Origin of the sequence: Streptomyces sp. NPDC091279, from assembly GCF_044757465.1 — a bacterium.
Lineage (GTDB): Bacteria > Actinomycetota > Actinomycetes > Streptomycetales > Streptomycetaceae > Streptomyces.
In genome coordinates this window covers 57672-113144 of the sequence record NZ_JBIVVA010000011.1, presented here as the reverse complement: position 1 = coordinate 113144, position 55473 = coordinate 57672, and the positions used below count along the sequence as shown (strand labels likewise).

49 protein-coding genes and 3 pseudogenes (2 of these 52 running past the window's edge) are annotated in these 55473 nt (G+C 72.2%); 26 read left to right on the top strand and 26 right to left on the bottom strand.

Translation table 11 applies throughout. The annotated features are described in order from the left end of the window. Positions 1-65, bottom strand: the 5' end (the start) of a protein-coding gene (locus tag ACIQOU_RS26830) for an amino acid permease (protein ID WP_401540519.1). Its footprint begins 1402 nt before the window's first position; 65 of the gene's 1467 nt are visible here — the first part of the coding sequence; it begins with the start codon at positions 63-65; its stop codon lies beyond the left edge, outside the window. 217 nt (positions 66-282) lie between these two features. Here ACIQOU_RS26830 and ACIQOU_RS26825 point away from each other — a divergent pair, with 217 nt between their 5' ends. Then, entirely contained in the window at positions 283-996 is a 714-nt protein-coding gene (locus ACIQOU_RS26825) for a MerR family transcriptional regulator (protein ID WP_401539933.1), read from the top strand. Between the two features lie 27 nt (positions 997-1023). Here ACIQOU_RS26825 and ACIQOU_RS26820 read toward each other — a convergent pair whose 3' ends face one another. The 4 genes from ACIQOU_RS26820 to ACIQOU_RS26805 all read right to left on the bottom strand — a co-directional run bounded on the left by ACIQOU_RS26820 (position 1024) and on the right by ACIQOU_RS26805 (position 6361). Next, a complete protein-coding gene (locus tag ACIQOU_RS26820) occupies positions 1024-3201 on the bottom strand; it encodes a 3-hydroxyacyl-CoA dehydrogenase NAD-binding domain-containing protein (RefSeq protein ID WP_401539930.1) in 2178 nt (725 codons plus the stop codon). A 35-nt stretch (positions 3202-3236) separates the two neighbouring features. After that, complete coding sequence (locus ACIQOU_RS26815) at positions 3237-4451, bottom strand: acetyl-CoA C-acetyltransferase (RefSeq protein WP_401539927.1); 1215 nt, start codon at positions 4449-4451, stop codon at positions 3237-3239. A gap of 160 nt (positions 4452-4611) precedes the next feature. Further along, positions 4612-5763, bottom strand: coding sequence for a CaiB/BaiF CoA transferase family protein (locus tag ACIQOU_RS26810; RefSeq protein ID WP_401539925.1), 1152 nt, complete (start codon positions 5761-5763; stop codon positions 4612-4614). Positions 5764-5980: 217 nt separating this feature from the next. Further along, positions 5981-6361, bottom strand: a complete 381-nt coding sequence (locus ACIQOU_RS26805; RefSeq protein ID WP_401539922.1) for an MmcQ/YjbR family DNA-binding protein — start codon at positions 6359-6361, stop codon at positions 5981-5983. Positions 6362-6451: 90 nt separating this feature from the next. Here ACIQOU_RS26805 and ACIQOU_RS26800 point away from each other — a divergent pair, with 90 nt between their 5' ends. Beyond that, on the top strand, positions 6452-7630 hold the full coding sequence (locus ACIQOU_RS26800) for a saccharopine dehydrogenase family protein (protein WP_401539920.1): 1179 nt from the start codon (positions 6452-6454) through the stop codon (positions 7628-7630). A 458-nt stretch (positions 7631-8088) separates the two neighbouring features. Here the strand turns inward: ACIQOU_RS26800 and mmpA are convergent, their stop codons facing one another. Next, positions 8089-8235, bottom strand: a complete 147-nt coding sequence (mmpA, locus tag ACIQOU_RS26795) for a morphogenic membrane protein MmpA (protein WP_401539918.1) — start codon at positions 8233-8235, stop codon at positions 8089-8091. Positions 8236-8425: 190 nt separating this feature from the next. Between mmpA and ACIQOU_RS26790 the strand changes: the two genes are divergently transcribed. Next, positions 8426-8614 (top strand): hypothetical protein, encoded by a 189-nt coding sequence (locus ACIQOU_RS26790; protein WP_401539915.1) that lies wholly within the window; start codon positions 8426-8428, stop codon positions 8612-8614. On the opposite strand, the gene ACIQOU_RS26785 is transcribed toward ACIQOU_RS26790, so the two are convergent. Continuing rightward, a complete protein-coding gene (locus ACIQOU_RS26785; protein WP_401539912.1) occupies positions 8590-9285 on the bottom strand; it encodes an endonuclease V in 696 nt (231 codons plus the stop codon). The genes ACIQOU_RS26790 and ACIQOU_RS26785 overlap by 25 nt on opposite strands. 46 nt (positions 9286-9331) lie before the next feature. Then, complete coding sequence (locus ACIQOU_RS26780; protein ID WP_401539910.1) at positions 9332-9658, bottom strand: plasmid stabilization protein; 327 nt, start codon at positions 9656-9658, stop codon at positions 9332-9334. 221 nt (positions 9659-9879) lie between these two features. Between ACIQOU_RS26780 and ACIQOU_RS26775 the strand changes: the two genes are divergently transcribed. Beyond that, positions 9880-10293 (top strand): SsgA family sporulation/cell division regulator, encoded by a 414-nt coding sequence (locus ACIQOU_RS26775; protein ID WP_401539908.1) that lies wholly within the window; start codon positions 9880-9882, stop codon positions 10291-10293. A gap of 372 nt (positions 10294-10665) precedes the next feature. Here the strand turns inward: ACIQOU_RS26775 and ACIQOU_RS26770 are convergent, their stop codons facing one another. Beyond that, positions 10666-11289, bottom strand: coding sequence for a GPP34 family phosphoprotein (locus tag ACIQOU_RS26770; RefSeq protein WP_401539905.1), 624 nt, complete (start codon positions 11287-11289; stop codon positions 10666-10668). 307 nt (positions 11290-11596) lie between these two features. Here ACIQOU_RS26770 and ACIQOU_RS26765 point away from each other — a divergent pair, with 307 nt between their 5' ends. After that, on the top strand, positions 11597-13210 hold the full coding sequence (locus ACIQOU_RS26765; protein WP_401539903.1) for an ABC-F family ATP-binding cassette domain-containing protein: 1614 nt from the start codon (positions 11597-11599) through the stop codon (positions 13208-13210). Positions 13211-13400: 190 nt separating this feature from the next. Here ACIQOU_RS26765 and ACIQOU_RS26760 read toward each other — a convergent pair whose 3' ends face one another. Further along, positions 13401-14411, bottom strand: coding sequence for an NADPH:quinone reductase (locus ACIQOU_RS26760; RefSeq protein ID WP_401539900.1), 1011 nt, complete (start codon positions 14409-14411; stop codon positions 13401-13403). A gap of 384 nt (positions 14412-14795) precedes the next feature. Between ACIQOU_RS26760 and ddaH the strand changes: the two genes are divergently transcribed. Next, positions 14796-15572, top strand: a complete 777-nt coding sequence (gene ddaH / locus ACIQOU_RS26755) for a dimethylargininase (RefSeq protein WP_401539897.1) — start codon at positions 14796-14798, stop codon at positions 15570-15572. Positions 15573-15782: 210 nt separating this feature from the next. Continuing rightward, on the top strand, positions 15783-16754 hold the full coding sequence (locus ACIQOU_RS26750; RefSeq protein WP_401539895.1) for an acyl-ACP desaturase: 972 nt from the start codon (positions 15783-15785) through the stop codon (positions 16752-16754). Between the two features lie 189 nt (positions 16755-16943). Here the strand turns inward: ACIQOU_RS26750 and ACIQOU_RS26745 are convergent, their stop codons facing one another. Next, positions 16944-17189: a WhiB family transcriptional regulator gene (locus tag ACIQOU_RS26745; protein WP_401539892.1), complete on the bottom strand. Its 246-nt coding sequence runs from the start codon at positions 17187-17189 to the stop codon at positions 16944-16946. A 210-nt stretch (positions 17190-17399) separates the two neighbouring features. Between ACIQOU_RS26745 and ACIQOU_RS26740 the strand changes: the two genes are divergently transcribed. Continuing rightward, entirely contained in the window at positions 17400-18185 is a 786-nt protein-coding gene (locus tag ACIQOU_RS26740) for a VOC family protein (protein ID WP_401539889.1), read from the top strand. 698 nt (positions 18186-18883) lie between these two features. Here ACIQOU_RS26740 and ACIQOU_RS26735 read toward each other — a convergent pair. From ACIQOU_RS26735 to ACIQOU_RS26725, 3 genes and pseudogenes are all read right to left on the bottom strand, one after another. After that, positions 18884-19492: pseudogene (locus tag ACIQOU_RS26735) on the bottom strand (substrate-binding domain-containing protein); the annotation flags it as partial. A 617-nt stretch (positions 19493-20109) separates the two neighbouring features. Next, positions 20110-20593, bottom strand: a pseudogene (locus tag ACIQOU_RS26730) (LacI family DNA-binding transcriptional regulator); the annotation flags it as partial. A 590-nt stretch (positions 20594-21183) separates the two neighbouring features. Further along, positions 21184-22209 (bottom strand): multicopper oxidase domain-containing protein, encoded by a 1026-nt coding sequence (locus tag ACIQOU_RS26725; protein ID WP_401539886.1) that lies wholly within the window; start codon positions 22207-22209, stop codon positions 21184-21186. A 189-nt stretch (positions 22210-22398) separates the two neighbouring features. Here ACIQOU_RS26725 and ACIQOU_RS26720 point away from each other — a divergent pair, with 189 nt between their 5' ends. Next, positions 22399-24876, top strand: a complete 2478-nt coding sequence (locus ACIQOU_RS26720) for a ThuA domain-containing protein (protein ID WP_401539884.1) — start codon at positions 22399-22401, stop codon at positions 24874-24876. A 53-nt stretch (positions 24877-24929) separates the two neighbouring features. Then, positions 24930-27080: an OmpL47-type beta-barrel domain-containing protein gene (locus ACIQOU_RS26715; RefSeq protein WP_401540517.1), complete on the top strand. Its 2151-nt coding sequence runs from the start codon at positions 24930-24932 to the stop codon at positions 27078-27080. Here ACIQOU_RS26715 and ligD read toward each other — a convergent pair. Beyond that, positions 27067-28116, bottom strand: a complete 1050-nt coding sequence (gene ligD, locus ACIQOU_RS26710; RefSeq protein WP_401539881.1) for a non-homologous end-joining DNA ligase — start codon at positions 28114-28116, stop codon at positions 27067-27069. The two genes, ACIQOU_RS26715 and ligD, sit on opposite strands and share 14 nt — an antisense overlap. Before the next feature lie 88 nt (positions 28117-28204). Between ligD and ACIQOU_RS26705 the strand changes: the two genes are divergently transcribed. After that, positions 28205-29275, top strand: a complete 1071-nt coding sequence (locus tag ACIQOU_RS26705; protein ID WP_401539879.1) for an ATP-dependent DNA ligase — start codon at positions 28205-28207, stop codon at positions 29273-29275. A gap of 294 nt (positions 29276-29569) precedes the next feature. Then, entirely contained in the window at positions 29570-30607 is a 1038-nt protein-coding gene (locus tag ACIQOU_RS26700; protein WP_401539876.1) for a DUF3048 domain-containing protein, read from the top strand. Between the two features lie 6 nt (positions 30608-30613). Here the strand turns inward: ACIQOU_RS26700 and ACIQOU_RS26695 are convergent, their stop codons facing one another. Further along, positions 30614-31078 (bottom strand): MarR family winged helix-turn-helix transcriptional regulator, encoded by a 465-nt coding sequence (locus tag ACIQOU_RS26695; protein ID WP_401539873.1) that lies wholly within the window; start codon positions 31076-31078, stop codon positions 30614-30616. A 231-nt stretch (positions 31079-31309) separates the two neighbouring features. On the opposite strand from ACIQOU_RS26695, the gene ACIQOU_RS26690 reads away from it, so the two are divergent. From ACIQOU_RS26690 to pcaD, 7 genes are read left to right on the top strand one after another with little or no spacing between them, the layout of a single operon-like run. Continuing rightward, positions 31310-32065 (top strand): CoA transferase subunit A, encoded by a 756-nt coding sequence (locus tag ACIQOU_RS26690; protein ID WP_401539870.1) that lies wholly within the window; start codon positions 31310-31312, stop codon positions 32063-32065. Next, on the top strand, positions 32065-32712 hold the full coding sequence (locus ACIQOU_RS26685; RefSeq protein WP_401539867.1) for a CoA transferase subunit B: 648 nt from the start codon (positions 32065-32067) through the stop codon (positions 32710-32712). Before ACIQOU_RS26690 ends, ACIQOU_RS26685 begins: the two co-directional genes overlap by 1 nt. Beyond that, the gene (locus ACIQOU_RS26680; RefSeq protein ID WP_401539864.1) at positions 32709-33911 is read left to right on the top strand and encodes a thiolase family protein; all 1203 of its coding nucleotides are present in this window, start codon (positions 32709-32711) and stop codon (positions 33909-33911) included. The genes ACIQOU_RS26685 and ACIQOU_RS26680 overlap by 4 nt, the downstream gene beginning before the upstream one ends. A 15-nt stretch (positions 33912-33926) precedes the next feature. Then, positions 33927-34700, top strand: coding sequence for a protocatechuate 3,4-dioxygenase subunit beta (gene pcaH, locus ACIQOU_RS26675; RefSeq protein ID WP_401539861.1), 774 nt, complete (start codon positions 33927-33929; stop codon positions 34698-34700). Positions 34701-34706: 6 nt separating this feature from the next. After that, the gene (pcaG, locus tag ACIQOU_RS26670) at positions 34707-35312 is read left to right on the top strand and encodes a protocatechuate 3,4-dioxygenase subunit alpha (protein ID WP_401539858.1); all 606 of its coding nucleotides are present in this window, start codon (positions 34707-34709) and stop codon (positions 35310-35312) included. Beyond that, on the top strand, positions 35309-36640 hold the full coding sequence (pcaB, locus tag ACIQOU_RS26665; RefSeq protein ID WP_401539855.1) for a 3-carboxy-cis,cis-muconate cycloisomerase: 1332 nt from the start codon (positions 35309-35311) through the stop codon (positions 36638-36640). The genes pcaG and pcaB overlap by 4 nt, the downstream gene beginning before the upstream one ends. Beyond that, complete coding sequence (gene pcaD / locus ACIQOU_RS26660) at positions 36637-37764, top strand: 3-oxoadipate enol-lactonase (RefSeq protein WP_401539852.1); 1128 nt, start codon at positions 36637-36639, stop codon at positions 37762-37764. The genes pcaB and pcaD overlap by 4 nt, the downstream gene beginning before the upstream one ends. Positions 37765-37776: 12 nt before the next feature. Here pcaD and ACIQOU_RS26655 read toward each other — a convergent pair. Next, a pseudogene (locus ACIQOU_RS26655) lies at positions 37777-38031 on the bottom strand (hypothetical protein); the annotation flags it as partial. A gap of 345 nt (positions 38032-38376) precedes the next feature. Here ACIQOU_RS26655 and ACIQOU_RS26650 point away from each other — a divergent pair. Then, on the top strand, positions 38377-39657 hold the full coding sequence (locus ACIQOU_RS26650; RefSeq protein ID WP_401539850.1) for an MFS transporter: 1281 nt from the start codon (positions 38377-38379) through the stop codon (positions 39655-39657). A gap of 330 nt (positions 39658-39987) precedes the next feature. On the opposite strand, the gene ACIQOU_RS26645 is transcribed toward ACIQOU_RS26650, so the two are convergent. Next, positions 39988-40566, bottom strand: coding sequence for a TetR/AcrR family transcriptional regulator (locus tag ACIQOU_RS26645; RefSeq protein WP_401539848.1), 579 nt, complete (start codon positions 40564-40566; stop codon positions 39988-39990). Between the two features lie 88 nt (positions 40567-40654). Here ACIQOU_RS26645 and ACIQOU_RS26640 point away from each other — a divergent pair, with 88 nt between their 5' ends. Further along, positions 40655-41536 carry an SDR family oxidoreductase gene (locus ACIQOU_RS26640; RefSeq protein WP_365622226.1) on the top strand — a complete coding sequence of 294 codons (882 nt, stop codon included), beginning with the start codon at positions 40655-40657 and terminating at the stop codon, positions 41534-41536. A gap of 120 nt (positions 41537-41656) precedes the next feature. Here the strand turns inward: ACIQOU_RS26640 and ACIQOU_RS26635 are convergent, their stop codons facing one another. Both ACIQOU_RS26635 and ACIQOU_RS26630 read right to left on the bottom strand, forming a co-directional pair. Next, the gene (locus tag ACIQOU_RS26635; RefSeq protein WP_401539845.1) at positions 41657-42490 is read right to left on the bottom strand and encodes a transposase family protein; all 834 of its coding nucleotides are present in this window, start codon (positions 42488-42490) and stop codon (positions 41657-41659) included. A 66-nt stretch (positions 42491-42556) separates the two neighbouring features. Then, complete coding sequence (locus ACIQOU_RS26630) at positions 42557-43009, bottom strand: hypothetical protein (protein ID WP_401539843.1); 453 nt, start codon at positions 43007-43009, stop codon at positions 42557-42559. 235 nt (positions 43010-43244) lie between these two features. Here ACIQOU_RS26630 and ACIQOU_RS26625 point away from each other — a divergent pair, with 235 nt between their 5' ends. After that, positions 43245-44405 (top strand): anhydro-N-acetylmuramic acid kinase, encoded by a 1161-nt coding sequence (locus ACIQOU_RS26625; RefSeq protein WP_401539841.1) that lies wholly within the window; start codon positions 43245-43247, stop codon positions 44403-44405. 499 nt (positions 44406-44904) lie between these two features. After that, complete coding sequence (locus ACIQOU_RS26620; RefSeq protein WP_401539839.1) at positions 44905-45957, top strand: DUF2510 domain-containing protein; 1053 nt, start codon at positions 44905-44907, stop codon at positions 45955-45957. A 145-nt stretch (positions 45958-46102) separates the two neighbouring features. Here ACIQOU_RS26620 and ACIQOU_RS26615 read toward each other — a convergent pair whose 3' ends face one another. After that, complete coding sequence (locus ACIQOU_RS26615) at positions 46103-46717, bottom strand: TetR/AcrR family transcriptional regulator C-terminal ligand-binding domain-containing protein (RefSeq protein WP_401539836.1); 615 nt, start codon at positions 46715-46717, stop codon at positions 46103-46105. Between the two features lie 305 nt (positions 46718-47022). Here ACIQOU_RS26615 and ACIQOU_RS26610 point away from each other — a divergent pair, with 305 nt between their 5' ends. After that, positions 47023-47856: a phosphatase PAP2 family protein gene (locus ACIQOU_RS26610; protein WP_401539833.1), complete on the top strand. Its 834-nt coding sequence runs from the start codon at positions 47023-47025 to the stop codon at positions 47854-47856. Further along, a complete protein-coding gene (locus tag ACIQOU_RS26605; RefSeq protein ID WP_401539831.1) occupies positions 47853-48809 on the top strand; it encodes a hypothetical protein in 957 nt (318 codons plus the stop codon). Before ACIQOU_RS26610 ends, ACIQOU_RS26605 begins: the two co-directional genes overlap by 4 nt. A gap of 153 nt (positions 48810-48962) precedes the next feature. On the opposite strand, the gene ACIQOU_RS26600 is transcribed toward ACIQOU_RS26605, so the two are convergent. After that, on the bottom strand, positions 48963-51014 hold the full coding sequence (locus tag ACIQOU_RS26600; RefSeq protein ID WP_401539828.1) for a phosphocholine-specific phospholipase C: 2052 nt from the start codon (positions 51012-51014) through the stop codon (positions 48963-48965). A gap of 187 nt (positions 51015-51201) precedes the next feature. On the opposite strand from ACIQOU_RS26600, the gene ACIQOU_RS26595 reads away from it, so the two are divergent. Then, entirely contained in the window at positions 51202-52485 is a 1284-nt protein-coding gene (locus ACIQOU_RS26595; protein ID WP_401539826.1) for an MFS transporter, read from the top strand. Positions 52486-52513: 28 nt separating this feature from the next. On the opposite strand, the gene ACIQOU_RS26590 is transcribed toward ACIQOU_RS26595, so the two are convergent. The 4 genes in view from ACIQOU_RS26590 to ACIQOU_RS26575 are tightly spaced (at most 55 nt apart) and all read right to left on the bottom strand, a layout consistent with a single transcriptional unit that may run on beyond the window. After that, positions 52514-53176 (bottom strand): spherulation-specific family 4 protein, encoded by a 663-nt coding sequence (locus ACIQOU_RS26590; RefSeq protein WP_401539823.1) that lies wholly within the window; start codon positions 53174-53176, stop codon positions 52514-52516. Then, entirely contained in the window at positions 53173-54078 is a 906-nt protein-coding gene (locus tag ACIQOU_RS26585; protein WP_401539820.1) for an NAD-dependent epimerase/dehydratase family protein, read from the bottom strand. The genes ACIQOU_RS26590 and ACIQOU_RS26585 overlap by 4 nt, the downstream gene beginning before the upstream one ends. Before the next feature lie 8 nt (positions 54079-54086). Continuing rightward, entirely contained in the window at positions 54087-54800 is a 714-nt protein-coding gene (locus tag ACIQOU_RS26580; protein ID WP_401540514.1) for an NDP-sugar synthase, read from the bottom strand. Between the two features lie 55 nt (positions 54801-54855). Further along, positions 54856-55473, bottom strand: partial view of a GDP-mannose 4,6-dehydratase gene (locus ACIQOU_RS26575; protein ID WP_401539818.1) — the 3' portion only. The gene runs 384 nt beyond the window's last position; the window shows 618 of its 1002 coding nt (coding positions 385-1002); its start codon lies off the right edge, out of view; it ends in the stop codon at positions 54856-54858.

The window sequence follows — 55473 nt, the reverse complement described above, 5'->3', positions numbered from 1 at the left end:
ACGGGCGTCTGTGCCGCGTCGGTCGGGGTGGCGGCCTGGGCCGTTTCCACGGCGTCCTTGCTCACGAGGTTGTTCCACTCTCTGGTCCGCCCGGGCGGGTCACGCCCGGGGCTGCCGGTGTTCTCGGCCCGCCGCTCGGTGACGGCACAGACCAAGGCGCCACCTTCCCCTGTCGACGCCCGCCCACGCGGTGGCGCACGTCACAGAGCGGAACATCTCACGTGATCATCACGCTTCCACCCGAGGTTTCACACGTCTGGTGCGACAGCGATACTGCTCCGCATGACGAGCGACACCGAGGAGCCGGTCCTGACGGTCGACGCACTGGCCGCGCGGGCGGGCGTCACGGTGCGCACAGTGCGCTTCTACAGCTCCCGGGGGCTGCTGCCGCCGCCGGTGATCGGTCCGCGTCGGGTGGGGCACTACGGGCCCGAGCATCTGTCGCGGCTGGCGCTGATCGAGGAGTTGCAGCACCAGGGGATGACGCTCGCGGCGATCGAACGGTATCTGGGGCGGCTGCCCGCCGATCTGGACGCGCGGGATCTCGCGCTGCACCGCGCGGTGGTGGCGTCCTGGTCGCCGGTGACCGTGGAGACGGTCGAGCGGCCGGAGCTGGAGCGGCGGGCGGGGCGTCCGCTGGACGACGGCGAGGTGGAGCGGCTCGCGGCGATGGAGGTCGTCGTGCGGGACGGGGAGGCGTTCCGGGTCGACGCGGGGCTGTTGCCGCTCGGGGTGCGGCTGCTGGACGTTCCGCTGGCGCCGGAGACGGTGCTCGCGGCGCGGACCGTGCTGCTGGACCATGCGCGGGCGGCGGCGCACGCGTTGGCGCGGCTGTTGGGGGACGCGGTGTCGGAGCGGGCGCCGCAGGAGGCGCGGTCGCTGTCGGCGCACCTGCAACCTTTGGTGGTGCAGGCGCTGCTGACGACGTTCCAGCGGTCGTTGCAGGAGGAGGTGCGGGAGTGGTGGGGGGAGGCGGAGGAGGCCGGACCCTCCTGACGCGTCGAGGGTCCGGCCGGGGCGTGGCTAGGCGTCCGTGAAGGTCTCGCCCCGGTCCGCCTTCGCCACCAGGAGCGCCGGAGGGGTGAAACGGTCGCCGTAGCGGTCGGCGAGTTCACGCGCGCGGGTGACGAAGCCGGGCAGGCCGCCCGCGTAGCCGTTGATGTATTGCAGGACGCCGCCCGTCCAGCCGGGGAAGCCGATGCCGAGGATCGAGCCGATGTTGGCGTCGGCGACGGAGGTCAGGACGCCCTCTTCGAGGAGCCTCACGGTGTCGAGGGCCTCGGCGAACAGCATGCGTTCCTGCATGTCGCGGAACGGGATCTGGTGGCCGGTCCTGGTGAAGTGCTCGCGCAGCCCCGGCCACAGACCGGTCCGGCCGCCGTCGTCGCCGTAGTCGTAGAAACCCGCTCCCCCACTGCGTCCTGGGCGGTCGAACTCGTCGACCATGCGGTCGATGACGGCCTCGGCGGGGTGTCCCGGCCAGGTGCCGCCCGCCTCCTCGACGGCCCGCCGGGACTCGGCGCGGATCTTGCGCGGGAGGGTGAGCGTCAGTTCGTCCACCAGGGCGAGCACCTTGGCCGGGTAGCCGGCCTGCGCCGCCGCCTGTTCGACCGACGCGGGCTCGATGCCCTCGCCGACCAGGGCGACGCCTTCGTTGATGAAGTGGCCGATCACCCGGGAGGTGAAGAAGCCGCGCGCGTCGTTGACGACGATCGGTGTCTTCTTGATCTGCCGGACCAGGTCGAAGGCGCGCGCGAGGGCCTCGTCGCCGGTGCGCTCGCCCTTGATGATCTCGACGAGCGGCATCTTGTCGACGGGTGAGAAGAAGTGCAGGCCGATGAAGTCGCCCTGGCGTTCGACGCCTTCGGCGAGGGCGGTGATGGGGAGGGTGGAGGTGTTGGAGCAGAGCAGCGCGTCCGGGGCGACGACGTGCTGGATCTCCTGGAACACCTTGTGCTTGAGGGAGCTGTCCTCGAAGACGGCCTCGATGACGGCGTCGCAGCCCGCGAGGTCGGCCGCCTCGGCGGTGGGCGTGATGCGGGCGAGCAGCGCGTCGGCCTTCTCCTGGCTGGTGCGGCCCCGGGAGACGGCCTTGGCGCACAGCGTGCGCGCGTGGTCCTTGCCCTGGTCCGCGGCGGCGGCCGAGACGTCCTTGAGGACGACGTCGATGCCCGCGCGGGCGCACGCGTAGGCGATGCCGGCGCCCATCATCCCGGCGCCGAGGACGGCGACCCTGCGGACCTGGCGGGGTGCGATGTTCCGGGGGCGGTTGGCGCCGGAGTTGACGGCCTGGAGGTCGAAGAAGAACGCCTGGATCATGTTCTTCGAGGTCTGCCCTGCGGCCAGTTCGACGAAGTAGCGGCTCTCGATGACCTGGGCGGTCTCGAAGTCGACCTGGGCTCCTTCGACGGCGGCGGCGAGGATGGCGCGCGGGGCCGGGTAGGGGGCGCCGGCGGTCTGCTTGCGCAGGTTGGCCGGGAACGCGGGCAGGTTGGCTGCGAACTTGGGGTGCGCCGGTGTGCCGCCCGGAATCCGGTGCCCGGGCGTGTCCCAGGGCTGCCGGGACTCGGGGTTCGCGTCGATGTACGCGCGTGCCTTGGCGAGCAGTTCCTCCGGGGTGGCGGCCACCTCGTGGATCAGGCCGTTGTCCAGGGCGCGGGGCGCGGAGTACTGGGTGCCCTGGAGGAGGACCTTGAGGAGGGCGTCGGTGATGCCGAGGAGGCGGACGGTGCGGACGACGCCGCCGCCTCCGGGGAGGAGGCCGAGGGTGACCTCGGGGCAGCCGATCCGGGTGCCGGGCGTGTCGAGGGCGACACGGTGGTGGCAGGCGAGGGCGATCTCGTAACCGCCGCCCAGGGCGGCGCCGTTGAGGGCGGCCACGACGGGCTTGCCGAGGGTTTCGATGCGGCGCAGGTCGCGCTTGATGGCGAGGCCGCCGTCGAGCACCTCCCGCGCGGTCTCGGGGGTGACGCGGATGAGGTCGCGCAGGTCGCCGCCCGCGAAGAACGTCTTCTTGGCGGAGGTGAGGATGATGCCCCGGACGGTGTCCCGCTCGGCCTCCAGGCGGTCGGTGACGGCGGCGAGGGAGGCGCGGAAGGCCGCGTTCATGGTGTTGGCGGACTGGTCGGGGTCGTCGAGGACGAGGGTGACGACGCCGGTGTCGTCCTGCTCCCAGCGGATGGTGGTGGGCTCGGTGCTCATGGGTGAGGTGCTCCGTGTGATCCGTCGGGAGGGGGTCAGATGCGTTCGACGATGGTCGCGATGCCCATGCCGCCGCCGACGCACAGCGTGGCGAGGCCGTAGCGCTTGTCCTGGCGCTCCAGTTCGTCGACGAGGGTGCCGAGGATCATGGCTCCGGTCGCGCCGAGCGGGTGGCCGAGGGCGATCGCACCGCCGTTGACGTTGACCTTGTCCAGGGACAGGCCCATGTCCTTCACGAAGCGCAGCACGACGGCCGCGAACGCCTCGTTGATCTCGACGAGGTCGATGTCGTCGATGGTGAGGTGGGCCCTGGCGAGCGCCTTGCGGGTGGCGGGCGCGGGGCCGGTCAGCATGATGGTGGGTTCGGAGCCGGAGACGGCGGCGGCGACGATCCGCGCGCGCGGGGTGAGGCCGGCCCGGTCGCCCGCTTCTTTGGTGCCGATCGCGACGAGGGCGGCCCCGTCGACGATGCCGGAGGAGTTGCCCGCGTGGTGGACGTGGTCGATCTTCTCGACCCAGTGGTACGTCTCCAGGGCGACGGCGTCGAAGCCGCCGAGGTCGCCGATGTCCGCGAACGACGGCTTCAGTGTGGCGAGGGAGTCGGCGGTGGTGCCGGGCCGCAGGTGTTCGTCGTGGTCGAGGACGATCAGGCCGTTGCGGTCCTTGACGGGGATGACGGAGCGGTCGAAGCGGCCTTCCTTCCAGGCAGTGGCCGCCCGTTCCTGGGAGAGTTCGGCGTACGTGTCGACGTCACGGCGGGAGAAGCCCTCGATGGTGGCGATGAGGTCGGCGCCGATGCCCTGCGGCACGAAGTTGACGGCGAGGTTGGTCATCGGGTCGTTGAACCAGGCGCCGCCGTCCGAGGCCATCGGCACCCGCGACATGGACTCGACGCCACCGGCCAGGACGAGGTCCTCGAAGCCCGCGCGCACCTTGGCCGCGGCCATGTTCACGGCCTCCAGACCCGACGCACAGAAGCGGTTCTCCTGCACCCCCGCGACCGTGTCCGGGAGTCCGGCGGCGAGCGCGGCGATGCGCGCGATGTCGGAACCCTGGTCACCGACCGGTCCGACGACGCCGAGGACGATGTCGTCGATGGCGGCCGGGTCGAGGCCCGGGAAGCGGTCGCGGAGTGCGTGGATGAGTCCGACGACCAGGTCGATGGGCTTGGTGCCGTGCAGGGCACCGTTCGCCTTGCCGCGTCCGCGCGGGGTGCGGATCGCGTCGTACACGTACGCTTCGGTGCTCACTGGTAGGCCTTTCGAACGTGGTTCGGGCGTGCGGGGAACGGCAGTTGATCTCGATGGTTGTGCCGTGGCGGACCGGGGCCACGGCTGTCGCTGGCGTCCCGCGCGGTGACGCGGAACGCGCCGGGCTCCTGGTCGGGCTCGTGGGGGAGGACGCGCCGCTTCATTCCCGGCCCCCGGTGTCCTGGTCCCGCGTCAGGGCGGGCACGTCCCAGTCGCGGGCCACGGCGGTCGTGTCGGCGCCGGGCAGGGCGGGGCCGGTGCGGACGGTGGTCGGGGTCGTGGAGAAGCGGGGTGCGGGGGCCGGTTGGGTGAGGCCGCCGTGGTCGGTGAAGGTGCCGCGCGCGGCGAGGTGCGGGTGGTGCGGGGCCTCGCGCAGCGACAGAACGGGCGCCACGCACGCGTCGGTGCCTTCGAAGAGGGCCGTCCACTCGTCGCGGGTACGGCTGCGGAAGCGGTCGGCGATGGCCACCCGCAGGTCTTCCCAACGGGCCCGGTCCAGGCGGGCGTCGGCGTGTTCCGGGATGCCGAGCAGGGTGAGGAACCGGTGGTAGAAGCGCGGTTCCAGGGCGCCGACGGCCATGTGGCCGCCGTCGGCGGTCTCGTAGGTGCCGTAGTACGGGCAGCCGCCGTCCAGGAGGTTGACGCCGCGCCGGTCCTGCCAGAAGCCCGCGGCGACCGCGCCGTGGATCATCGCGGCGAGGTGGGAGGTGCCGTCGACGATCGCGGCGTCCACGACCTGCCCGGCGCCGCTCACGCGCGCGTGGTGGAGCGCGGCCAGCACGCCGACGACGAGGTAGAGGGCACCGCCCGCGTAGTCGCCGAGCAGGTTGGCGGGGAGGGCGGGCGGCTGGCCGGGGCGGCCGATCATGCCGAGGGTGCCGGTGACGGCGATGTAGTCGATGTCGTGCCCCGCGCGCGGGGCGAGGGGACCGTCCTGGCCCCAGCCGGTCATCCGGCCGTACACGAGCCGGGGGTTGCGGGCGTGGCACGCCTCGGGGCCGACGCCGAGCCGTTCGGCGACGCCGGGCCGGTAGCCCTCGATCAGGAGGTCGGCGCGGGCGGCGAGGTCGAGCACCCGGGCCGGACCTTCGGGTGCCTTGAGGTCGACGAGGACGGAGCGTTTGTTGCGGTTGGTGACGTCGTGGGCGGGGTCGATGCCGAGTACGGGGCCGCCGGGCCGGTCGACGCGGACGACGTCGGCGCCCAGGTCGGCCAGGAGCATGGCGGCGAACGGTCCGGGCCCGATACCGGCCAGCTCCACCACGCGCACGCCGGTGAGCGGGCCCTGCCCCGGCGTCGTTGCCGTTGTCATCCAGCCCCCTGGGGTATGACACAAACGATGTAACACCAGCGATGCTAAGAACGGACTTTCCCGGGCACAAGAGCCGGGCGAGCAAGCGCTTGTCCCATGGCCGGTAGTCAATAGTCGGCACCCGGATCACCCGGATCACCCGGACCCGCCGGGCACCTGCTCCCGGATCTCACCGGGCACCTGCCCCCGGGGCTCACTGCGCCCCCGCCCCCGGGTCTCACCGGGCGTCCAGCTCGCCCAGGAGGCGCCGGGGCGCGACCGCGCGGTAGCTCTCCTCGACCCAGTCGCGGAGCAGCTCGGCGGCCGGGGCGCCCTTCCCCTCCAACGGGACCCACACCCAACCGGCCTTCCCCAGCCCGTATCCGGCGGGCTCGGCGCCCGGGCAGGTCAGGGCGTGCGCGTGCGTCTCCTCGCCGGTGAGCTTCAGCGTCAGGCCCAGCGGATGGCTGCCGTCGGTGACGCCGAGGAAGACGAACACCTTCCCGTTCACCTTGGCCACCGTCTCGCCCCACGGGAACTCCTCCCCCGCGCCGGGCAGCCCGAGGGCGAACTCCCTTACGCTCCCCCACTTCCGCAGGGCATTCCGGTCCGCGGCCACCTGCAACCTCCGGGCTCGTCTTCGGGCTCCGCACTCCTCACGCTAGCCTCGGCCACTGACAACGGCGCGTGCTGCGGACCGAGGGGTGTCATGAACTGGCCGAACAAGACCGACCGTCCGTACGACATCGTGCTCTTCGGAGCCGTCGGTTTCGTCGGCACGCTCACCGCGGAGTACCTCGCCGCGCACGCGCCCGAGGGGCTGCGCTGGGCGATCGCCGGACGCGACGAACGGCGGCTGGAGGCGCTGCGTGAGCGGCTGCCGGGTGACGCGAAGCCCGACGTGCTGTCGGCGGACGCCTCGGATGCCGCGTCGATGCGTGAACTCGCCGGGCACGCGCGCGTGGTGGCCACGACGGTGGGCCCCTATGTGAGCCACGGCGAGCACCTGGTCGCCGCCTGTGCCGACCGTGGCACCGACTATCTCGATCTGTGCGGCGAGCCCGAGTTCGTGGATCTGACGTACGTCCGTCACGACGCACGCGCGCGGGAGAGCGGGGCACGGCTGGTGCACGCCGTCGGCTTCGACTCGGTGCCGCACGACCTGGGCGTGTACTTCACCGTGCGGGAGCTGCCGGAGGGGGTGCCGCTGACGGTCGACGGCTTCGTCACGGCGGACGCGTCCTTCTCGGGCGGCACCCTGGCGTCGGCGCTCAGCCAGTTCGCGCGGGTGCGGCCGATGTGGGCCGCCGAACGGGAGCGCAGGCGGCACGAACCGCGCCTGCCGGGCCGCCGGGTGACAGCGCCGACGGGCACGCCCCGCTTCGCCAAGGAGGTCGGCGCGTGGGCGCTTCCGCTGCCGACCGTCGACCCGCAGATCGTGCGCAGGTCCGCACGGAGTCTGGAGCGGTACGGCCCCGACTTCCGCTACCGCCACTATGCGGCCGTGCGCCGGTTCCCGGTCGCGGCGGGCGGGATCGCGGCCGCCTCCGGGGTCTTCGCCGCGGCCCAGCTGCCGCCCGCCAGGCGCTGGCTGTCGGACCGGCTCAGGCCGGGTGCGGGGCCGAGCGCCGAGAAGCGCGCGAAGAGCTGGTTCTCGGTCCGTTTCGTCGGCGAGGGCGGCGGGCGCCGGGTGTTCACGGAGGTCACCGGCGGCGACCCCGGGTACGGCGAGACGGCGAAGATGTTCGGCGAGGGCGCGCTGTCGCTGGCGTTCGACGACCTGCCTGAGACCTCGGGCCAGGTGACCACGGCGGTCGCGATGGGCGACGCGCTCATCGCGCGGCTGCGCGAGGCGGGCATCGTCTTCCGGGTGGCGGCACGGAGGTGATCTGGCGGGGGCGTCCAGGGGGGCTCGTCCGGGGCGGCTTGGCCGGGGTGACCGGTCTGACCGACCTGGTCCTGGCGACGTGGCCGGGGTGAGCTGGTCGAGGGTGAGGTGCTTCGGCTGGCCGGGGCTGACTGGGCTCGGGCCGGCTGGCTGGTCTGACCCCTCTGGTGGCCCGGTCTCGCCGATTTGATCCGGGTGATCTGATTCGGCTGATCTGACTGGCCTGCCCGGCTGGGCTCAGTCCGGCTGGTCCGACTCGGGGCTGGCGCGGTCCGGCCGGTTCCGTTCGGTCGGCGCGGTCCGGCCGGTCCCGTTCAGCTGGCTCGATCCGGCTCGTCCCGTTCGGTCGGCGCCGGTTCGGCCGGTCCCGTTCGGTCGGCTCCGGTTCAGCTGATCTGGTTCGGGTCAGGGGGTTTGGATGGGGCGGCTTGGCTTAAGGGTTTCGCCGGGTGGCCTTGTCACAGGCTCCAGTCGGCGACCGTGTAGATCATGCCGCCGATCCAGCCGGCTACGGCCAGGACGGAGAGGACCAGCGCGAGCGTCACGGTGCGTTCGACGGGGCGGGTCGAGTCGGCGAGGGGCTTCGGGGCACGGTGCGTCGTCATGGGCACCAGCCTGCCGACCGGGGCGGTGGACGCACATCCGTACGGATACTCAGACTGTGTACTTATCGGAGTCGTCCCGCCGCGCCCGGCGCTGTGGCCCGAGTTGGGACTTTTACTGCCTGGCCGCCTACAGCCCCCGGCTCATGGCTGCGAAAGTTTCACTGGGGACCTCAATGAAACACTTGAGGGTATGAAATTCCTTCTCGAAGTCACCATGGACGACGACGCGTTGGCCAAGGACCCGGCGGGTGAGCTGGGCCGGATTCTGCGGTACTGGGGTGGCAACCTGCACCACTACGCCCTGACCGCCGGGGACGAGGCGGCCGTGTACGACTCGGAGTACCGCGAGGTCGGTCAGTGGCGTGTGGTCGCGTCCTGAAGCGCCCTGCGGCACAGCCCGTCGGCCCTGCGGGTGGTCTCCGGGAGGCGGTAGCTCGGGGTCAGTGACAGCACGTGGGCGCACGCGTTGTCGAGGCTCGTGCGGTGGCCGACGGACACGAAGACCGGCTTGACGCCGTCCCGGGTGCGCAGCGCGCGGCCGACCTCCTCCTGGCCCGCGAGGAGCGGCGACGCGCTGCCACGCGGGGCGCCGGGATCGTCGTAGGTGAAGGTGAACGGGTTCTTCGCGACGCCGATGGTGGGCAGGCCGGTCAGGACGCCCAGGTGGCTGGCGAGGCCGAAGCGGCGCGGGTGGGCGAGGCCGTAGCCGTCGCAGACGACCAGGCCCGGCGGGCACGGCAGGGCGTCGAGGGCGGCCAGGACAGTGGGGATCTCGCGGAAGGCGAGCAGGCCGGGAACGTACGGGAACGACACGCGGCCGACGGCCGTGGCCTCGGCGACGACGTCCAGGGTCGCCGCGTCCAGCACGACGGCCGCCGCCGCGACGATGTCCCGCTCGTCGTCGTAGGCGACATCGACCCCCGTCACCCGGCCGGTGCCGGGCGGTGGGCCGTTCTCGTCGCGTTCCACCCGGGCCCGCAGCTCGTCCTGGACGGCGCGGGCCTCTTCCTCGGTCGTGGGCCAGCCTGCGGGGATGTTCACGGTCGTCATGGTGGTGACGAGCGTACGGTCCTCTCCGCGGCCCGGGGCCGGGGGGTCAGTCCTTGCCGAGCGCGCTCCGCAACTGGCTCTTGTTCATGTCCGAACGGCCCCGCACTCCGCGCCGCTTCGCCTCCTCGTAGAGCTGGTCGTAGGTGGGTCCTGCGGCGCCCTGATGGGAACGGAGGCCGCCGCGCCGTCCGGACGACATGTCCTGCGTGGAGATCCGGCTCGCGGTCTTCGACTCACCGGAACGTGCACGTTCTTTGTTGACCGTCCTCGCGGCGATCTCCTCGGCGCGGTCGGTGCTCTCGCCCCGTTGCAGCGCGATCTCCTTGATGTGCTCGTACTGACGTTCCCGCTTGGGGCTCGCTCCGCGTGGCATGGGTGGCTCCTTTCGCGTCCTCAAGGGCGTGTACCCCGATCGGGTGCGGCTGTCTCACCTGCGTCAGGAACCGGGCCGGGCGGCCGCGCGCCGGTGATGGAGGTCACTCGGAACTCATCGGAACTTTGGTGCACTGAACGGCCCGTTCCTGCGTCTCTCCCATTGCCCGGACCCATCCGCCCGGACACACGTCCAGTCGTCACGTACGAGGGAGCAAGGCGTTGTCCACTGTCATCGACCAGCCCGTGGAGGCTCGCCTCGTCGCGGCGGCGCCCCGTATGGCGAACATCCCGGCCACGCTGCACTACGACGTGAGCGATCCGTTCGCGGTGCGTATGACCTTTCCCGCCCCGGCCACTCTGGAAGGTGTGGACGTCTGCTGGACGTTCGCTCGCGAGTTGCTCTCGGCGGGGTTGGAGGGGGCCGAGGGGCATGGTGACGTGCGGGTGCGGCCTTATGGGTACGACCGGACGGTTCTGGAGTTTCGGGCGCCCGAGGGGACGGCTGTGGTGCATGTCCGTTCGGAGGAGATACGGCGGTTTCTGCGGGCCAGCGGTGAGTTGGTGCCGGCCGGGTTTGAGCATCTCCATCTCGACCTCGATCGGGACCTTGTCGAATTGATGCGGGACGCCTGAACGTTTCGCCGGGGGCGGCGGGGTGGGTCGTCGGTCGTCTGCGGCGCCGCTGTGGCTGGTCGCGCAGTTCCCCGCGCCCCTTTCCCGGCGTGACCGGGCCCCTGGCCGAGATGATCGGGCCCCCTGCCGCTCCCCACGCCGCCTTGCCCAGTCGGACGTCTGCCACGCCGTCGTGGCTGGTCGCGCAGTTCCCCGCGCCCCTTTCCCGGCGTTGCTGGGCCCCTGGCCGAGATGATCGGGCCCCCTGTCGCTCCCCACGCCGCCCTGCCCTGTCGGTCGTCTGCCACGCCGTCGTGGCTGGTCGCGCAGTTCCCCGCGCCCCTTTCCCGGCGTTGCTGGGCCCCTGGCCTAGATGATCGGGCCTCCTGGTCGTTACCACGCGGCGTTGGTGGGCCCTTGGGCTTGGGGCTTCAGGGTGGTGAGGAGGGGGGTTAGGGCGGGGTAGGTGGTGGTGGCTTGGGTGGTGAGGGCTGTTGTTCGGGTGGGGTCGGGGGTGGGGAGCAGGTGGGTGGTGGTGGCCAGGGTCAGTAGGGCTGCTTCTTGGGGGGAGATCTCCGGCAGGGGGATGGGGCCTGTGAGCAGTTGCTCCGCCTCCTCCCTGAGTGCGTCGACCGCTGTTGTGCGGGCGAGGGTGTAGGCCACCGACGGGAAGATGCCGAGGACTCGTTTCCGGTCCGCGCGGAGGTATCCGTCGGCGGTCAGTTGTTCGCGGACGGCGTCGAGCGTCACGCGCGCGTGCGGGGTGAGCCAGCCCTGCCAGGAGTGCGGACGTGACTCGCGGATCAGTTCCAGGAGGCCGTCCAGGACCGCGTCCCCCGTCTCGGAGTCCAGGTCGACGGGCGTGGCGACTCCGTCGTCGTCGATGAGCAGTCCCCGTTGGACCAGTTCGACCAGGGCACCGGCCCGCACCAGGGGGCCGTCGGTGACCTCGGACTTCCTGGGGTCCCAGGCCAGCAGGTAGAGGCGGGCGGGCAGTGAGAGCGAGCCGTCGGACACGGTGCCTCCTTCGCTCGGGAAGATCAGTCGTCACGTTAATGCGTTGACTACGGCCCGGCCCGCTCGTAGCGTCGATGGTGCTTCTGTTGCCGTCGATCGGAGAAGGACGTTGCTCGTCTGAGGTCCTGAGTCACCGCGTCACACACCACGGGTGTGTGCGCAGCGTGCGACCTCGGCATCCGAGCCGTCCCGACGGAGCAGAGCCTTCCTGTGTCCGCCCTCGCTCCAGGGTCCCTCCCCCGCCATCGGTCGCCGGTGTCTCGATACGCGCTTGCCCCTGACCACACCAAGCAACCGCGAGGCCCGTATGTCCGCTTCCCTCACCTGCACCTCCCTGTTCTTCGCCTGGCCCGACGGGACCCCCGTCTTCGAGGGCCTCGACGTGACGTTCGGCCCCGGCCGGACCGGGCTCGTCGGCGTCAACGGGTCCGGGAAGTCCACCCTGTTGAAACTCGCCGCCGGTGAACTGACCCCGGCCGAGGGCACCGTCCGCGTCACCGGCGAGGTCGGCCACCTCCCGCAGAACGTCACGCTCGACACCCGGCTGCGCGTCGACGAGGCGCTCGGCATCGCCGCCCGCCGGGCCGCCCTGCACGCCATCGAGGCCGGTGACGCGGCCGAGGAGCACTTCGAGACCGTCGGCGACGACTGGGACGTCGAGGAGCGCGCGCTCGCCACACTCGGCGAACTGGGGCTCGGCCACATCGGCCTGGACCGGACCGTCGGCGAGGTGTCGGGCGGCGAGTCGGTGCTGCTGCGGCTGGCCGCGCTGCTGCTGCGCCGCCCTGACGTGCTGCTCCTGGACGAGCCGACCAACAACCTCGACCTGTACGCCCGCCGCCGCCTCTACGCGGCCGTCTCCGCCTGGCCCGGCGTCCTGATCGTGGTCAGTCACGACCGTGAACTCCTCGACCTCGTCGACCAGATCGCCGATCTGCGCTCCGGCGAGGTCACCTGGTACGGCGGCAGCTTCTCGGTCTACGAGGAGGCGCTCGCCACCGAGCAGGAGGCGGCCGAGCGCATGGTGCGCGTCGCCGAGTCCGACCTGCGCAGACAGAAACGCGAACTGGTCGACGCCCAGGTCAAGCTGGCCCGCCGCAAGCGGTACGGGCAGAAGATGAGCGACCAGAAACGCGAGCCGAAGATCGTCATGGGGGCGCGCAAGCGGGCGGCGCAGGAGTCCGCGGGCAAGCACCGCATCCTGCACGAGGAGCGGCTCTCGGAGGCCAGGGAGCGGCTCGACGACGCGGTGGACGCCGTTCGGGACGACGACGAGATCCGTGTCGATCTCCCGTACACGGCCGTGCCGCCCGGCCGGACCGTCCTGACCCTCCAAGACGTGGAACTCGCGTACGGCGCGCGCGTGGCGGGCGGATTCGAGCTGCGCGGCCCGGAGCGGATCGCGCTGATCGGGCGCAACGGCGCGGGCAAGACGACGCTGTTGCGGACGATCGCCGGGGAGCTGGCGCCGGTGTCCGGTGTCGCGCACGCGCACGTGCCGTTCCGTTTTCTGCCGCAGCGGCTCGATGTGCTCGACGGTGCGCTGTCGGTCGCCGAGAACGTGGCCCGGTTCGCGCCGGACGCCACCAACAACCGCGTCCGGGCCCGGCTCGCCCGCTTCCTGTTCCGGGGCGCGAAGGCGGACCAGAAGGCGGCCACGCTCTCCGGCGGTGAACGGTTCCGGGCGGCGCTGGCCGCCCTGCTGCTGGCCGAACCCGCGCCGCAGCTGCTGATGCTCGACGAGCCGACGAACAACCTCGACATGGCCAGCGTGCGGCAGCTGACGACGGCCCTGGAGTCGTACGAGGGGGCGCTGATCGTGGCCAGCCACGATCTGCCGTTCCTGGAGTCGATCGGGGCCACCCGCTGGCTGCTGCTGGACAGCGAGTTGACGGAGACGGACCCGGAGGAGATCGGTTAGCGCGTCGTCCCCGGCCGGGACGTGCCTGGCCGGTCACGGCGGGCAGGCCGCCCGTACGGACTCGGGTTCCGCGGCCGGGCGCCGGCCGGAACGGCACCGCCTTGAGGGCGCCGTTCACACCGGCCGGCAGCCGGAGCGGCCGTCACGGGACGCAGCTGTCACGGGCCGGAGCCGTCACGGGCCGCGACCGTCACGGGATATCGAGCAGGACCTTCCCGACAGCGCCCTGTTCGAGCGCGGTGTGGGCGTCAGCGGTGCGCTCCAGCGGGAAGCGGTGCAACGGCAGCCCGGCCTCCTCGCCCACCCGCAGGGCGCCCGCGTTCACGGCTGCCGTGATGTCGGTGAGCGCCTGCTGCTTCGCCGCGGGCGGCACGGTGTAGATGAAGACGCCCTGCCAGCGCAGGTTCGCCGACAGCGAGGAGAGCACGGGGATGGACAGGTGCTCGTCCGCGCCGCCCGAGTAGTAGGCCACCACGGCTCCCGGCGCGGCCACCGCGATGTCGAGGGCCGCGTTGGTGCCCGCGACCTCCACGACGATGTCGACGCCCTCGGGGGCGAACGCCAGGATCTCCGCCGCCGCGTCCTGTGTGCGGTAGTCGACCACCCGGTGGGCACCGGCCGCGTGCGCCAACAGGGCCTTGGCAGGGCTGCTGACCGTGGTGACCACCCGCGCCCCGGCCCAGCGGGCGAGCTGGATGGCCGCGTTGCCGACCGCGCCGGCGCCGCCCGCCACCAGCACGGTCGTGCCCCGCAGGGTGCCGGGCGCGATGCGGCCCGGTCCGCTCTCATGAACAGTCAGCGCGCGGTGCGCGGTCAGGGCCGGGATGCCCAGGGCCGCGCCGAGCTCGAACGGGGCGTGGTCGGGCAGGGCAACGGCGTGCTGGTCGAGGGCGAGCGTGTACTGCTGTGCCGTTCCCCAGGGCCGCTCCCACGCGGCTTCCCAGAGCCACACCCGCTGTCCCACCCGAGCGGGGTCGACCTGCGGTCCGACAGCGTCGATCACGCCGGCACCGTCCTGGTGGGGCACCTGCTCGTCCATGCCCGGCGGCAGCGCGCGTCGGCGGCTGCGCCAGTCGGTCGGGTTGACGCCGGAGACGTGCACGCGTACGCGTACCTCGCCCGGGCCCGGCTCGGGGACCGGACGTTCGACGAGTCGCAGGACCTCGGGACCGCCGGCGGCTGTCCGGATGACGGACTTCATCTCTCACCTTGTCTTTCGCTCGCCCCTGGAGAACGGTCGGTCGGCGCCCGGAGAAGCACGCGACCCCGCACGGGGCACTCCTTGCGAACTCCCCCTCCAGAAGCGGTATTCCAAAGAAGCTCGCGAACAACGATCTCCGGGTTTCGCCCTGATGACCTGACACGCGCGGGGGACAGCGGCCCAGCGGCACGGCCCGAGACAGGACACCATCCGAGACAGGACACCGTCCGAGACAACGAGAAGGCCCCCGGGCCACGGTGCCGTCGCCGGACAGCGAAGCCGAGAACCTGCGCCGCGCGGATGTGCTGCATGATGGCGGACCGGGCCCGCGCACCACGGGGGCCCGGTCCGCCGTTGTCCTGCTGCCCTTGTGGAGACCTCCTCGTGCCCAGTAAGAAGGCTCTCGTCCGCCGTCCCGGCCCGCGTCTGGCCGAAGGCCTGGTCACGCACATCACGCGCGCGGAGGTCGACGTCGCGCTGGCCGTCGAGCAGTGGGAGGCGTACGTCGACACGTTGGGCGCACAGGGCTGGGAGACGGTCGAGGTCGGTGCGGCCGACGACTGTCCCGACGCGGTGTTCGTCGAGGACGCCGTGGTGATGTACAAGAACGTCGCGTTGATCACCCGGCCCGGTGCCGGGTCCCGGCGTGGTGAGACGGCCGGTGTGGCGGAGGCGGTGACCGGCCTCGGCTGCTCGGTCAACCGGATCGTGGAGCCGGGCACCCTGGAGGGTGGCGACATACTCAAGGTCGACGACACGATCTACGTCGGCCGGGGCGGGCGGACCAACGCGGCCGGGGTGCGGCAGCTGCGGGCCGTTTTCGAGCCGCTCGGGGCGCGCGTGGTGGCCGTTCCGATGAGCACCGTGCTGCATCTGAAGTCGGCGGTGACGGCGCTGCCCGACGGGACCGTCATCGGGTACCCGCCGGTGGTGGACCAGCCGGCGCTGTTCCCGCGCTTCCTGCCGGTCCCGGAGGAGTCCGGTGGGCACGTGGTGCTGCTCGGCGGCGACAGGCTGTTGCTGGCGGCGAGCGCGCCGCGGACGGCGGAGCTGCTGGCCGGGCTCGGGTACGAGCCGGTCGTCGTCGACATCAGTGAGTTCGAGAAGCTCGAAGGATGTGTGACGTGCCTCTCGGTCAGGCTCCGGGAGCTGTACTCCTGACGGGTGACAGCGCCACCCTTTCATCCCGGGACCTGCGGCTCCTGGGTTTTTCTGACATGCCTCAAGAACCCTGCTGATCAGGGCCCTTTACGCCTGCCTTAACCTACGGCAACGTAACCTACGGTTTCGTAGCCTACGATGCCGTAGGTTCCGGCACCGCTCGCCGGTAGTCCTCGTTCCCCTGTTGTTGCGCGTCCCCCTGGAGTCTCCGTGACGATCACTTCTCCGCACGTTGGCAGCCCCGCCGGCTGGACCGACGCCAAGCTGTTGTACGCCCTGGAAGAAGTGGTTGAGAAGGAACTCAACCGGCACCTCGCCGTCACGAAGGACTGGATGCCGCACGAGTACGTGCCGTTCAGCGACGCCCGTAACTTCCCGGGGTTCTTCGAGGACGGCGAGGCCTGGAGCAAGGAGCAGTCCCCGGTCACCGAGATCGGCAAGATCGCCCTGGTGGTCAACCTGCTCACCGAGGACAACCTGCCGAGCTACCACCACGAGATCGCCTCGCTCTTCGGCCGGGACGGCGCCTGGGGCACCTGGGTGCACCGCTGGACGGCCGAGGAGGGCCGGCACGGCATAGTGATGCGTGACTATCTGCTCGCCTCGCGCGCGGTGGACCCGGACAAGCTCGAAGAGTTCCGGATGGCCCACATGAGTGAGGGCTTCGAGTCGGACAACCGGCACTCCATGCTGCACTCGGTCGCCTACGTGGCGTTCCAGGAGCTGGCCACCCGCATCTCGCACCGCAACACCGGCCACCAGTCGGGCGACCCGGTCTGTGACCGCATGCTGGCCCGGATCGCGACCGACGAGAACCTCCACATGGTCTTCTACCGCAACCTCCTGAAGGCGGCGTTCGAGCTGGCGCCCGACCTGACGATGCAGGCGGTCCGCGATGTCGTCGTGCAGTTCCGGATGCCCGGCCACGGCATGCCCGGTTTCGAGCGCGCCGCCGCGCAGATGGCGATCGGCGAGGTCTACAACGTCCGTATCCACCACGACGACGTCATCCAGCCGGTGCTGCGCTTCCTCAAGGTCATGCAGATCGACGGCCTCGGCCCCGAGGGCATGCAGGCGCAGGAGGAACTGGGTCTGTACATGAGCGGCCTGGACGCGGAGGCCGTCAAGTTCGACGAGAAGCTGGCGGCGCGCAAGGCGCGGATGGCGGCCCGCCGCGCCTGATCCGTCCCACACGAAGGGGCGCACCGTTTCCCGGTGCGCCCCTTCGTCTGTTTCGTCTGTCTCGTCTGTTCCCGTTGTCTTCCCGGCGCGCCCGGTCAGTGGCGCACGACGGAACGGCCCGCCTCGGCGGTCGCCTCGTCGGCGTGCCTGCGGGCGGCTCACCAGGGCCGGAGCGTCGGCGGCGAGCGTCTAGTGCGAGGTGCGGCGCAGGGCCAGGCGTTCCTTCTCGGAGAGGCCGCCCCAGACGCCGAAGCGTTCATCGTTGGCGAGGGCCTGGTCGAGGCAGGCGGAACGTATCTCGCACATGCCACAGATCCGCTTCGCCTCCCGGACCGAGCTGCCCGGCTCGGGGAAGAAGAAGTCGGCTCCGGTCTGCGCACACAGCGCCTGTGCCTGCCACTGCGGGGCGGCCGGCGGGATCGTCTCGATGTGCATGCTCAGATCGTGTCGCGCAGCGCGAAACATTCGATCAACGTCGGATCAACGCCGTGCCCGAGAGCCTCCGCCATGCCCTCTGACCTGCGCGTCAAGGCCCGTGCCGAGCGGGGGGCGTGGTGCTCCGGCCGCGATTGTCAGTGGTCGGTGCAAGACTCGTGAGTGCACGGGACGGGACCTTCGGGCGGGACCTTTCTAAGGAGAGCGACGATGCTCACCACACACTTCATCGACGGCGCTCCGAACTGGATCGACGTCGGCGCGACCGACCTCGACAGCGCCATCTCGTTCTACGGCGGGCTCTTCGGCTGGACGTTCCAGTCGGCGGGGCCCGACGCCGGTGGCTACGGCTTCTTCCAGCTGAACGGCAGGACGGTGGCCGGTGGCATGCAGACGGACGGGCAGCAGTCGCCGCCGACCTGGACCGTCTATTTCCAGAGCCCGGACGCCGACGCCACGGCCCGGGCCACCGCGCAGGCACACGGCACAGTGGTCGTGCCGCCGATGGACGTGATGGCCCAGGGCCGCATGGCGCTGCTGGCCGACGAGGCCGGTGTGCCCTTCGGCATCTGGCAGCCGGGCGAGCGCAAGGGGCTCGACGCGGCGAACGAACCCGGTGCGCTGGGCTGGGTCGAGCTGTACACGGCGGATGTCGCGGCGGCTGCCGCCTTCTACCACTCGGCGCTGGGGCTTGAGACGTCCGCCGTGACCTTCCCCGGCGGCACCTACACCTGCGTCAACCCCGCCGACGCGGGCGAGGAGACGATGTTCGGTGGCATCGTGCCCCTGGCCGCCGACCCGACGGAGACCGGCGCCCACTGGCTGCCGTACTTCGAGGTCACCGACACGGACGTCGTCGTCTCCGACGCCCGGAACCTGGGCGGCACGGTCCGCATGTCCGCCACCGACATCCCCGGGGTAGGCCGCATCGCCAAGCTGGCCGACCCCTTCGGCGCCCGCTTCGCGGTGATCAGAAGCGAGCAACGAGAGGGCTGAGACGGGGGCGGGAAGCAGGGAGGCGGACGGGGGGCGGGCATCGGTGACTGGGCGGGGGGCGGCTTGTTCGGTAGGGGGACGGGTGCGGTTGCGGAGGGCGCGGGCTCGCGGTCGGGGTGCAGGCTCGGCTCACGCAGAAGCGGGCTGGCCAGAGCCCGTTGTGGGCATGCCGGGGGGGGCGGCAGGAAGGCTGAGAGGGAAGGGGCGGTTAGAGGACGACACCGGTGACCGGGCAGAGGGGACCGGCTCAGTAGGGAATGGGGGCGCGTGGAAGAGGGGGGCGAGCTCGACGGACGCCAAAGTGAGCTGGTCAGCGCCCGCTGCCAGCACGACGGGCGGTGACAGGAACGCGGGGCGGGTAGACGGAGGGGGCGGTCAGGGAGCGGGCACCGGGTGACCGGGCAGGGGGACGGGCCCGGCAGGGGATGCGCGCGGGGGCGGCGGGGGTGCGGGCTCGGCGCACGCGAACGTGGCTCGGTCAGCGTCCGGCGCAGGCATGACGGGCGGCGACAGGAAGGCAGGGCGGGTAGACGGAGGGGGCGGTCAGGGAGCGGGCACCGGGTGACCGGGCAGGGGGACGGGCTCGGCAGGGGATGCACGCGCGAGTGCGGAGGAGTGCGGGCTCGGCGCACGCGAACGTGGCTCGGTCAGCGTCCGGCGCGGGCATGGCGGGCGGTGAGCGCAGGCTTGGTCTGCGTCTACGCGGAGGCTCGGCGGATGAGGGTCGTCGGGAGGACGATGCCGGTCGGTGCGTTCGTGCCGCCGGTGCGCTGCGCGCCGGTCCATGTCACGGCGTCGTGAGCACCTGCGACGGGCAGCCCCGCGTCCCCGGTGCGGTGATCGAGGCGGCGCAGCAGCACCCGTGCCATCAGTCGGCCCATCCCCTCGATGTCCTGGCGGACCGTCGTCAGGGGCGGGTCGGTCTGCTCGGCGACCGGCAGCATGTCGTCGAAGCCGATCACCGCCACGTCCTCGGGCACCCGGCGCCCCCGCTCGCGCAGCACCCGCAGCGCACCCGCCGCTGTGAGGTCGTTGGCGGCGAAAACGGCGTCCAGGTCGGGGCGGCGGTCGAGTAGTTCGCGCATCGCCCGCTCGCCCCCGGCCGGGGTGAAGTCGCCCTCGACGATCAACCGGGGGTCGGCGTCGATCCGGACGTCCCGGAAGCCGTCGAGCCGGTCAGCGGCGGACGTCTGGTCCAGTGGGCCGGCGATGTGCGCGACGCGCGTGCGGCCGAGCCCGACGAGGTGGCGTACGGCCGTGCGGGCGCCGCCACGGTTGTCGCTGTCGACGTACACCACGCCGTCGCCGTCGGCGTGGTCGCGGGCGGCTTTGCCGTGGCCGCCGGTGCCACGGGCGTCGCGCCTGCCCGGCCCAGCTTGCCGACCCCCGTCGCCTGGTCCCCACTCGCCAGCGCCGTCAGCGTCGACACGGCCCGTCTCCTCGTCACCACCGGTGCCCCCGGCGCATCTCCCACTCGGCCCAACTCGCCGACCTCCGCCGCTCGCGTCCCCGACGACATCTCCGCCGGCATCCGCACCCCGGCCCGCATCGGCATCGCCCCCGCAGCTCGCCCGCCCGCGGCCATCCCCACAGCGCGGGCCCCCGACCCCATCACCCTCGCCGTCGCGCAGGTCCCCGGCGCCGGTTTCCCCGGCATCACGCAGGGCCCTGGCCCCATCACCCTGACCTTCGCCCAGGCCCCCGGCGCCCCCGGCGGCACGCAAGCCCCTGACCCCGTCGCCCCTGCCATCGCCCAAGCCCTCAACTCCGGCGCCCCCAGCACCACGCAACCCCTCGGCCCTATCGCCCCCAGCACCACGCAACCCCTCGGCCCTATCGCCCCCAGCACCACGCAACCCCTCGGCCCTATCGCCCCCGGCACCACTCAGACCTCCGCCCCCGGTAACCCCGCTCCCCTCTCCCCCACCGTCGCTCCAGTCCGGTCGGCCGCCGAAAACTGTGGGGACGCCCGCGCGGCGGATCAGGGCGGGGAGTGGGTCGTCGAGGTGGAGGGAGAAGACGAGCGCGCCGTCGACGTGGCCGCCCGCGAGGTAGCGGCCGACCCGGGCGTGGTCGTCGCGGCCCTCGGTGAGCAGCAGCACGAGTTGGTTGTCGTGGGCTGTCAACTCCTTGCTGATGCCGCGTAGTTGGAGGGCGAAGAAGGGGTCGGCGAAGACCCGGGTCTCCGGTTCCGCGATCACCACGGCGACGGCGTCGTGGCGCCGGGTCACCAGGCTGCGGGCGGCTTGGTTGGGGACGTAGCCGAGTTCCTCCACGGCGCGCCGTACCCGTTCGACAAGGGGTTCGCTGACCCCGTCGCCGCCGTTCACCACCCGGGAGGCGGTGGCCCGGGACACCCCGGCCAGGGCGGCCACGGCCTCCAGCGTGGGACGCGCTGTGTCGGTCACTCGGGGCTCCTCACCGGCGGGTGCCGATCAGGATAACTCCGGCGAGTGGGGAGATGAGAGCGCTCTCGGACACGTGCCGGTGCTCATACGGCGCGGGTCAGCGGGCGTGCGCCATGTCGGACCCATCAACGGCATCCGCCCCCGCATCCGCCACGCGTGCCGGTGCTCATGCCCGCGCGAGCGAATGGGCGTGCACCGCATCCCACCCATCAGGGGCAACCGCCCCCGCACCCACCACACATGCCCGGCGCTCGTGCCACGCGAGTCAGCGGGCGTGCACCGCATCCGACCCATCGGGGACATCCGCACCCGCCGCGCGTGCCGGCACTCGTGCCGCGCCGCTCAATGGGCGTGCACCACATCCGCCCCGTCAACAGCGTCCGCCCCCGCACCCGCCACACGTGCCCGGCGCTCGTGCCGCGCGGGTCAGCGGGCGTGCACCGCATCCGAGCCACCAGCGGCATCCGCCCCGTGCCCACCGCAGGTACCGGCGCTCGTGCCGTGCCGCTCGGCTCAACGCGCGTGCGCCACATCCGACCCATCAGCAGCGTCCGCGCCGCCACACGCACCCGGCGCTCACGCCGCTCGGCTCAATGCGCGTGCGCCGCATCCGCCCCGTCGGCCGCGTCCGTGCCCGCCCCCGTACCCGTACCCGCACCCTCCCCCGCCCCGTGCGGGTGCCCCCTCTCGTGGTCCGGGATCGTGCCGTCTGGTTTTCTCACCAGGAACAGGCCGACCATGCCCATGTCCGAGTGGCTCTGGACGTGGCAGTGGTACATCCAGGCGCCCGCTCCGACGCCCTCGCCCGCGATGATCTGGAAGCCGAAGGAGTCCGCGGGGCCGACGATCTTGTTGTCGACGACCTGGCTGGGGTCGTCCGGCCCGGTGAGGAGGCCGGTGCGGTTGTCGGCCCAGCGGTGACCGTGCAGATGGAACGTGTGGTAGTACTCGCCGTGCGTGATCGACACGAACTCGACCCGGTCGCCCACCGTGGCCTCGAAGTCGGGCCCCGAGTGCGCGGGTTGGTTGTTGATCGTCATGTCGTTGAAGACGATCGTGTGGGTCCGGTCCGGCAGGATGTCTCCCGCGCGGCGGACGATGACGGCCCCGTAGAGGCCCTTGCGGATGCCGCCGGTGCCGTGGGCGGTGCCGACGACGTGGTCGTGGTAGTGCCAGTAGCCCGCGCTGCCCGCCCGCCAGGTGCCGTCGGCGCGGCGGCCGGGGGCGTGGGTGCGCCAGGTGTAGACGCGGGTGGCGCCCGGTTCCACGGCGCTCTTGTTCAACGTCGTTCCGTCGCTGGAGATCTCGTAGTCCAGGCCGTGGACGTGGAGGCTCGCGGCGACGTCGAGGGTGTTCTCCAGCTCGATGTGCAGGGTGTCGCCCTCGTTGAGTTCGATGAGCGGTCCCGGGATCGAGGCCTTGCCCTTCTCCAGACCGTAGCCCAGCTGCCCGTCGGCGAGCTTCTCGGCGTACAGCTTGAGGTGTCTGACCTCTCCCCCGGCCGGTGCGGTGCGGGCCGGACCGGCGGCGCGGGCGATCGGTGGCGCGAGGGACATCGAGGTCGCGACCGCCGCCGAGCCGAGCAGCATCCGCCGGTTGAAGCCACGTCGGTCCATGCGGAACTCCCCACGCTGGTAAGGACGTTGCCCAGGTCTGCCGGTGATGGACCCGTGCGACGGTAGCGACCCCTCAGCCGTTTATCCACACTCGGGACAAAGTTCGAGCGATTGCGGCCGTAGGTATTGGCGGACCGGGCAAAGCCGTCTAGCTTCCTTGGCGTTGTCGCCGCGACCGGGGAGGTGCCCATGCACTTACGAGGGTTGAGCACGGGAAGGGCAGGACGACGGGCCTGGGCCGCCACCGTGACGGCCGGGGTGCTGGCCGCCGGGCTGCTGTCGGGGCCGGCCGCGAGCGCGCGCCCGGTGACGGAGCCGGCGTCGACAACGATGTCTGTCCCGTCACCGCCGGGCGGCGCGAACGTGCGGGTGCTGATCTTCTACGGGTCCGCGGCGGCCGGGGACGAGTCGCCGGTGGTGAACGCCGGTATCGAGGCGATCGAGCGGATCGGGCTGACGGGCCCGCAGGAGCGGCGGTTCGCGGTCGAGGCGACCGACGACGCGTCGGTCTTCACGGACGGGTCCCGGCTGGGGACCTTTCACGCGATCGTGTTCCTGACCGGCGGCGGGGATGTCCTGGACGCGGAGCAGGAGGCCGGTCTTGAGGCCTATATGGAGGCGGGCGGCGGGTTCGTCGGCCTGCATGACGCGGCGCGCGCGGAACCGTACTCGGACTGGTTCACCGGTCTGATCGGCGCCCGCCCCGCCGCCTCCAGCCCAACGGCCGTGCAGCGTGCGGTCGTTGAGGTGGGCGACCGGCAGCATCCGGCGACCAGGGAGCTGCCGGTGCAGTGGCGGCGGGCCGACCAGTGGCCGAACTGGGTGAAGAACCCGTCCGGCGAGGTGCACACCGTGGCACGGGTGCGGGAGTCGACGTACGCGCCCGGGGTGAGCGCCAACGGCTGGGACCATCCGGTGAGTTGGTGCCGGGACTATGACGGCGGGCGGTCCTTCTACACCGGTATGGGCGGCACGGTGTCGTCGTACGACGAGGCCGACTTCCAGGCCCATCTGCGCGGCGCGCTGCTGTGGACCACCCGGCTGGTGCGGGCCGACTGCAAGGCCACCATCACCGGCAACTACCGGGCACAGCGGCTGACCAAGCCCAACCAGGCGGGTCTGAACGACCAGATCGGGGAACCGCACGGCCTGGTCACCGCGCCCGACGGACGCGTCCTCTACATCGGCCGGGGCGGAGCCGACTCCTCCCGGCCCGTGGTCACCGACTGGAACGACCCGGACGTCGGCAAGGGCCAAGGACAGATCCACGTCTACGACCCGAGGACACAAAAGGTCACCCTGGCAGGCGAGTTGACGGTCTTCGGGAACAAGGGCGGCGGGGACGAGCTGGTCAAGGTCGAGGAGGGGCTGCTCGGGATCGAGCTGGACCCGCGCTTCGCGGAGAACGGCTGGGTGTATCTGCACTACACACCGCACTCGGGCCTCGACCGTGACCGGCAAACGGCCGCGCGGCGCGTCTCCCGCTTCACCCTCGACCCCGCCACCCAGAAGCTGAACCTGAGCAGCGAGAAGGTGCTGCTCACGTGGCCGGTGCAGGTGCACAGCTGCTGTCACGCGGGCGGCGGGATGGCCTGGGACTCGAAGGGCAACCTGTACATCGCGACCGGCGACAACAACTCCAGCCAGTTCAGCGACGGTTACTCCGGCAACAACCCGGCGCCGAACTACAAGGGCCTCTCGTTCGCCGACGCGCGCCGTACCGCAGGGAACACCAACAACCTCAACGGCAAGATCCTGCGCATCCATCCGGAGTCCGACGGGACGTACACGCTCCCGGCCGGGAACCTCTTCACGGGCCGGGAGACCGACGAGGGCGGCGGCCGGACGCGCGGCGAGATCTATGTGATGGGCGTGCGCAACCCGGCGCGGATCTCCGTCGACCGGAGCACCGACATCCTCTACGCGGGCTGGGTCGGGCCGGACGCGTCGGTGCCGTCGACGATCTGGGGGCCGGCCAAGTACGACACGTTCGCCGTCATCTCCCGGGCCGGTAACCGGGGTTGGCCGTACTGCATGGGCAACAAGCAGCCCTATCGGGACCGTAATCTGCCCGATCCCTCTAAGCCGCTCGGCTGGTACGACTGCGACCATCCGAAGAACGAGTCCCCGAACAACGACGGTCTGATGAATCTGCCGCCGGTGACGGGCAACAACATCTGGTACGCGCCCCAGGGCGGCGCACCGGACTACCCGCGCGACGCGCACGGCGTCCCCTCCTACCGGCAGGACGAGGCGACCTATCTGCTGCCGTGGCTCAAGGGCGGCGGGCAGGCCGCGATGAACGGGCCGGTCTACCGGTACGACGCGGCGAGCACGAGTGCGGCGAAGTGGCCCGCGTACTGGGACGGGAAGTGGTTCGTCGGTGACTTCTACGACGCCGATCAGCCGCGTGACGCGGTGCTCACCGACCCGAGGACGCAGGGTGACGGGGGCCTTCCGGTGCACGCGGAGTCGCTCAAGAAGATCGTGCCGATCGGCAACGACGGCATCAAGAACCTCATGGACTGGAAGTTCGGTCCCGACGGGGCGCTGTATGTCCTCGACTACGGGCGGGGGTTCTTCACCTCGGACGCCAAGTCGGCGCTGTGGAAGGTCACTTACACGGGCGGCGGGCCGACCCCGGCCGCGAACCTGCTGGCGAGGTGAGGGCAGTGTTGAAGCAACACCGCGTGCTGACGGCCCTGTTGGCCGCCCTGCTCATGGTGCTCGGCCTCCAGTCGACGGCGGGCGCCAGGACCGGCCCCAGACAACCGGCCGCCGCCCAGGTGCTGACCTGGACGGCGGGTGACGACATCACGGCGTACGGTTCGGCGCCGACGACGGCGGTGGCCGGGCAGGCGACGATCGTCTTCGAGAACAGCGCGGCGACCGGCAACACCACGGGCATGCCGCACACGGTGACGTTCGCGACGACGGACCCGGAGTTCAACGGCGATGTCCAGCTCAACATCCTCGCCAACCCCGCCGACGACCAGGGCGGGCGGCACACCGCCGAGGTCACCCTCACCCCGGGCCGCTACTTCTACCACTGCACGATCCCGGGCCACGGCCAGATGCAGGGCATCCTGGTGGTCACCGAGCCCGGCGGCGAGGACACCACGGCACCGGAGACCTCCGCCGAGGTGCGCGGCACTCCCAACGCGCAGGGCCAGTACGTCGGTTCGGCGACCGTGGTGCTCACCGCGAGCGACGACGGCGGCTCCGGCGTCGACCGGATCGAGTACGCCGTCGGTGACGCGGACGTCTGGCAGCCGTACACCGCCCCGGTCCTCGTCGACCAGGTCGGCGACCACACGATCCGCTACCGGGCGACCGACAGGGCGGGCCAGGTGTCCGCCGTGAAGAGTGTGACGTTCACGGTGGTCGCCCCGCCGTCCGACGACACGACTCCGCCTCAGACGTCGGCGACCGTGAGCGGTGCGCGGGATGCCGACGGCGCCTATCTCGACATGGCGACGGTCACCGTGTCGGCCTCCGACACCGGCTCGGGCGTCAACTCCGTGGAGTACGCGGTGGGTTCGGGTGACTGGCAGGCGTACACCGGGCCGGTGATGGTGCATCAGGTCGGCACCCACACCGTCCGCTACCGGGCCACCGACCGGGCGGGCAACGTGTCGGCGGAGCGGAGCGTCACCTTCACCGTCGTCGCGCCGCCCGCTCAGGACACCACTCCGCCGGTGACCGGTGCGACCGTGACCGGCACCCGCAACTCCGACGGGGCGTACCTGGGCGGTGCCCAGGTCACCGTGAGCGCCGCCGACGAGGGCGGTTCGGGGGTCGCGGGCATCGCGTACTCGCTCGACGGCGGTCCCTATCTGGTGTACGGCGGGCCGGTGTTCGTCGACCGGGCGGGCCGGCACACGGTGGCGTACCGGGCGAGCGACCGGGCGGGCAACACCTCGGCGTCCGCCGCTGTGAGCTTCACGGTGGTCGCCGGTGGCGGGGTGCCCGCGCCCAACTGCCCCGAGTTCGACGAGCGGTTGACGGTGATCGTCGGCACGGTCGACTCGGGGGTGCCGAACCGGGTGACGAACGACCGGTGCCGGATCAACGAGTTGATCGAGGACGAGAAGGAGTGGACGTCCCACGCGCTGTTCCTCAAGCACGTCGGGACCGTCCTCGACCGGCTGTTCAGGGAGGGCGTGGTGGACGCCCGCGAGTCCGACGCCATCCGGGCGGCCGCCGGAGAGTCGGGCATCGGCAGGCCGGGTCAACACGACGGCTACCGGGCGCTGTTCGACGGCAGCGCGGACTCCTTCGCCGACTGGCAGCACGTGGGCGGTGGTTCGTTCGCGCTGAACCCCGACGGCACGATGACCAGCGGTACGACCACCGAAGGCCTCGGCATGCTGTGGTTCCCGCAGCGCAGGTACGGTGACTTCTCGCTGCGCCTCCAGTGGCGCGACGACGCCCCGGGCACCGGCAACGCCAACTCCGGTGTGTTCGTGCGGTTCCCGTGGGTCCACGACCACCCCGAGGAGCCGCGTCCGGAGTGGGTCGCCATCACGTACGGGCACGAGATCCAGGTGCTGGACCGGCCCGACGGCGACCTCTACAAGACGGGCTCGGTCTACGGTTTCGACCGGGTGGGGCTCGCCGGGGCCGGGGTCGCCCAGAAGGGCACCTGGAACGACTACGAGATCCGGGTGGTCGACCAGCACTACTCGATCTACCGCAACGGCGTCCTGATCAACGCGTTCGACAACATCGGCGGCCAGGAGTTCACCCCGCCCCGCGCCGGTGACCCCGGCACCGACGGGCGCCGTTTCGCCTCCGGGTATCTCGGTCTCCAGGTGCACAGCACGACGGACGTGGTGTCGTACCGGGACATCAGGGTCAAGGAGCTTTAGGAGCACCGGAGTCGGGCTCGGGCGGAGTGTCCTTTCTGGCTCGGCTCGGCTGTACCCGCTTGGGTTCACCCGGCATCTTCGGGTACTCCGGCGGGTACGGCAGGTCGCCGAGGTGGTGGTCGTGTTCGTCGCGGCGGGCCAGTTCCAGGAGGGCGTCCAGACGGAAGCGGTGGTCGTCCATGTCGGCGTGCACATCGCCCAGCCGGGCGAAGCGGGCCGGCATCGTCGCGAGGTCGAAGTCGCGGGGGTGGGCGTCACCGACCTCCTCCCAGCGCAGCGGCGCCGAGACGGGGGCGTGCGGGCGGGGGCGTACCGAGTAGGCGGAGGCGATGGTGCGGTCCCTGGCCGTCTGGTTGTAGTCGACGAAAATGCGCTCGCCGCGCTCCTCCTTCCACCACTTCGTCGTCACCCGGTCCGGCATCCGGCGCTCCAACTCCCGTGCCACGGCGATGGCGGAGCGCCGCACCTCGGTGAAGGTCCAGCGCGGTTCGATCGGCACGAAGACGTGCAGGCCCCGGCCGCCGGAGGTCTTGGGCCAGCCCCGCAGGCCGCCGAACTCGTCGAGTACGGAACGGAGTTCATGGGCGGCGCGGACGGCGTCGTCGTAGTCGGTGCCGGGCTGGGGGTCGAGGTCGATGCGGAGTTCGTCGGGGCGGTCGACGTCGTCGCGCCGTACCGGCCAGGGGTGGAAGGTGAGCGTGCCGTACTGGGCGGCCCACACGACGGCCGCCTGTTCGGTGGGGCACATCTCGTCGGCGCTGCGCCCGCTGGGGAAGGTGATGTGGGCGGTGGGAATCCAGTCGGGCATGTTCTTGGGCGCCCGTTTCTGGAAGAAGTTCTCGCCGGTGACGCCGTCGGGGTAGCGCTCCAGGGTGGTGGGGCGGTCGCGCAGGGCGCGCAGGATGCCGGGTCCGACGGCGATGTAGTACCGGGCCAGGTCCAGCTTGGTGAATCCGCGCTCGGGGAAGAAGACCTTGTCAGGACTGGACAGCCGGACGGTGCGACCGCCCGCTTCGAGTTCCACCGCTTCGCCCATGCGGCCACGGTAGGACCGGCCGCGCCGTCGCGCACACGCTGCGGCGGCCCGACGGGCAGGCCCCGGCCCCGAACCATAAAGTCGATATATGGATCTCCCGGTGATGCCGCCCGTGAAGCCGATGCTCGCGAAGTCGGTGGCGAGCATCCCGCCCGGCATGCAGTACGAGGCGAAGTGGGACGGATTCCGGGCCATCGTGTTCCGCGACGGCCCCGATGTCGTCCTCGGCAGCCGCACCGGCAAGCCGTTGACCAGGTACTTTCCCGAGCTGGTGGAGGCCTTGCGGGAGCGGTTGCCGCAGCGGTGCGTGCTGGACGGGGAGATCGTCATCGCCCGTGCGGGACGCCTCGACTTCGACGCGCTGACCGAGCGCATCCACCCCGCCGACTCCCGGGTGCGGACGCTGGCCGCGCGCAATCCGGCGTCGTTCGTGGCCTTCGATCTGCTGGCGCTGGCCGACGAGTCCGTCCTCGACGTGGAGCTGGCCGACCGGCGGGCGCTGCTCACCATGGCCCTGTCGGGGGTGACGGCGCCGGTGCACGTGGCCCCGGCGACCACCGACATCGACGTCGCGCGGCGCTGGTTCGAGCAGTACGAGGGGGCCGGTCTGGACGGCGTCGTCGCCAAACCGCTCACCCTGCGCTATCTCCAGGACCAGCGGGCGATGTTCAAGGTCAAGCACGAGCGCACGGCGGATGTCGTCGTGGCCGGATATCGCCCCCACAAAAGTGGCCCGGTGGTGGGCTCGCTGCTGCTCGGGCTCTACGACGACCGGGGCGTGCTCCAGCACGTGGGCGTGTCGGCCGCGTTCACCATGAAACGGCGCGCGGAACTGGTGACCGAGCTGGAGCCGTTGCGGATGGCCGATGTCACGGGGCATCCCTGGGCGGCGTGGGCCGAGGAGGCGGCGCACGAGGAGGCCCGGCTGCCCGGCGCCCCGAGCCGCTGGTCCGGCAAGAAGGACCTGTCGTGGGTGCCGCTGCGGCCGGACCGGGTGGCCGAGGTGGCGTACGACCATCTGGAGAACGGCGCCCGGTTCCGGCACACGACGCGCTTTCGCCGTTGGCGCCCCGACCGTACGCCCCTGACCTGCACCTACGCGCAGCTGGAAGAGCCGGTCAGCTACGACCTCGCCGAGATCCTCACCCCGCGGGCCTGAGCCGACGGCCACGAGCCCGTCGTTCAACGGCGCCCTCGGCGCCCCGCGTCACCGGCTCACGCGCCCTCCGCCTCGCGCCCCCCCTGCCCCGCGCGCCCTTCGTCGCGCTCCCCGCCCCGCACCCCGCTCCGGCTTACCGCCGTCACCCGTCCGGGGGTCCGGTCTGCGCCGTTCGATGGACTAGGCCACCCGTTCGGGCGTGTTCAGCGCGCGCTTTCCGGAGGGATCGGGGAGGGACAGCGATGAAACGACAAACGCACAACCGAACAAACGGACTGGGTGGCAACGGTGGGTATGGGACACAGAGCGCGGACGCGACGCGCCACGACGACGACGGCGTTGCTGGCCGCGACGGTGACGGTCACGCTGGCGGCGGGCTGCGGGGCCGGGTCGCACAATCCGCTCGACGACAACCGGGGGCAGCCGAGCCTCACCCCGGCGGCGACCTCCAAGGCACCGCAGACCCCGCAGGTCACCCGGACCCCACCGAACTCACCCGCCCCGCAGCGGCACGCCGATACCCCCGCCCCGCTCGCCGTGAAGATCGACAATGTGCGGGCCGCCCGTCCGCAGACCGGGCTCCAGGCCGCGGACATCGTCTACGCCGAGCAGGTCGAGGGCGGCCTGAGCCGGTTGATGGCGGTGTACGCGACGACGTTGCCGAAGGTCGTCGGGCCGGTGCGCAGTGCCCGTGAGTCGGATCTCGAACTGTTGCGCCAGTACGGGCGGCCGACGCTCGCCTTCTCGGGGGCGCAGCACCGGCTGCTGCCGTTGATCGGCAAGGCGCCGCTCCGCGCGGAACTGCCCGGGAACGTGTCCGGGGCCTTCTTCCGGGGCGCCGAGAAGGTCGCGCCGCACAACCTCTTCGTGCGTCCGGCCCGGCTGCTGCCGTCGGCGCCCACCTCGGCGGCGTTGACGAACGGTTTCCGCTTCGGTGCCGCGCCCGACGGGGGCACCCCGCAGGCGTCGCGGACGGTGCGGTACCCGACGTCGTCCTTCACCTTCGACTGGGATGCGCAGCACGGGCGTTGGCTGGTGTCGACGGATGCCACGCCGACCATGTCGGACGGGGAGCGGGTGGCGCCGGCGACCGTGGTGGTGCAGTACGTGAAGGTGCGCTCCTCGCGGTTCCACGACTTCCTCGGCAACAACACGCCGTACACGGAGACCGTGGGGTCCGGGGCCGCCGAGGTGCTGCGGGACGGGCGGGCGTTCGACGTGCGGTGGAAGCGGGCGAAGGCGACGGGCGGGACGGACTTCACGACGCGCGATGGGAAGCCGGTGAACTTCGCCGAGGGCCAGGTGTGGGTGGTGTTCGCGGAAACGTCCTGACCTGGGTCAGTGCGGTGCGGCGAGGGGTTCCGTCGGGTTGCGGAGCCCCTCGGCCGCGTCCGCGACCCGCCCGATGAGGTCGAAGAAGGTGCGCCGTTCGGCGGCGGAGAGCGGGGCCAGGAAGACCTGGTTCATCCGGGCGGTGCGCACGGTCAGCTTGCGGTGGACGCGCCGCCCCTCGTCGGTGAGGCGGAGCAGGAAACGGCGGCCGTCGCCGGGGTCGCGCACCTTGTCGAGCAGGTCGCGGCGGCCGAGCCTGCTGATCACCTCGGCGACGGTGGACCGGTCGAGCCCGACCCGCTCTCCCACCGTGCGCTGGTCGAGGCCGCTCTCGGCGACGAGGGCGTTGAGGACCGCGAACTGCGGCGAGGTGATCTCCTCGGAGACCATCGTGTTCCACAGCAGGTAGTGGGCCTGCTGGAGCCGCCGGGCCAGGTGCCCGGGGTGGGTGGTGAGGTCCACCGCGGCCATGTGCGCTCCCGAGGTTCGTCCGTCATGGGTGGCTGTCTCTTTGAAACGTGCACTGAACGATACCGTCGATGACCGGAGGTGTCGTGGGGCGTGCGCACGCCGGTGTGCCGCTGTTTCCCGGGGTCTTGACGGCGTCGCGGTCCGATGGGAGCGTGAAGGAAACGTCACCGAAATACTCAGTGCCCTGACTAATCGGGGTGTCGGGTGTGCGGACGAGAGGGGCCTTCCCGGATGGACAAGGTGGTGGCCACGGCCGACGCGGCGGTGGCCGACGTACCGGAGGGCGCGTCCCTGGCGGTGGGCGGGTTCGGCCTGAGCGGGGTGCCGAACGTCCTGATCGAGGCGCTGCACGCACGCGGCGTCGGCTCGCTGGCGGTCGTCTCGAACAACTGCGGGGCGATGGAGTCCGGGCTCGCCGTGCTGCTGGCGGCGGGGCGGATCGCCCGGGTCACGGGGTCGTACATCGGGGCCAACAAGGAGTTCGCGCGCCAGTACCTGGCCGGTGAGCTGGAGGTGGAGCTGATCCCGCAGGGCACGCTGGCCGAGCGGTTGCGGGCCGGGGGCGCGGGCATCCCGGCGTTCTACACCCCGGCGGGCGTCGGCACGCAGGTCGCCGAGGGCGGTCTGCCGCTGCGCTACGACGGGCGGGGCGGGGTCGCGCTGGCGTCGCCGCCGAAGGAGGTGCGGGAGTTCGACGGCACCGAGTACGTGCTGGAACGGGGTATCCGCACCGACTTCGCGCTGGTGCGGGCGGCGCGTGGCGACCGGCACGGCAACCTCGTCTTCAACAAGTCCACCCGCAACTTCAACCCGCTGGCCGCGATGGCCGGGCGGGTGACGATCGCCGAGGTGGAGGAGCTGGTGGAGCCCGGCGAGATCGACCCGGACGCGGTGCATGTGCCCGGCATCTTCGTGCGGCGGGTGGTGGCCCTCACCCCCGAGCAGGCCGCCGACAAACGGATCGAGCAGCGGACGGTGAGCAGCTGATGGCCTGGACACGCCAGGAGATGGCGGCCCGAGCGGCGCGTGAACTGCGGGACGGGCAGTACGTCAACCTCGGGATCGGGCTGCCGACGCTGATCCCGAACCACCTCCCGCCCGGCGTCGAGGTGATCCTCGAATCGGAGAACGGCATCCTGGGCACCGGCCCCTACCCCACCGACGACCAGGTCGACCCGGATCTCATCAACGCGGGCAAGGAGACCGTCACGGTGCTGCCGGGGGCGTCGTTCTTCGACTCGGCGCTGTCGTTCTCGATGATCAGGGGCGGCCACATCGATGTCGCCGTGCTGGGCGCGATGCAGGTGTCGGCGCGGGGTGACCTGGCGAACTGGGCCGTGCCGGGGAAGCTGGTGACCGGCATCGGCGGGGCGATGGACCTGGTGCACGGGGCCCGCACGGTCATCGTCGTGATGACGCACACCGCGAAGGACGGCGCGCCGAAGATCCTTGAGGAGTGCGCGCTGCCGCTGACCGGCAAGGCGTGCGTGGACCGGGTCATCACCGACCTGGGCGTCCTGGACGTCACCCCCGAGGGCCTGGTCCTCGTGGAGACCGCGCCGGGGGTCCCGGTCGCGGAGATCGTGGCGAAGACCGCCGCGAAGGTACGGATCGCCGAGGAGCTGTCAGCGTGAACACCGTCTATGTCGTCGACGCCGTCCGCACCCCGATCGGCCGGTACAACGGCGGTCTCGCGCGCGTCCGCCCGGACGACCTCGCCGCCCACGCCGTACGCGAACTCCTCGCCCGCACACCCGAGTTGGACCCGGCGCGGATCGACGACGTGTACGTCGGCAACGCCAACGGCGCGGGCGAGGAGAACCGCAACGTGGCCCGCATGGCCGGGCTCCTCGCGGGGCTGCCCACCTCGGTGCCCGGCGTCACCGTCAACCGGCTGTGCGCGTCCGGGCTCGAAGCGGTGATCCAGGCGGCCCGCGCCATCGCCGTCGGGGACGCGTCCATCGCCCTGGCCGGTGGCGTCGAGTCGATGACCCGGGCGCCCTATGTCCTGCCGAAGAACGACCGCCCGTTCCCGGCCGGGCACACCGAGCTGTACTCGACGACGCTGGGCTGGCGGATGGTCAATCCGCGGATGGACCCGCAGTGGACGATCCCGCTGGGCGAGTCCGCCGAACTCATCGCCGACCAGCACGGGATCACGCGTGAGCAGCAGGACGCGTTCGCCCTCGCCAGCCACCAGAAGGCCGCTGCGGCTCAGCAACAGGGCCTGTTCGACGGGGAGTTGGCGCCGGTCCCGATTCCGCAGCGCACGGGTGACCCGGTGGTCTTCGGCGCCGACGAGTCCGTTCGCCCGGATGCCTCCCTCGCGGCGATGGCGCGGCTCAAGCCGTCGTTCCGCCCGGACGGGGGCACGGTGACGGCGGGCAACGCCTCACCGCTGAACGACGGCGCCGCCGCCCTGCTCCTCACGGACGAGGAGGGGTTGCGCGCCACCGGCCGTGAGCCGCTGGCCCGGATCTCCGCGACCGGCGTCTCGGCGACCGACCCGCAGTACTTCGGGCTGGCCCCCGTGGAGGCCGTGAACCGGGCACTTGCCAAGGCGGGCAAGGGATTTGACGACCTGTCAGTTCTGGAGCTGAACGAGGCGTTCGCGGCCCAGGTGCTGGGCTGTGTCGCCGAGTGGCCCGACCTCGACCCGGCGATCCTCAACCCGCGCGGCGGTGCCATCGCCCTCGGCCATCCGCTCGGCGCCTCCGGTGCCCGGCTCGCCGGGAGCGTCGCCCACCAACTCGCCCACCAGGGCTCCGGCATCGGCGTCGCCACCCTCTGCATCGGCGTCGGCCAAGGCCTCGCCCTCGTCCTCGAACGCTGACCCCGGCAGGAACCCATGACACTCACCCAGCACGACATCGACCAGGAGATCGCGGCCGAGCACGCCGCCTACGGCAAGCGGGTCGCGGACGGCGCCCCCGTCGAGCACCACCCGCGCCGGGACTACGCGCCCTACCGGTCCTCGGTGCTGCGCCACCCGCACCAGCCGCCGGTCACCATCGACGTCCGGCAGGACCCGGAGCTGGTGGAGCTGCACTCCCCCGCGTTCGGCGAACGGGACATCACCGAGATCGACAACGACCTCACCCGGCAGCACCAGGGCGAGCCGATCGGCGAGCGCATCACCGTCTCGGGACGTCTCCTCGACCGTCAAGGGCGGCCGATCCGGGGCCAGTTGGTGGAGATCTGGCAGGCCAACTCGGCCGGCCGCTACGCCCACCAGCGCGAGCAGCACGACGCCCCGCTCGACCCGAACTTCACCGGCGTCGGCCGCACCCTCACCGACGCCGACGGCCACTACCGTTTCACGACCGTGCAACCGGGCCCCTATCCGTGGCGCAACCACGTGAACGCCTGGCGGCCCGCGCACATCCACTTCTCGATGTTCGGCACGGCCTTCACCCAGCGGCTCGTGACGCAGATGTACTTCCCGAACGACCCGCTGTTCGCCTACGACCCGATCCTCCAGTCGGTCACCGACGACGCGGCCCGGCAGCGGCTGGTGGCGACCTACGACCACAGCCTGTCGGTGCCCGAGTTCTCCCTCGGCTATCACTGGGACATCGTGCTGGACGGCCCGGACGCCACCTGGATCGAAGAAGGACGCTGATCGGCCATGACACACATCGACACCAGCCGCCCGGAGACGGTGCTGCCGACGCCGTCGCACACCGTGGGCCCGTTCTACGGGTACGCGCTGCCGTTCCCCGGCGGCGGGGACATCGCGCCCGTCGGCCACCCGGACACCCTCACCCTCCAGGGGTACGTGTACGACGGGGCGGGCGCGCCGCTGCCGGACGCGTTCGTGGAGCTGTGGGGCGCGGACCCGGACGGGAACGTGCCGGACGTCGACGGCTCGATCCGGCGCGACCCGGCGACCGGCGGCTATCTGGGGCGCAACGGCGTGGAGTTCACCGGCTGGGGCCGGGTGCAGACGGACGCCAACGGACACTGGTACGCGCGGACGCTGCGGCCGGGGGCGCGCGGGCGCAGCGCGCCGTACGTGAGCGCGTGCGTCTTCGCGCGGGGGCTGCTCGTGCATCTGTTCACGCGGATCTATCTGCCGGACGACGCGGCCGCGCTCGCCGCCGATCCGCTGCTGTCGCGGCTGCCGCAGGCGCGGCGCGACACGCTGATCGCGGCCGGAGGGCGTGACGGCACCTACCGTTTCGACATCCGCCTTCAGGGCGAAGGCGAAACGGTCTTCCTGGAGTTCCAGTGACAGCTGCCTCGTCCGACACCGGCCTGCTCGCCCCCGGGTGGGCCGGTTCGCCCACCGCCGACGCGACCGGTGACACCGCCTATCTTCAGGCGCTGCTCGACGCGGAGGCCGCTCTCACCCGGGCGCAGGCCGCGCTCGGGCTGGCTCCGGCCGGGGCCGCGACGGCGGTGACCGGGGCGGCCGACGCCGGGCGGTTCGACGTGGTCGCGCTCGGGCTGCGGGCGCGGGCCGGGGGCAATCCGGTGATCCCGCTGGTGGCGGAGGTGACGGCGGCGGTCGGCGCGGAGTACGGGTCGTATGTGCACCGGGGCGCGACCAGTCAGGACATCATGGACACGGCGACGATGCTGGTCGCCGCCCGCGCCCTGGACCTCGTCCTGGCCGACCTCGCCCGGACCGAGCGCGCCCTCGCCCGGCTGTCCTTCGCGCACCGGGCCACCGTGCTGCCGGGGCGGACGCTCACCCAGCACGCGGTGCCGACGACGTTCGGGCTGAAGGCGGCCGGATGGCGGTCGCTGGTCCTCGACGCGCGGGACCGGGTCGCCGGGGTCCGGGACGCGCTGCCCGCCCAACTCGGCGGCGCCGCAGGCACGTTGGCCGCGTTCGAGGCGTACGGCGCGGGCGACCCGCTGGCGCTCACGGCGGCCTTCGCCCGCGAGGTCGGGCTGCGGGAACCGGCGTTGCCGTGGCACACCCTGCGCACGCCGGTCGCCGACCTCGCGGGGTGTCTGGCCTTCACCGCCGGGGCGCTCGGGAAGATCGCGGCGGATGTGCTCACGCTGGCCCGCACCGAGATCGGGGAGGTCGCCGAGGGCAGCGGGGGCGGCTCGTCGGCGATGCCGCACAAGGCGAACCCGGTGCGGGCCACGCTCATCGCGGCCGGGGCCCGGCGGGCGCCGCAGCTCGCGGCGGTGCTGTACGGCGCGCTGGTCGCCGAGGACGAGCGGCCGGCCGGTGCCTGGCACGCCGAGTGGGAGCCGCTGCGGGATCTGCTGCGGCTGGTCGGCGGGGCCGCCCGGGACGCGGCCGAACTCACCGAAGGGCTACGGGTGAACGCCGAGGTCATGCGCCACCACCTGGACCTCACCCATGGGTTGATCGTCTCGGAACGGCTCTCCGCCGTGCTGGCCCCCGTCCTCGGGCGGGCCCGCGCCAAGGCCCTCCTCTCCGAACTGGCCGCCCGCGCCCACGCCGAGGGCCGCCCGCTCGCCGAACTCCTCGCCGAGGAGCCCGAGGTGCGCGACGTCGATCTCGCCGACGCCATCGATCCCGCCCGTTACACCGGCGCCGCCGGACCGCTCACCGACCGTGCCCTGGAGCGACGTTGACCGAGACACTCCTCAACCACCGTGTGGAGGGCCCGACTTCGGCGCCCCCGCTGCTGCTCGGGCCCTCGCTGGGCACCTCGTACGCCCTGTGGGACAAGGTGGCGCCCGAGCTGTCCGTCACCCACCGGGTGGTGCGCTGGGACCTGCCCGGGCACGGCGGTTCCCGCGCGGAGCTGATCGGCCCCGGCGCCACCGTCGCCGACCTGGCCGGACTGGTCCTCGCGCTCGCCGACGCGCTCGGCATCGAACGGTTCGGGTACGCCGGCGTCTCCCTCGGCGGCGCGGTGGGCCTGCATCTCGCCGTGCACCACCCCGCACGCGTCGACTCCCTCGCCGTGATCTGTTCCTCGGCCCACTTCAACGGCGCGACGGCGTGGCGGGAGCGGGCCGCACGGGTCCGGCGGGAGGGGCTCGGGTGGCTGGTGGAGAGCGCCGACGCCCGTTGGTTCGCCGGGGAGTTCAGCGATCCGCAGCTGGTGCGCGACCATGCCGAGGCCGACCCGGCCGGGTACGCCGCCTGCTGCGACGCGCTCGCCGCCTTCGACCTGCGGGACCGGCTCGCCGAGATCCAGACGCCGACGCTGCTGATCGCGGGCCGCGAGGACCCGGCGACCCCGCCGGCACATCTGCGGGAGATCGCGGACGCCGTCCCGGGTGCCGCGCTGACGGAGCTGGCGGGGGCCTCGCATCTGGCGCCCGCGCAGTGCCCGGAGGCCGTCGTCGCCGCGCTGCGCGGTCATCTCGGAGGGCCTGTGGGGCGGGGCATGGCGGTGCGGCGGGAGGTGCTCGGGGACGCGCACGTGGACCGGGCGCAGGCCCGGCAGACGCCGTTCACCGCGCGCTTCCAGGACTTCATCGCGCGCTACGCGTGGGGCGAGATCTGGACCGACCCGACGCTGTCCCGCCGCGAGCGCAGCATGATCACGCTGACGGCGCTGGTCGCGCACGGCCACGAGGCCGAGTTGGCGATGCATGTGCGGGCGGCGCGCGGCAACGGGCTGACGCCGGACGAGATCGGCGCCGTTCTGTTGCAGACGGCGGTGTACTGCGGGGTGCCGGCGGCGAACTCGGCGTTCGCGGTGGCGCAGCGGGTGCTGGCCGAGGAGGACGGCGCCCCGCGGTGACCGGGCGCCGGTTCAGCGCAGCCCGTGACCGTTCTCCAGCACCTCCCTGGCCCGCGTGACCAGGCCGTCGGCGCCACAGGAACGGGCCAGGGTCAGGCCCCGGTTGATCTCGACGATCGAGCGGGAGGCGATGCCGTACTCCAGGCGGGCCGCCGCGTGTTCGTACTGGCACGGGGAGGCTTCGAGGTAGGTGACGGCCTGCGCGGCCAGCCGTACCGCGCGCTGCCCGGTCTCCAGGGCGGCTTCGCAGCGCAGGGCCTCGCCGAGCAGCGCCGTCTTGCCGATGCCCGCCTCGCCGCGGATCAGCAGGACCCGGCCGGGTGTCGACCGGTCGGCGCACAGTGTCTCGATGGCCTGGACGACGGTGGCGACCTCCGCCTCGCGCTCCCACAGGGCGGCCGAGGCGCCCTCCGTGGGCCGTGCCTCCGTCATCCCGCTACCTCCCCAAGTCGCCCGTTCGACGTACAGACCTTGAGCGTAGCCGCCCGAATGCCGAAGTGGAGGCCGGTCGGGGTACCTGTTGCCGGGACGGGTGACGACGGTGTAGAGCGGTCGACGCCCCTGCCCGCGACCTGGCGGGCAGCGGCTGACCGACAGTCAGGAGGCGCTGGCATGACGGTGATTTTCGGACAACGCCGTTCCGCGGGGCGCTCCCCTGGGTCACGGGCGCTCGCGGCGGGTTCGGTGGGCAACTTCGTCGAGTGGTACGAGTTCGGCGTCTACGGCTATTTCGCGACGGTGATCGCGGAGCGTTTCTTCACGCCGGAGGGCGGCGGCGCGGCCGAGGCGCTGGTGCGGACGTACGCGTCGTTCGGGCTCGCGTTCTTCTTCCGGCCGGTCGGGGCGGCCCTGTTCGGGCGGCTCGGGGACCGGATCGGGCGGCGTCCGGTGCTGATCCTGGTGATCGTGCTGATGACGGCGGCGACGACGTTGATCGGCGCGTTGCCGACGTACGCGACGGCGGGGGCGCTGGCGCCGTGGCTGCTCACGTTCCTGCGGATCGTCCAAGGGCTGTCGGCGGGCGGGGAGTTCGGCGGGGCGGTGGCGGTGATGACGGAGTTCGCGCCGCCCGGCCGCCGGGGTCTGTACGGGTCGTGGCAGTCGTTCACGGTCGCTCTGGGCCTGTTGGGCGGCGCGGGGGTGGCCGCGCTCCTGGCCACCCTGCTCACCGAGCGCCAACTCGGGGACTGGGGCTGGCGGTTGCCGTTCCTGCTGACGTTGCCGCTGGGGCTGGCGGCGCTGTGGCTGCGGTTGCGGCTGGACGAGACGCCGGTCTTCCGCCGGGAGGCGGCGGGGGAACGTCCGTCGCGGCGCGCGGTGGCCGGGGCGATCGCCCTCGGTGCCGGGCGGGTGATGGGGTGGTCGGCGGCCGGGTACACGTTCCTGGTCGTGCTGCCGACGTTTCTCCAGAGCACCCTGGGCGCGAGTTTCCGGCAGGCGCTCGCCGCGACGGTGCTGGCCAACCTCGGGTTCGCGGCGACGATCGTCCCGGCGGGTGCCCTGAGCGACCGTTACGGGCGCCGCCCGGTCATGCTGACGGGAGCGCTCCTGGTCGTGACCCTCTCCCTTCCTCTCCTCAACGTCCTTCAGGACAGCGGCACTTCGACGGCGCTCAAGGGTGCGGCGCTGTGCGGCGCGGGCGCGGTGGTGGGCCTGATGGCGGGCCCGGGTCCGGCGATGCTGGCGGAACTCTTCCCCACCACCGTCCGCCACACCGGCCTCGGCCTCGCCTACGCCCTCTCCAACGCCGTCTTCTCCGGCTGCGCGGGCCTCATCATCACGGAAACGATCCACCGCACGGGCAACACGGACATCCCCGCGTACTACGCGGCGGCAGCTTGCGCGGTGAGCGCGTTGGCTCTGGCCAAGTCACCGGGGAGGAGGGGGAGTTGAGGGCGGAGGCGCGGCGACCGGGGCGGGGTATGAGCGGCCCCGGGGCGGCGGGTCGGGGGCGTGCACGGATGCACGGCGGAGGACGTCATGTGCCGGACGCGGGGAGGGTGAGGGTGCGCGCTGCCACGGAGCCTCCGCCAACTTGAAATCACAGGTCAGAGGGCTGGCGTGACCGGCTCTCGGGGTGCTCACGCTGGTCCTGGGTGACTGTCTGCGCAGTAGGTCATCTGTCAGCGATTGGCTTGGAGGTCTGCCAGGAAGAGCAGGGCGTCTCGGAGGCAGTCGACGGGCGCCACAGTGCCCGTGGCGCCGACAGCCGAGTGGCATGGATCAGCCCAGCGATGCAGTTGCCGCACGCAGGTCTTCCAGGGCTGCCAGTGCATGTGGCGCGAGCCCTTCCGTGTCATCACGATCGCTTTCAGACCACTGGGCGTATCCCCGCTTGAACGCGAGGACTCCCAGCTCGCCCGCGAGGTGCGCGGTCGGGTCGGGGACGCCACGGGCGATGAGCGCGGCTGTCATGGCGGCCGCGAGGCCGACGCTCTTGAGGGCGTCGCGCTCTTGTAGTTCGGTGCTGGCTGCCACGGCTGCTTCGAGGCGGGGGCCGAGTTCGCGGTTCGTCGGTCCCATGGCGCTCGATGCGCGCTCGAGACCGGCTGCTACCGCCTGGAGCGGGCTGGCGCTTGCAGGGGCCTCGGTAATGCCATCGGCGAGCAGCCTGCTGAGCGTCTCCTGGCCGGCGACCAGTAGCTCGCGCTTGTCGGAGAAGTGCCGGAAGAAGGTGCTCTTGGTGACGCCGGCGCGCTCGGCGATCTGCGCCACCGTGGTGGCGTCGTACCCCTGCTCGGTGAACAGGTCGACGGCCGCAACGACGAGTCGCTGGGTCGCCCCCGGTTGCCATCTAGCCATGCGACCAGGATAGGTGATGGGACATCTGTCCCGTCACCGTGTAGGGTCAGTGATGGGACAGGTGTCCCATCACTTTCAGGGAGAGCTCATGCATGTCTTCGTCACCGGCGGTACTGGCACCATCGGCTCCGCCGTCGTCGCCGAACTGCTCGGCAACGGCCACACCGTTCTCGCACTGGCTCGTTCGGACGGCTCCGCGCGGGCCCTTGAGCGCGCTGGTGCCAAGGTGCTGCGAGGAGACCTGGCGGACCTCGACGTCCTGCGGTCCGGTGCAGGGCAGTGCGACGGCGTGATCAGTCTGGCGTTCGGACGCGACTACAGCAGTCCGGACGCTCTCGCGCAGGCCATCGCCGAGGAGGGCGCAGCTCTCGCCACGCTGGGGCAGGAACTCATCGGAAGCGACCGCCCGATCGTCACGGTCTCCGGGACGCCCTGGGTGCCGGGACGCGCCTCCACCGAGGCCGATCCGCTGCCGACCGACGGACCGGTGGGTGGCCGGGGCCGTTCGGTCAATGCGCTGCTGGACCTTGCCTCGCGCGGTGTGCGCAGCATGGCTGTCCGGATGCCGCGCACGGTCCACAACGAGGGCCAGGGCGGATTCGCCGGCCTGTTGACTGATCAAGCGCGCCGCACCGGGGTGGCCGGCTACCCGGGCGACGGCACCCAGCGCTGGCCGGCCGTGCACGCGCTCGACGCAGCCGTCCTGTTCCGGCTGGCCCTTGAGTCCGCACCGGCGGGGACGGCCTGGCACGCCGTCGGCGACGAGGGCGACGCGGTGCGGGACATCGCCACGGTCATCGGCCGGCGACTGGGCCTGCCGGTCGAGGAGGTTCCGCAGGAGAACTTCGGCCCGTTCGGCCCGATCTTCGCCATGGACCAGCCGGCGTCCAGCGCCCACACCCGCGATGCCCTCGGGTGGCAGCCGACCCACTCCAGCCTCCTCGAGGACCTGGAAACCATTCAGCCCTGACGCAGACCGGTTCCAGGGGACCGGACGGGGTCGACTCAATGGGGCACTGGCAATGGGCCGGTACGCCCGGTACCGGAACACTCCAATTCGTCGTGGGCGACGGCGTGCTGAGCGGATCCCTCAGCGGTTGACTTTGAGGTTCGTCAGGACGAGCAGGGCGCGCAGGAGGCAGGTGGCGCGGGCCGGGTCGGTGCGGAGTTTGGTGAGGATCCGCCAATTCTTGAGGTGGGCAAAGCCGTGCTCGACCGGTGCGCGCCCGTTGGCGAGGCCGCGGTTGGCAGTCTTCTCGCCGGGGGTGAGCTTGTGGGCGCGGGTGGCGTGGAAGCCGGTGACAATCACGGGGTCGAGCACGTCGTTGTCCAGGCCGCGAAAGCCGAGGTCCGCCAGGGCCCCGAGGCCCGCGGCGCGCAGGTGGGCCAGGACGTGGTCGTGGCGGGCGGCGGTGTTGTCGTGGGTGCGGCCGGGCCGGGCGGCGGATATCCAGATCAGCCGGCCCCGCTCATCGGTCAGGGCGAGGAAGTGCAGGCCATGCCGGTGGTGTTTGCCAGAGTAGTTGCGCCGGTCGGCCTTCCCGGTGCGGCGCTGGGTGGCGATGAGGGTGCCGTCGATCAGGACCACCTCCCCGCCCTGCCTGGCGACCTTCTTCAGGGCGCGGTCCAGGCGCGGGGCCTGCGCGGCGAGGAGGGTTATCAGCTCGTCGCGCCAGCGGCGGACTGTCGACCCGGACACGTCGTTGCCGCCGGCCATGTCGGCCAGGCGCTGGTCGTGACGCAGCACGGCCAGGACGATCACCGCGATCTTCCCGGGCGGCAGGACCCGCCACCGGGACCGGATCACTTTCAGGTGACGCCGCAGGAGATCGGCGAGGTGGTTGACGGTCCGCGTGGACAGCGGCAGGCGACACTGGTAGGCAAGCGGGCAGGTGTCCTCGGCGTGCTTTTTGGTTTTCGTCACACAATTCCAACGGCCGCCGGGGACACCCCGGTTACGCCCGCCTCCTTCTCCAGGCGGCAGATCAGGTCACAGGCGGGTGGTGAACCGGCCGTCGGGCAGCTTGCGCAGCCAACTGCGATCGACGAGTCTGACCAGCTTCCCGCGCAGCGGCTCAAGCTTGGACCGCACACTGACGTCGATTCCCAGGGCGTCGCCGACCTGCCGGGCCATGACCGGCCCGGCAGCCTGCCGCACGGCGGCAAGGATGCGCTGATAGTCCGGCGGGAGCATGGTCTCCTCCGTGTCCGGCGTTCGGTGCGGGACCAGCATCACCGCACGTCCGCCCACCTGCCCAGGCGCCGGCGCGGCCGAGGCGCGTTCGTCGGCAAGCTGCTCGCTCACCCGCTCAAGAACCCGCTCCGCGACGGCGAGCTCGTCCCGCTCGGCCCGCACCTCCGCCAACTCCTTGGCGAGCAGTTCCTCACGTTCGTCCAGCTCCGCACGCCGCGCAGTGATCCGTTTCAGCGGCTCGGGAGCCATGCCTCGGATGGTAGAAGGTCGCTTGGCCTAAGCGAGCAGGAATCCGCGAACCGTCCGGCTCCGTCAAACGATCTACTCCGCAGACTGCCGCCGACGACCAGCACGAGCGCCCCGAGAACCGGTCACGCCAGCCCTTTGACCTGTGATTTCAAGTTGGCGGAGGCTCACTGCAACGGCAGGACCGACTCACCGGGTAACCGGCCGAACAGGCCCCGAGTGAAGGCAGGTTGAGGGTATGCGGGTGATCGGGTTGATGTCGGGGACGTCGTACGACGCCGTCGACGCTGCGGCGGCCGACCTGACGCTGGTCGACGACAGCCTCGTGCTGACGCCGCTCGGTGCGCTGAGTGTGCCGTACGACGACGAGGTGCGGGAGTTGCTCGCGGCGGTGCTGCCGCCGGGGTCGGTGACGCTGGCCGAGGTGTGCCGGCTCGACACCCTGATCGGGCAGGCGTTCGCGGCGGCGGCCGAACGAGCTGACCGTGAACTGTGTTCCGGGCGAGCGGAGTTGGTGGCCTCGCACGGGCAGACGGTGTTCCACTGGACGGAGGCCGACCGGGTGCGGGGCACGCTCCAGCTCGGGCAACCGGCGTGGATCGCGGAGGCGACGGGGCTCCCGGTGGTCGCCGATCTCCGCCCCCGGGACGTCGCGGCGGGCGGGCAGGGCGCCCCGTTGGTGAGCCTCGTCGACCTGCTGTGGCTGCACGGCCGACCCGGCATCCCGGTCGCCCTGAACATCGGCGGCATCGCCAATCTCACCGCCCCGGACGGCACCGCGTTCGACACCGGCCCCGGGTGCGCGCTGACCGACGCGGCGGTCCGGGACGTCAGCGGCGGGCGCCTCGCCTATGACCGCGACGGGGCGCTGGCCGCTCGGGGCGAGGTCCAACAGCCTTTGCTGGAACGGCTGTTGGCGGACCCGTACTACCGGGCACCGGCGCCGAAGACGACCGGCAAGGAGGTGTTCCACCTCGGGTATCTGCGGGCCGCGCTGGCCGGGTTCGGGGCGCTGCGGGCCGAGGATGTGCTGGCCACGCTGACCCGGCTGACGTCGGTGACGGTCGCGGACGCGGTGCGCGGCGTGCGGGCCACCGAGGTGATCGCCTCGGGCGGCGGCATCCGCAACCCGGTGCTCATGCGGATGCTGGCCCAGGCGCTGCCGGGGGTCGCGGTGCGGACCTCCGACGCGTTGGGGCTGCCGTCGGACGCGAAGGAGGCGTACGCGTTCGCCGTGCTCGGGTTCCTCACGGCGCACGGTCTGCCGGGCACCTCGCCCGTGAGTACGGGGGCGCGGCACGCGAGCGTGCTGGGTTCGATCACGCCGGGGCGGGGCGGTCTGCGGCTGCCGGGGGCGGTGACGCGGGGGCCGAAGAGGCTGGTGGTGGCCGGAAGTTGAGGGTCGACGCGCGCGGGGCGCGAGGAGAGTGACGGCGCCGCTGAGCCGTTCGCCGGGGGCGGGGGCCGTTGCGGCGGGCGGGCCGCGCGGGGGCTGGACGGAGCGGCGGCACGCTGGAAGCGGAGGCGAGGGGGAGGCGGTTCCTGGAGCGGCGGGGGTTTCGGATTCCGGGGCGGGCAGGGGGGTGCGAGCGGAGTGGCGGCGCCTTGGAGGCGAGGGGGAGATGACCATCGTTGCCCCGCCTGTGCCGCACGGGGCCGAGCGGGCTGACGGCGCATCGGAGCCGGACGCCGCCGCAACCACCGTTGACCCAGGGCTCAACTCGCCACACGCGCACCGCCGGTCTCACCGCGCCCCGCAACCGGACGCCGCCGCCACCGCCGTTGCTCATGCCCCAGACCGCCCCACGCGCCCCGGAGGGCGTGGGTGTGGCGGGGGTCGTGTCCTGAAGGTGGGGGGCTCTCATCGGGCTTTCACTGTTGCCTCATACGGTGGGGCCATGACGCAGGAGACTCCTCCCGGGTGGTATCCCGACCCCGGGCAGACAAGTGAGGGTCCCGCCGCCGAGCGCTGGTGGGACGGCAAGGCGTGGACGGAGCAGACCCGGCCGGCGGGTTCGGCCGCCACCTGGGGTCCCCCGGCGCAGGCGCCGACCGCCGGGGCGTACCCGGCGGAGGGGTACCCCGCAGCCGGGTACCCGGCGTATCCGGGCACGCCCCCGGCCCCGGCGCGTCGGGGTTTGCGGACCGGCATAGCGGTGGGCGCGGCCGTGGTGGTGCTGGCCTGCATCGGCGTGGGCGTGTACGCGCTCACCGACAACGGCGGCTCCAGCGGCAGCGCCACCTCCCAGGGCCCCGGCGGCCAGGGCGGGACCGGCGGCGGACCCGGCGGTTCCGAGGGCGGCCAGGGCGGGCCGTTCAGCGGGAACGGCGGCGGCAGTGGCGGTGGGCCCGGGGGCGACGGCGGCAGCGGTGGCGGGCAGTCGCCCGACCCGGGCCAGTCCGAGGCGCCGAAGATCGAGAGCGGCTCGGTGACCGACTCCGTGTCCGGCATCAGCCTGCCGATCCCGGACGACTGGTACGGCCAGCAGATGCAGGTGGGCGCGCAGGTCACCGCCAACTCCTCGTACAAGTGCCCCGGCGACACCTCCAAGTCCTGCACCAAGGGCGGCGCCTACTCGGCACCCGCGCTGGCGCTGGGCACCGAGGGCACGACGGCCGAGGCGGTCGCCAAGGCGGACATCAAGGCCAACGCCGAGCAGTCCTACGGCGGCAAGACCTACGGCGCGATCACCTCGCACGACGTGCTGGCGTCGAAGGCCGTGACGGTGGCCGGACAGAAGGGGTACCTGGTCCGCTGGAAGGCGGTCACGAGCAAGGGCTCCGACGGCTATGTGGAGTCGCTGGCCTTCCCCTCGCCCGCCAACCCGCAGCTGATGGTCGTCGTCCGGTTCGGTGTGGACGTCAGCGAGAAGCAGACCGTCATCGACGACATCACCTCCGGCATCAAGGTGTCGTCCGGCAGCGGCGGCGGCGACGGCCAGCACGTCTGACCGGCCCCCCACCGCAGTCGGCCGGGTGGGGCGCCCCTCCGCTCAAGAGGAGCCCCACCCGGCCGGGGGGTGCGCGCCGCCCCCGTCCCCACGGTGCGGCGCGGCCGGGCCACCGTCCAGTCATCCCATGGACGGCGACCCGGGTCTAGGTGAGGCCCAGCGCGGGGAACACCGCGGCCTCCAGGAAACGGACCAGATAGTCGGGGTCGGCGTACTCGCCCTCCAGCACCGGCCGGGCCCGCAGCACACCGAACATCTGGGCCGGCACGTACTCCAGGGCCGGGTGGTCGGCGGCCACCTCGCCCCGTTCCACGCCGCGCCGCAGGATCTCCCTGAGCGCGGCGATCTCCGGGTCGACGAGCGTCTCGCGCAGCGCCCGCTGGAGTTCGGGGTCCTGGGTGACAGCGTGGCCGAGGGCCTGGAGGAGCCGGGTGTCCTTGCCGGACCACTCCCCCGCCGCCCGGGCCGCGAGGCGCAGGTCCTCGGCGAGCGAGCCGGTGTCGATGTCGGTGTAGCGCGCCTTGCGGGCCGAGCGCAGGGCCGCCGCCACGAACTGGGGTTTCGTCTTCCACTGCCGGTAGAGCGTCGACTTGCTGCACCGCGTGCTCGCCGCGACGCGCTCCATGGTGACGGAGTCGTATCCGCATTCGCGGACCTGTTCGAGCACGGCGTCGAAGAACTCCTGCTCACGCTCGGGCGTGAGCTTGGAGCGGCGCGAGGCGGCGACCGTGTCCGGTCCGTCCGCGGCCTGCGACGTCATCCGCTCTTCTCCCCGCTGGTCTGCCGGGGCCCGGGGGCCCGCCGGTGCTGCCTGTCGTAAGTCCATCGATACGGCAGTGTACCGGTACCGAATCGTATCGGTACACTGCCGTATCGGAACACATTCGTATCGGTACACTGGCGTATCGGAACGAAGAGGTATCGATGAGGCCGAGACTCCCGCAACCCGACTCACGGCACATCACGGCACGTCACAGCACGCGAAACACCCGCAGCACCACCGACAACCCGTACGACCCGCACCACCACCAGCACACGCACCACCGTCAGTGAAGGGGCCGGGGGATGAATGCCCGCACCGAGCCTGTAGAGGCGGGGTCCGACGCGATAGCGCGGCCCCCGCTCGTCCGTGAACTCCTGCTCGTCGCAGGGCTCTTCCTCGTCTACAAGTTCGGCCGGCTGCTCGCGACGGAGCACACCGGCGAGGCGTTCCGCAACGCGCACCGGGTGTGGGACCTGGAGCGGACGCTGCGGCTGCCCGGCGAGGGCGCGGTGCAGTCCCTGCTGCTGCACGGCGACGGCCTGGCGCAGCTCGCCAACACCTACTACGCCACCGTCCACTTCCCGGCCACCGTGGCCTTCCTGGTCTGGCTCTATCTGCGCCGCCCCGCGCACTACCGCTGGGCCCGCCGGGTGCTCGCCGCCCTCACCGGGGCCGCCCTGGTGCTGCATCTGACGTTCCCGCTGGCGCCGCCCCGGATGCTCGCGGCCACCGGTCTGATCGACACGGCGAAGGTGTACGGCCCTTCGGTGTACGGGCCGCCGCAGACCGATCACCTCTCCAACCAGTTCGCGGCGATGCCCTCGCTGCACTTCGGGTGGGCCCTGATGGTGGCGATCGGCCTGATCGTGGCGACCCGCTCGCGGCTGCGCTGGCTGTGGCTGCTGCACCCGCTGCTGACGCTCCTGGTGATCGTCGGCACGGCGAACCACTACTGGCTCGACGCGCTCGCGGCGACGGCGCTGCTCGGCATCGCCCTCGCGGTGATCCGCGCGCCCCGCCGCACGGCGACGACCACCCCGGCGGACAGCACGGCGGACAGCGCGGCGGGCAGCGAACCCGACGCCGGGGCGTTGCCGCCCGTCGGGCCGAGTGTCCTGGTCGGAGCGGTCCGATGAGCACCGCCACCCTGATCGCCGTCGCCCTGTCGCTGCTCTCCGCCGTCGCGTACGCGGCAGCGGCGGTCGCGCAGGAGCGGCTGGCCTCCCGGCACGCCGGTGCCGGGCTGCTCGGGCTGTTCGGCTCGGCCGCCTGGTGGGGGTCGGTGCTGCTCAACGGGTCCGCCGCGCTGCTGCACGTGGTGGCGCTCACGTACGGTCCGCTGACGGTGGTCCAGCCACTGGGCGCGCTGACGCTGGTGGCGGCGGTGCCGATGGGGGCGCGGCTCGCGGGGCGCCGGGTCAGTGCGGTGGAGTGGCGGGGCACCGCGTTCACACTGGCGGGGCTGACCGCGATCCTGGTGACGGCGTCCGGTTCGGCCCCCGACGAGGTCCTGAGCACGCCGGAGGCGCTGGCGCTCGCGGGCGTGACGGCGGCGCTGATCGGCATGCTGGCGTGGCCCGGCGGCAGGCCGGGACTGCGGCACGCGACCGGTTCCGGGGTGGCCTCCGGCGTCGCCTCGGCGCTGACCCAGACGGTGACCGTGGCCGCCACGGACCACTCGGGCGCCCTGCTGAGCTGGCAGGTGATCGGGGTGGCGCTGCTGGTGGCGGCGTTCGCGACCGGTGGGCTGCTGCTGTCGCAGACCGCCTACCGGGGCGGCCTCGGCGCACCGCTCGCCGTGGTGACGCTGGCCAACCCGGTGGCCGCCGCGGTGATCGGCCTCACCCTGCTCGGGGAACGGCTGCGGGACGGCGCCGCCGGGATGCTGCTGGCGCTGGTGGGCGCGGGGTTCGCGGCCTGGGGCGTGCTGCTGCTGACCCGCGCGACCCCGTCCGCGCTCCCGGTGACGCCGGTGGACGACGAGCATCCGGTGGCGGCCGTGCTGGCCCTGGAGCCCGGCTCGGCCACCGCGGAACCGGCGCTGGTGCCCCGCCAGCAGGAGCAGCCGGGACATCTCACCTCCCTGTAGCCGAACGGCCGTTGGGCCGTTCTTTCCGGCGCAACGGCGGTGTCCGGCCGCCTCCGGTCAGGCGGCCGCCCGCATCCGTCCGGCTGCCTCCGTCCCGAGCGGCGTGGCGTCCCCGTCGGTCAACCGTCCTTCAGGTGACGGCAGTTGGGGGCTTCAGCGGGTATGGAGGGCCGGGTCGCTCACGCCCGGGTGGCCGTTCTCGACGTGTCCGGCGAAACGGCGCCGGAACGCGGCGTCGGTCGCGGAGGTCACGGTGAGGTCGTACCAGCGGCGGCCGGCGGCGAGGTCGACGGTGTGGCGGACGGTGGTTCCCGGCCGGACGGTGATGGTCCGGCGGCGCTGGCCGTAGCCGCCGGTGAGGGTCAGACGGGCCGTGCCGGAGCCCTGGTTGGTGAAGGTCAGCTCGATGTCGTCGCGGTGGTGGCGGGCGGTGACCTCGGGGCCGACGGTCTTGTTCGCGCCCTTGAAGGAGCGCAGGAAGCCGTTCGGGCCGTGCACGGTCAGGTCGTACATACCGTCGGAGAGGGCCGAGTTCCAGGTGTCCGAGATCGTCTTGCCCGCCTCGGTGGTGTAACTCCAGGGCCCGTCCGCGCGGTTGCCGGAGGTGACCAGGAAGGCGGCGCCCGCCTGCGGTCCCGACGCGAACTCCAGCGTGAACCTCCCAGCCCCGGCGTCGGCCCAACCGTCCACGAACGGGGCGTACTTGAGCGGCCGGGTGGGCCGCGAGCCGCGCTCCTGCACCGGAAGCGCGCCGTGTGCGGGCGGGGTCGGCTGGTAGTCGGGGTGGCGGTCCTGGTCCGGCGGGCGGTAGCCGTCCGTCGACGGCAGGGCGACCGGCTTGGGGTCCGTGCGGGAGAAGTCGAAGGCCGCCGTGAGGTCGCCGCAGACCGCGCGCCGCCAGGGCGAGATATGGGGCTCGTGGACGCCGAAACGACGTTCCATGAACCGGATGATCGAGGTGTGGTCGAGCGTCTCGGACAGTACGTGGCCGCCCTTGCTCCACGGCGAGACGACGAGCATCGGCACCCGCTGACCGAGCCCGTAGGGACCGGCCGCGTTGGTGGCGTCGCCCTTGAACAGGTCGGGTCCGGTGTCCACCGTCGACAGGCCCTGGGCGGCCGAGCCCGGCGGGAACGGCGGGACCACGTGGTCGAAGAAGCCGTCGTTCTCGTCGTAGGTGACGAACAGGGCCGTCTTCGCCCACACCTCGGGGTCGGAGGTGAGGACGTCCAGGACCTGGGAGACGTACCAGGCGCCGTAGTTCGCGGGCCAGTTGGGGTGCTCGGTGAAGGCCTCGGGGGCGCATATCCAGGAGATCTGCGGGAGCGTGCCGCCCTTGACGTCGGCCTTCAGCTGGTCGAAGAACCCCTCGCCCCGCCGCGCGTCGGTGCCGGTGCGGGCCTTGTCGTAGAGGGGGTCGCCGGGCTTGGCGTCGCGGTACTGGTTGAAGTAGAGGAGGGAGTTGTCGCCGTAGTTGCCCCGGTAGGCGTCCTTGATCCAGCCCCAGCCGCCGGCCGCGTCCAGACCGTCACCGACGTCCTGGTAGATCTTCCAGGAGACCCCGGCCGCCTCCAGGCGCTCCGGGTAGGTCGTCCAGCCGTAGCCCGCCTCGTCGTTGCCGAGGACCGGGCCGCCGCCCTTGCCGTCGTTGCCGGTGTGACCCGTCCACATGTAGTAGCGGTTCGGGTCGGTGGAGCCGATGAACGAGCAGTGGTAGGCGTCGCAGATCGTGAAGGAGTCGGCGAGCGCGTAGTGGAACGGGATGTCGTCGCGCGTCAGGTACGCCATCGTCGTCGAGCCCTTGGACGGCACCCACCGGTCGTACTTGCCGTCGTTGAAGGCGGCGTGGCCGTCGCTCCAGCCGTGCGGGAGGTCCTGGAGGAAGGCGAGACCGAGGTCGTCGGCGTCCGGGTGGAAGGGCAGGATCTCCTTGTCGCCGTCCGGCTGGTGCCACACCGAGGTGCCGTCGGGGCGGGTCACCGGGCGCGGGTCACCGAAGCCGCGGACCCCGCGCAGCGAACCGAAGTAGTGGTCGAAGGACCGGTTCTCCTGCATCAGGACGACGATGTGCTCGACGTCCTGGATCGAGCCTGTGCGGTGGTTCGCGGGCAGCGCGGCGGCGCGTTCGATGCTGGTGGACAGGGCCGTGAACGCCGTCGTCGCTCCCGCGAGTCCGAGAAAGCGGCGCCGATTGACTTCGGGCATGGGTGTGCCTCTCACTCCTGGGGGCGGATGGCCGGTTCATGACGTCGGGGTACGCGCAGCGAGTGTTCCAAGAGCACCGAACGTCAGGGAAGGGTCGGATGGCGACGATGTGAAAGTCGTCGGTACGCGGGATGTCCGGGTCCGGTGAACAGGTGTGCGGGCCGGGTCCGCCGGGGAGTTCGTGATCATGACTGACCTGCGCTCGGCCCCGCCGACCTCGAAACGACCGGTACGCCAGCTCCTCGCCGCCTCCGTGGGCAACGCCGTGGAGTGGTACGACTGGTACGCCTACACCTTTCTCGCCACCTATATCGCCGCCGCCGTGTTCCCCCGCAGCACGGGCAACTCGCTGGTGCCGCTGCTCTCGACGTTCGCGGTGTTCGCCGTCGGGTTCTTCATGCGGCCGGTCGGCGGGCTGGTGATGGGCGCGGTCGCGGACCGGCACGGCCGCCGCACCGCGCTGACCGTCACCATCCTGCTGATGGGCGCCAGCAGTCTGCTGGTCGCGCTCACCCCGACCTACGCCGCCGCCGGAGTCCTCGCGCCGGTCGTCCTGGTGACCGCGCGGCTGCTCCAAGGGCTGTCCCTGGGCGGGGAGTTCGCGGCGTCGACGACGTTCCTGGTGGAGTCGGCCCGGCCCGGCAGACGCGGTCTGTTCGCCAGCTTCCAGTACGTGTCCGCGACCGTCGGGCAGCTCCTCGCGTCCGGGCTCACCGTGTTACTGGTGCGCGGCCTGGGCGAGGGCGGGATGACCGGCTGGGGCTGGCGGGTGCCGTTCGTGCTCGGCGCGGTGTTCAGCCTGGTCGGGCTCTGGATCAGGCGGGGCGCGCGGGAGACCCGGAGCGAGGAGCTGCGGCGGGCTCCGCGTCCCGGGCTGCTGGACGCCCTGCGCTACCACCCGCGCGCCTCGCTGCTGATCTGCGGGGTCACGGCGGGCGGCACCCTCGCCTACTACACCTGGACGTCGTACCTGACGACGTACGCGCAGGTGCATGCCGGGGTCTCCGCGTCGGACGCGCTGCTGGCGGTCACCCTCTCGCTGGCCTTCTTCGGGCTGCTCCAGCCGCTCGGCGGGCTGCTCTCGGACCGGTTCGGGCGCCGTCCGCTGCTGCTGTTCTTCGGGCTCGGTTCGGCGCTGCTGAGCGTGCCGTTGCTGCACGCGCTGCGGGACTCGTTCACGGTGCTGCTGCTGGTGCAGTGCGCGGGCATGCTGCTGCTGACCGGGTTCACGTCGATCAGCGCTGCCGTGAACGCGGAGCTGTTCCCGCCCCGGGTGCGGGCGGCCGGGATCGGCTTCCCGTACTCGGTGACGGTGGCGCTGTTCGGCGGGACGGCGCCGTATGTGGGCACGCAGTTCGAGGAGTGGGGCCACGGCGGTCTCTTCCCCTGGTACGTGGCGGCCCTGTGCCTGGTGTCGTCGCTGGTCTATCTGCGGCTGCCGGAGACCGCGCACAAGGAACTCGAACGCTGAGCACGAGTCGGCTCACCTCTGAGCGCACTCATCGTGGGTCGCCGGCCAGGGCCGGGGTCAACTCGGCCCAGGGGTTGGGGGGTTCACCGGTGACGGGGCCGCAGACGGCCGCGCCGCGTGAGTGGGCGGTGCGCACGGCGAGCGGGACCAGCGCCTCGGGGACGCCGTAGACGAGGTGGCACAGGCGCTCCGGTGGCTGGCGCGCGGTCCACGCGGGGCGGCTGAACGCGGAGACGTACGTCGACCAGTGGCCCTCGAAGGTGACGGTGAGGTCGGCGAGGCGCGCGTACCCGGGGGCCGGGTGGACACCGGGGTTGAGGACGACAGTCCCGGCGCCCGCGCGGCGGACGGCGCGGACCAGCTTGCGGCAGGCGGGCAGCCCCGCCGGGGTCGCCGTCACCCGGTCGAGGAAGCAGCCGTCGGCCCCGTACCACTCCCGGTGCCGGCGCATGTCCTGGGCGACGTCGGCCGCGGCCCGCATCCCGTAGTCCGTGTCGACATAGCCCAGCAGCGACGCCCCCGCCGCCCGCAGCGCACCGGCCGCCGCCGTGAACGCCGGGTCGGGGCCCTCGCCGGGGCCGTTCGCGGGGTTGAGGACGACGCCGTAGGTGTCGGTGGCGGCGGAGATCAGCCGGTGCCAGGCGCCCGGGTCCTCGGCCGGGTGGACATAGAGCGGGATCAGCAGGCTCATGGTGAGGTGCCGCCTTCCCAGAGGGTGGCCAGCGCCTCGTCGAGGGGGTGCACCGGGCGCCAGTCGAGGGCCTCGGCGGCGGCGGTGAGGTCGGAGCACTGCCAGGAGACCTGCGCGGACCGGGCCGATCCGGCCGACGTGCCGCTCTCGGTCTCCTCGACGCGGCCGCGGAAGCCCGCGTGCCGGGCCAGTCCGTGGACGACCTCGCGGACCGGGGCGGCCGCGCCGCCGCCGACGTTCAGGACCGGCGGCAGCGGTCCGGGAGCCAGCACGGCGTGGGCCACCGCGCGGGCCACGTCCCGGACGTCGACGAAGTCGCGGTGGGCGGAGAGGTCGCCGAGCCGCAGCACCGCGGCCGGGTCCTGACCGGCCTCGCGCAGCAGCGCGGTCACCCGGCCGGGCAGCGAACCGGCCGGGGCGCCGGGGCCGATCGGGTTGCCGACCCGCAGGGTCACCGCGTCGAGACCGGACGCGGTGACGGCTGCCGTGCCGGCGAGTTTGGTGGCGCCGTAGGGGCCGACCGGGCTGGTCGGCGCCGTCTCGGTGACCAGGGTGCCCTGCACGCCGGGGCCGTACTCGGCGGCGGAGCCCAGGTGGACCAGGCGGGCGCCGGGGGCCGCGTCGCGCAGCGCGGCGCACAGCACGGCCGGGCCGCGGGCGTTGACCTCGGCGAGGGTGACGGGGTCGCCGCCGGTCGCGCCCGCACAGTTGACGACGGTGTCGGGCGCGGCGGACGCCAGGGTCTTCGCCAGCTGTTCCGGGCGGACGGTGGCGAGGTCGATGCCGTGGTCCGCGTCGGCGGACCGGCCGCCGCCGAGCACCCGCGCGCCGGGCAGGGCGCGCAGGTGCTCGGCGACATGGCGGCCCAGGTAGCCGGAGAAACCCAGGACGAGGATGCGCATGATGAAGCTCAAGCTCCCTTGAGGAGAAGGGACTTGCGGGTGGTGAACTCGGCGTTGGCCCGGTCGTAGTCGTCCGGGCGGCCGATGTCCAGCCAGTACCCGTCGAAGTCGTAGGCGTGCGGCGGCGTTTCGGCCCTGAGCAGGTCGAGGACCAACTCGTCGAAGCCGAGCGGCAGTCCGGCGGTGTACTCGTCCAGCGTCGCACGGGAGAGTCCGTAGACGCCCATCGAGACGCGGTAGTCGATGCTGGGCTTCTCGGTGAACGCGACGACCTTGCTGTCGTCGGTGGTCAGCACCCCGAAGTCGATGTTGACCTGGCGGGCGTAGGTGGCGATGGTCAGGGGCGCGCCGCTGGCTCTGTGGCATCTGAGGACGTCGGCGTAGTCGAGGTCGGTGAGGACGTCGCCGTTCATCACCAGGAAGGTGTCGGGGAGTTGATGGCGCAGGTTGAGCAGCGGGCCCATGGTGCCGAGCGGGTTCTCCTCGGTGGCGTAGTCGACGGCCAGGCCCCACTGGGAGCCGTCGCCGACGTAGGCGCGGATGATCTCGCCGAGGTGGCCGATGGCCAGCGTGCAGCTGGTGAAACCGGCGGCGGAGAGCTGGCGCAGCACGATCTCCAGGATGGCGTGCTGGTCGCCGATGGGGACGAGCGGCTTGGGCAGGGCGGTGGTGTAGGGCCGCAGCCGGACGCCCTTGCCACCCGCCAGGATCACTGCGTGCATCGGGATGCTCATGGGGCTCCTCCTTCGTGTACGTGCGCGGACGTGCCGGACCAGGTCAGATGTTGTAGATGCCGGTCTTGTAGCGGGCGAGGTTGGCCGGGTCGCGGAAGAACTCCACGGTGTGCGCGAGGCCTTCCTCCAGGCTGTGGCCCGGCTGCCAGCCGGTGGCGGCGGTGAGCCGGCTCGCGTCGGCGACCAGCCGCATCACCTCCGAGCCCGCGGGCCGGATGCGGGCCTCGTCCTCGCGGACGTCGAGGGCGGTGTCCATGACCTTGCCGATCAGGGCGACCAGGTCGCCGACCGAGATCTCGCCGCCGGTACCGGCGTTGAAGGTGCGTCCGACGACCTGCTCGGCGGGCGCGGTGCCGACCGCGAGGAAGGCGCGCGCGGTGTCCTTGACGAAGGTGAAGTCGCGGGTGGGCCGCAGGTCGCCGAGGGTGATGGTGCGTTCCCCGGCCGCGACCTGGCCGATCACGGTGGGGATGACGGCGCGCATGGACTGGCGCGGGCCGAAGGTGTTGAACGGCCGCAGGGTGACCACCGGGGTGTCGAAGCTGGCGTGGTAGCTGTCGGCCAGCCGGTCGCCGCCCGCCTTCGAAGCGGCGTACGGGGACTGGGTGTTGATGGGGTGGTCCTCGGTGATCGGCACGGTCTGCGCGGTGCCGTAGGTCTC

Excerpts from the sequence above, each read along its gene's own strand:
- ACIQOU_RS26825 (WP_401539933.1), top strand. The coding sequence starts at position 283 with ATGACGAGCGACACCGAGGAGCCGGTCCTGACGGTCGACGCACTGGCC.
- ACIQOU_RS26820 (WP_401539930.1), bottom strand. The coding sequence starts at position 3,201 with ATGAGCACCGAGCCCACCACCATCCGCTGGGAGCAGGACGACACCGGC.
- ACIQOU_RS26810 (WP_401539925.1), bottom strand. The coding sequence starts at position 5,763 with ATGACAACGGCAACGACGCCGGGGCAGGGCCCGCTCACCGGCGTGCGC.
- ACIQOU_RS26800 (WP_401539920.1), top strand. The coding sequence starts at position 6,452 with ATGAACTGGCCGAACAAGACCGACCGTCCGTACGACATCGTGCTCTTC.
- mmpA (WP_401539918.1), bottom strand. The coding sequence starts at position 8,235 with ATGACGACGCACCGTGCCCCGAAGCCCCTCGCCGACTCGACCCGCCCC.
- ACIQOU_RS26790 (WP_401539915.1), top strand. The coding sequence starts at position 8,426 with ATGAAATTCCTTCTCGAAGTCACCATGGACGACGACGCGTTGGCCAAG.
- ACIQOU_RS26785 (WP_401539912.1), bottom strand. The coding sequence starts at position 9,285 with ATGACGACCGTGAACATCCCCGCAGGCTGGCCCACGACCGAGGAAGAG.
- ACIQOU_RS26780 (WP_401539910.1), bottom strand. The coding sequence starts at position 9,658 with ATGCCACGCGGAGCGAGCCCCAAGCGGGAACGTCAGTACGAGCACATC.
- ACIQOU_RS26765 (WP_401539903.1), top strand. The coding sequence starts at position 11,597 with ATGTCCGCTTCCCTCACCTGCACCTCCCTGTTCTTCGCCTGGCCCGAC.
- ACIQOU_RS26760 (WP_401539900.1), bottom strand. The coding sequence starts at position 14,411 with ATGAAGTCCGTCATCCGGACAGCCGCCGGCGGTCCCGAGGTCCTGCGA.
- ACIQOU_RS26745 (WP_401539892.1), bottom strand. The coding sequence starts at position 17,189 with ATGCACATCGAGACGATCCCGCCGGCCGCCCCGCAGTGGCAGGCACAG.
- ACIQOU_RS26740 (WP_401539889.1), top strand. The coding sequence starts at position 17,400 with ATGCTCACCACACACTTCATCGACGGCGCTCCGAACTGGATCGACGTC.
- ACIQOU_RS26725 (WP_401539886.1), bottom strand. The coding sequence starts at position 22,209 with ATGGACCGACGTGGCTTCAACCGGCGGATGCTGCTCGGCTCGGCGGCG.
- ACIQOU_RS26720 (WP_401539884.1), top strand. The coding sequence starts at position 22,399 with ATGCACTTACGAGGGTTGAGCACGGGAAGGGCAGGACGACGGGCCTGG.
- ACIQOU_RS26715 (WP_401540517.1), top strand. The coding sequence starts at position 24,930 with ATGGTGCTCGGCCTCCAGTCGACGGCGGGCGCCAGGACCGGCCCCAGA.
- ligD (WP_401539881.1), bottom strand. The coding sequence starts at position 28,116 with ATGGGCGAAGCGGTGGAACTCGAAGCGGGCGGTCGCACCGTCCGGCTG.
- ACIQOU_RS26705 (WP_401539879.1), top strand. The coding sequence starts at position 28,205 with ATGGATCTCCCGGTGATGCCGCCCGTGAAGCCGATGCTCGCGAAGTCG.
- ACIQOU_RS26700 (WP_401539876.1), top strand. The coding sequence starts at position 29,570 with ATGGGACACAGAGCGCGGACGCGACGCGCCACGACGACGACGGCGTTG.
- ACIQOU_RS26695 (WP_401539873.1), bottom strand. The coding sequence starts at position 31,078 with ATGGCCGCGGTGGACCTCACCACCCACCCCGGGCACCTGGCCCGGCGG.
- ACIQOU_RS26690 (WP_401539870.1), top strand. The coding sequence starts at position 31,310 with ATGGACAAGGTGGTGGCCACGGCCGACGCGGCGGTGGCCGACGTACCG.
- ACIQOU_RS26685 (WP_401539867.1), top strand. The coding sequence starts at position 32,065 with ATGGCCTGGACACGCCAGGAGATGGCGGCCCGAGCGGCGCGTGAACTG.
- pcaH (WP_401539861.1), top strand. The coding sequence starts at position 33,927 with ATGACACTCACCCAGCACGACATCGACCAGGAGATCGCGGCCGAGCAC.
- pcaG (WP_401539858.1), top strand. The coding sequence starts at position 34,707 with ATGACACACATCGACACCAGCCGCCCGGAGACGGTGCTGCCGACGCCG.
- ACIQOU_RS26650 (WP_401539850.1), top strand. The coding sequence starts at position 38,377 with ATGACGGTGATTTTCGGACAACGCCGTTCCGCGGGGCGCTCCCCTGGG.
- ACIQOU_RS26645 (WP_401539848.1), bottom strand. The coding sequence starts at position 40,566 with ATGGCTAGATGGCAACCGGGGGCGACCCAGCGACTCGTCGTTGCGGCC.
- ACIQOU_RS26640 (WP_365622226.1), top strand. The coding sequence starts at position 40,655 with ATGCATGTCTTCGTCACCGGCGGTACTGGCACCATCGGCTCCGCCGTC.
- ACIQOU_RS26630 (WP_401539843.1), bottom strand. The coding sequence starts at position 43,009 with ATGGCTCCCGAGCCGCTGAAACGGATCACTGCGCGGCGTGCGGAGCTG.
- ACIQOU_RS26625 (WP_401539841.1), top strand. The coding sequence starts at position 43,245 with ATGCGGGTGATCGGGTTGATGTCGGGGACGTCGTACGACGCCGTCGAC.
- ACIQOU_RS26620 (WP_401539839.1), top strand. The coding sequence starts at position 44,905 with ATGACGCAGGAGACTCCTCCCGGGTGGTATCCCGACCCCGGGCAGACA.
- ACIQOU_RS26615 (WP_401539836.1), bottom strand. The coding sequence starts at position 46,717 with ATGACGTCGCAGGCCGCGGACGGACCGGACACGGTCGCCGCCTCGCGC.
- ACIQOU_RS26610 (WP_401539833.1), top strand. The coding sequence starts at position 47,023 with ATGAATGCCCGCACCGAGCCTGTAGAGGCGGGGTCCGACGCGATAGCG.
- ACIQOU_RS26605 (WP_401539831.1), top strand. The coding sequence starts at position 47,853 with ATGAGCACCGCCACCCTGATCGCCGTCGCCCTGTCGCTGCTCTCCGCC.
- ACIQOU_RS26600 (WP_401539828.1), bottom strand. The coding sequence starts at position 51,014 with ATGCCCGAAGTCAATCGGCGCCGCTTTCTCGGACTCGCGGGAGCGACG.
- ACIQOU_RS26595 (WP_401539826.1), top strand. The coding sequence starts at position 51,202 with ATGACTGACCTGCGCTCGGCCCCGCCGACCTCGAAACGACCGGTACGC.
- ACIQOU_RS26590 (WP_401539823.1), bottom strand. The coding sequence starts at position 53,176 with ATGAGCCTGCTGATCCCGCTCTATGTCCACCCGGCCGAGGACCCGGGC.
- ACIQOU_RS26585 (WP_401539820.1), bottom strand. The coding sequence starts at position 54,078 with ATGCGCATCCTCGTCCTGGGTTTCTCCGGCTACCTGGGCCGCCATGTC.
- ACIQOU_RS26580 (WP_401540514.1), bottom strand. The coding sequence starts at position 54,800 with ATGCACGCAGTGATCCTGGCGGGTGGCAAGGGCGTCCGGCTGCGGCCC.